We start from the raw sequence: 53,550 nt of genomic DNA, 5'->3' as shown, positions 1-53,550 counted from the left end.
CACGCACATCTCCTGCCACCGCAAAAACACCTGCATCCCGGTTACCACTGAAATAAGAATAAGCGCCATAGGTATAGCCCTTATCCTCTCGCAGATTCAGGTTAATGCGGCTGTTAAAATTGCCACCCAGGTTATAGTTCATCAGCTGACCGTAAAAATACGGCCCGGTGGCGTCTACCGGCAGGGCTCGGCGTCCCACCCGAACTACCGACTGCACAGCTCCAGGCATGTCGATCACATAGATACCAGGTTCGGCTGGCTGCTCGGGTACCTTAACCGCAGGTAACACCGGCGCTTCCCCCTGCCAACGGGTGAGAAAAGCTACATCCCGCTTTGCCTGCTCCGGCGTCAGATCGCCTGCAATAATGACATGGCCGTTCTTGGGATTGTAGTAACGCTGATAGAACGCCTTTACCTGCTCAAGCGTAAAACGCTCTATATTTTCCGGCATCCCATCATCGGGCAACCCCAGGCGGCTGTTTCCGTACATCAACTCATTAAAACCCTGACGCGCCAGCCAGGACGGCTGATTGCGGCTTTGAGCCATGGACTCCAGCATCCGGGATTTCACCTTTTCAAAATCCGACGAACGGAATCCCGGATGGAACAGCAACTCTTCCACCAGTTTCAATGTGTCAGGAAGAGTATCGGTAAGCGTAGTGACCTCAATCAAATTGGTATAGAAGCCATTACGCACATTAATGCTGGCTCCTAGACGTTCCAGCGCTTCGCTGAAATCACCATTACTGAGCCTCTCAGTGCCCTGACTCATCATGGCCGCAGTCAAGGCAGCCAGCCCGGCTTCGTCTTCTGCTTCTGCGTGCTGCCCTCCTGGCAAAGCAAAAATAATGGAGACAGCGGGGATTTCACTGTTCACCGTGCCCAGGAGCTCAACATTATCACCAATGGTTTCCTGCCACAGCGGCGGCACGGAAGTAGTCACAGGCTTACCGGGAGCTGGCATCCGGCTGCGGTCGAATTCATCCGTTACCGTGCGCAGGGGCAACTCATCAATATGCTGATGCTCGAGCAATTCCCGTTCCGGTGTAATGTAGTCGGGTTCGGCCGCCTGCCATTCGGTTTTTCCGGTGGGTACCACACTCAGCAGTGCATGCGGTTTGTTCTTAAGGTAACGCTGATAAGCCGCTGTCACTTCATCGGGCGAGGTGTCAGCCAGCTGACGCCAGGCATTGATGGCATAGAGCGGATCATCTCGCAGCACCTGCCCCAATGAAAGCTGGCGCGCCTTCCCCTGAGCACTGTCAAGACCAAGAATGAGATCGGCACGCAGTTCAGTTACCGCCTTGGACACGTCATCGGCTTCAATACCACGTGCGGTAATGTTATTGATAATACGTTCAACGTCTTCCTTCAGCGGTGTCAGATCGCCGTTTTTAGACGGATTGGCATAGGCCCAGATGCTGAAGTTACATGCCAGTTCGGCGCAATAATGCCCTGCTCCGGCAGATACTGCCTTCCCGGTTTCCACCAATTCCTGGTAAAGCAACGAGTTTTTACCGCCTCCCAGCACATTGGCTAATACATCCAGAGCGGCTTCATCTTCATTGCCCAGCCAGACCGTGGGATACGACATATACAGCATGGGCATGCGAATACGCGAGTCTTCCAGGGTCTGGTGACGGTTCTGTTCAAGCGCTGCCGGTGCCGGCTTGGCCCGCTTAACCTCAGGGCCCGCCGGAATCGGGCTAAAATACTTATCTACCCATTGCAGGGTCTGCTCGGTATCAAAATCGCCGGAAATCACCAGCGTTGCGTTATTAGGCCCATACCAACGCAAGAAAAACGCCTTGAGATCGTTGACATCAACCCGATCCAGATCCTCTACATAACCGATGGTCGGCCAGCTATATGGGTGATCACGAGGATAAAGCAACTCATCCATGCGCTCACCCACCAGGCCATAGGGCTGATTATCAATACGTTGTGCCCGTTCGTTCTTCACCGTGTCGCGCTGAATTTCAAACTTGTGCTGGCTGACCGCTTCCAGCAAAAAGCCCATGCGGTCAGCTTCCAGCCAGAGCACCTTCTCCAGGTGGTTGGCAGGTACCGTTTCAAAGTAATTGGTTCGGTCCTGATTCGTCGTACCGTTCATGGTGCCGCCAGCTTCGTTGATCAGACGAAAGTGCTCCTGATCACCCACATGCTTTGAGCCTTGGAACATCATATGTTCAAAAAAGTGGGCAAAACCGGTTTGATCCGGCTGTTCACGGGCGGAGCCCACATGATAGGTGACTTCCACATGTGCCAGCGGATCTGACTTGTCAGGATTGAGGATCACCGTCAGTCCGTTGTCGAGGCGATACAACTTATAGGGGATCACCAGCTCATCCTGTCCCGGCTCAGCCTGCTTTACCAGGGTAGGTGCCGCCTGGCCAGCAAGCGGACACAACAACAGCAACAACGACCAATACTTCATGCAGTTTCCTTATATCAGCAACAATGCCGGTCAACCCCGTAGCAAAATTTTGCCACGTGTATGGCCGGTTTCTATTTGACGATGAGCTTCGGCTCCGTCGGCCAGCTCAAATACCCGGCTTATTTCCACTTTCAGGCGGCCCTGTGCCACCGCTTCCGCCAGTAGAACCAGATGATCCTGGTTATTTTCCTTCAGCATGCCCGTGGCCTTAATGCCCCGTTGCGCTGCGGCAGTCATTACCTTGTCGGCGGTAATGGTCGGTACGGTAACCACTCGGCCATTCGGTTTCACCTGAGACAAAAGTGATTCGCCGGAAGTTCCCCCGACCAAATCAAGAAACAGATCCACCGGTGAAATAGCAGCAACTGCGGCCTCGTCGTGATAATCCACCACCTCATCAGCCCCCAGAGCTTTAACGAAGTCATGATTATCACTGGATGCCAGTGCCACCACAGTGGCCCCCTGTGCTTTCGCAAGCTGCACAGCCAGGTGTCCTACCCCACCGGCCGCCGCCGAGATTAATACTCGCTCCCCTTGTTGCAGCAAGCCGTACCGGTCAAGCGCCTGCCAGGCAGTGGTTCCAGCCAGAGCGAGACCACCGGCCATGCTGTCGGTTACCTCATCAGGCACTGGTATCAGATCATCACAATTTGCCACCAGCTCTTCACCATAGGCCCCCCCGGCAACAAGGCCAAAGACCCGATCCCCCGGCATAAACCGGCATACCTCGGAGCCGACTTCCAGTACCTCGCCCATCACCTCAAACCCCGGTGACCAGGGCAGTCGGTCTTTAATAGCCTCCGCTCCCCAGCCCAGGCCGGCCCGGGTTTTGGCGTCTATCGGATTAACTCCGGCATAGCGCATTTTCACCCTGACCTGATTCGAGGCCAGAGGGGTATGGTCGGTTTCAACCAGTTGCAATTGCTCGGGCCCGCCAAAGGCATTGATTACCAGCTGTTTCATGTTGGATTCCTTTTCCATGAGAGGCTTATACGAGCAGCACCATAGCACGGCTTTGTTCAGGTCTGAAAGTCGGTTGGCCTGTTGCCCCGCTCTTGCTACAGTGCAATGAAGCATAGACGACAACCCTTGAGGAATGGCCATGACCCGATTATTTTTACTGCCGCTCATTCCAGCGTTGCTCTGGTTTTTCTTTCTGATCTATCACCGTATTCCGATTAAACAGGGTGCCAAAGGCTTTTACTGGATCATCGGAATTGGCTGGGGGCTGGCTGGCTTGCTCAGTCTGATGATGATATTAACCCGCTGAAGAGTAAAGTAAGGCCGTTCCTTTAAAAAAAGCTCGCGTAAAAAACAAGCCCCACTCAGTGTCTGATGGGGCTTGTTTAATCTCACTATAAGGACATAGGCTCTTTAAGCACCAGCTCAACACGCCGGTTACGTTGCATATTCCCTTCACTATCATTCGCAGCAATGGGAGCCACCGGGCCTACTCCTACCGCTTGTAAGCGCCCCTTTCCGATACTGTAGTCACGTATTAATGTATTCACCACTTCACGTGCACGTCTAGTGGCCAAATCCTGATTATATGAGAAGCTTCCTTTATTATCAGTATGTCCCACGACATACAGCGACACCTGCTCTGACTTTGTTAAGAAATCTGCAATTTCATCCAATTGCGGTTTTGAGCTGGACTTGATTGTGTGGTCATCAAAGTCAAACTCAATGCCATAAAGTGAAACGCTGCCCGTTGCCTTGATTTCCTTACCTAGGCTGTCACTGTCAATGTTCAGGGGAGTATGACTAATATCCTTCTCTTCGATGATGTCAACTACCAGTTCTACATCATCTTCCGCTCTGCCCTGATAGCTATACATAGATGTATATACCTTTCCTGAGGGCATCTCTTTCTGGGCGGTGAACAAGTAAAAATTTTTCTTCTTGGTCATGTTGTAGATATCAGAGTCATAACGCTTGCTGAAGATGGTATCCTTGTAATTATCACGCAGAATATAGTTACCACAGTTCTTTGCCTCACACTCATAAATGACTTCAAAACCAGCATTGGTGAGTGCGTTCATATAGTTCTTATGGACCGCATAGGTTCCCACGTTTCTATTAATACGGTAATTCAGCGTAGTCACCCTGCCCTCTACCTGCTGAACCGGAATATGCTTGTTATACTGACCGGTAATCAGAGGGTAACGCTCAAAATCACTCACTCCGGCACTTTTGATATAACTTCCGGGAAAGCGTTCTATCAAAGGGTGATCCGAGGTTCCTGCCGCATCCTTTTTTTCAGCCTTCAGCTGACTGAAATCAAGTGCCTTTATGTCAAAATCCTGCTTCACTCTAATTCCAGCATCCGGCATAGCAGAAGAAATAACTTGTTCATAACCGTATTTCAAGCCACCATCTCTTTCCTGGCTAGCAAAGATCATAACCGCCTGCTGTCCATCTCCTGCTTGCTTAAATGCCGAAAGGTAGCCAAACTGGTTCTTCCCAGCATTTATATAGCCAATACGATAGAGAGTATTATCACGATAAGTATCATCTATCATATCAATATATGCCCGCTTACCGCACTCCTCAACACAGTAAACACCAAGCTGAAACCCTTGTGCGGACAATTTATCTTTCACATCTTCCAGGAAATGGACGAAGCCAAGATTAAAACTGGCATCGATGCTCAGTGCATAGGCACGATAGTCACCAACCATATCGACATATTGTTTACCATCAGTCAATATTCTGGCCGGCATATAGCTGTAGTGGGCCTCGTCATAGAGGGTGCCCCCCTCATACTCTTCGAGTATCAGGTCACTTTGTGCAAGTACAGGTGAAGAAACAAGTAACACAGCCAGCGCCGTGGAAAAAGAAAGACGTTTCACAATTTTCGTCCTTAAAGATAGAAGTTATTCCTATTAAACCCTATTTCTTCCCCGACAATCAATATATTTACTATTGGCCTCCCCCCCATAAAGCAGATGATATTTGGGCAGGGAAAGAGGCGAAAGTTCTGTCGCCTGAGTAAGGATCACCAGGTCTGAATACTCCCACTATTCATAACTTATTCATAAAAACATGATACGAAACACCAGTTCTTTAACTGGGTAATATCCGCCTGAAAATGATATTGGCTCGGTGTCATCGAGCCCAGTAACAACCCTACCTTACCAGTAATTCTCCATCAGGATCTGGCCGGCCTTTCGGCGAAGATGTTTTTGCAGTCCTTTGGCTTTGAGTTCAATCAGGGTGTCCCGCACCATTTGCGGATTGCCACAGAGCATTACCCTGCTGTGCTCAGGAGTAAGGCTGAGACCGGCTTTCTGCTCCAGGCTGCCGTCGCCGATCGCATGCGTAATACGGCCGGTTTCTGCATTATCGGCGGTTTCGCGGGAGACGAAAGGGATATACTGAAAGTGACAACAACCTGACGTCAGATCTGCAATGTGGCGACGATAGCCAAGCTCGTCGGCAAAGCGAACCCCGTGCACCAGCACAATGTTATCGAACTGCTCCCAGCAACTGCCTTCTGCCAGCATGGAAACGAACGGCCCCACACCGGTCCCCGTAGCCATCATCCACAGATCCCGCCCCGGGGGAACTTCATCCAGGGTAAGAAAACCGGCGGCAGTGCGCTGTACCAGCAGCTCGTCGCCTACATCCAGGCCGGCCAGCCAGGGAGTAAGCTGTCCTTCGGGAATGGTAATAACGTAAAACTCGGGGCTCTGATCGGGGGGATTCACATAGGAATAAGCCCGGGCAACTTTTTTCTCATCAGTATGCCGCGCCAGCTTGGTAAACTGACCCGCCTTAAAGGGGGCTACCTCGGCATCCAGCACCAGAGAAAACAGATTATCGGACCAGGTTTTGCGGGCCTTGACCCTTGCGGTAATCCAGTCTGCCATATTATTCCCTCCCGACGTGTTTATTCCACTTTAGCCGGAATACGGGCAATAAAAAACCCGCGACTAGCGCGGGTTTTTTTATGCTACGGCCTGACTCAGGCAGCAACCACCTTGATGGTTACAGTAGCTTTAACGTCGGCGTGCAGCTGAACACCTACTTCGTATTCACCTACGTTGCGCAGAACGCCGTCGTACAGACGAACGTCGCTCTTGGCCACTTCAACACCGGCAGCGGTGATGGCGTCAGCCACGTCGCGGGCACCGATGGAGCCGAACAGCTTACCTTCGTCACCGGACTTGGATTCAATCACAACAGCTTCCAGTGCAGACAGCTGATCGGCACGAGCCTGGGCAGCAGCCAGCTGGTCAGCCAGTTTGGCTTCCAGCTCGGCGCGGCGAGCTTCGAAGGTCGCAACGTTGTCTTTGGTCGCCAGTACTGCTTTGCCCTGGGGCAGCAGGTAGTTACGAGCGTAACCGGATTTAACGGTTACCTGGTCGCCCAGGCCGCCCAGCTTGGCAATTTTATCCAGCAGAATTACTTGCATGATTACCTTTCCTCTTTACAGGTACGAGTTAGGCCGCTGCTTACTTGTGCAGATCGGTGTAAGGCAGCAGGGCCAGGTAACGAGCGCGTTTGATCGCACGGGCCAGCTGGCGCTGATATTTAGCGCGGGTGCCGGTAATGCGGCTCGGTACGATTTTACCGGACTCGGTGATGTAGTTCTTCAGGGTAGCGATGTCTTTGTAATCGATCTCGGTAACACCGTCAGCGGTGAAACGGCAGAACTTACGACGACGGAAATAACGTGCCATGATTCTCTTCCTCTACTAAAACGTGAATTACTCGGCAGCGGCTTCGGCGCGAGCATCGTCGCGACGGGGCTGACGCTCTTCCTTGGCCTTGGCCATTTCGGAAGGCTCGGTAACGGCCTGCTTGGTGCGCATGATCATGTTGCGCAGCACGGCGTCGTTGTAGCGGAAGTTGGTTTCCAGCTCGTCGATCACAGCCTGGTCAGCTTCAACGTTCATCAGAACGTAGTGAGCTTTGTGCAGCTTGTTGATCGGATAAGCCAGCTGACGACGGCCCCAGTCTTCCAGACGGTGGATCTGACCACCGGCAGTGGTGATGGCACCGGTGTAGCGCTCAATCATGCCGGGAACCTGTTCACTCTGGTCAGGGTGAACCATGAATACGATTTCGTAATGACGCATGGATTGCTCCTTACGGGTTATAGCCTCTGCGCGGGCTCAGTCACACCAGCGGAGGCAAGGAACTTGGGTTTTATGACTGATTTCAAGGCCGCGTAGTTTAAGGGATAACTGGGGAAAAAGAAAGCGTTAAGCTGTCAGCTATAGGCTGTAAGTCGCCCGAGTGGCCTGCAGCGCTGTTCTGGTGCCTGTGGGATGGCGTGAGGCTGCAAAAATTATCCGGCAATGCGGTGCCACATACCCAAGCATCGGCTAACAAGCACTTGGCTTATAGCTGACCGCTTACAGCTATGCGCTAGCGCAGCCGCCGTTGCAGGCCGATGACGGCGATCACCACCAGTGCTCCGAGGTAAACATTCCAGTCAGGGTACTCGGAAAACAGCACCATCCCCATCAAGGTGACGAAAATCAGCCCGGAGTATTCACTGGCAGCAATTTTGCTGGCATCAGCCATGGCGTAAGCCATGATACAGATGCCCTGGTAAATAATACCGATCAAGGTGACCCCAATCAGCAGCCACCATATGTCAGAAGGGACAGGTTGCCACCCAGGCAGCGCCAGGACCAGACTGACAGGAATGGCCAGCGCTTGGGTCATAAACAGAGTTGCCAGCACCGAGCGGCCTTTGGGCAACCTGCGTACCAGCACATTTGTGGACGCCATCGACAACGCCGTCAGCAGCGCCACCCAGCCCGCCCAGTGCCATTCGGCAGGATTCAGTACCATAAGAATACCGCCAAAGCCCAGCAGGCTCACGCCATAGGTAACCGGACGCACCTGCTCCCGGCTTATCAGTGCAGCCAGTGGCAAGGTCAGTAACGGAGCCGCATAGAAAACGGCGTTGGCAGTCGCCAGAGGTAGGTACATCAGGCTGATAAACACGCAGGCCGAGCCCATCAGCAGCAGGTGACCCCGAAGAAAATGAATTTTCCACTGGCCCCAGCCCCGCCGCTCCGGCGACAGCCGCCACCAGAATGGCAGCAGTATCAGGGATGTTATGGTAAAACGCAGGAACACGTACTGGTAAGGACTGATCTGGCTTTGCCCCATCAGTTTTACCAGTACATCGCCAAACGAAATCATCAGGTTACCGAGCACCAGCAAAAATATCGCCAGCAGCTGGCTGTCGGCCCCCAGCCGGGCTCTTACTCGTTGCACGAAAACTCCATGTCCTGGTGTGGAATACCGTCTTCCAGGTATTCATCGCCGATAGGAGCAAAGCCAAGCGAACGGTAAAAATCTCGAACATACACCTGAGCACTCAAGCGAAGCGAATACCCAGGCCACTCGGCCATGGCCACGCTCATGGCCTTTTGCATCAGCTGCCGGGCCACCCCCTTCCCCCGCACTTTCGGTGCCACGGCCACTCGACCTATCCAGATCAGGTCATCCTTCAGCACTCCAGGACCAAGAATGCGTCCAGACGCCTGTAAACGTTCCTCTTCCCAGGCCATAACATGACGCACCTCGGGTAACATATCCAGGCCATCAAGATCCTGATAGGCACAGGCTTGCTCTACCACGAAAATTTGGCAGCGCAAGGCCAACAGTCGATAAAGCTGTTCGCGAGTTAGATGCTCAAAAGGACAAACCTGCCAATACATAATTATTCTCCTCCGAATAGAAGAGCAGCATATAAGGGGGTCACCCAGGAAGCATTAACCTATGTTAATTCGGCGCTTTATTCGGCTAAGACTGATAGGGGTAATACCTAAATAAGCGGCAATCTGGTGTTCGGCAACTCGCCCAATCAAATGTGGAAAACGCGAACGAAATTCACGATAGCGCTCACTTGGACTCAGGGTGAGCAACAGCGCTTCCTTATCTTCCTTGAACTTGAGCTGAGTTTTGAGTAGCTCAAGGTATATCCGCCTGTAAACGGAGGTACCGTTTTCGGCCTGTAACAAGCAGCCTAGCGGCAACAGATACAGCGTACAGGCCTCTAACGCCGTCAGTACATAGGGGCTGGGCATCTGATTTAAATGACAGTAATAGTTAAAAAAAGCATCTCCTTGCCAGAAAAACTCCTTGATGTATTCCCGGCCATCTTCCCTAGGAAACACGTTTTTAAGTAACCCCGAACGAACCAGTACCAACTGCTCAGGACAACTCCCCACGGGCCATAAAATTTCCCCGGGGAGTAGTTGTCTGGTCGTCAGCCTGGATTGTATATAACTCCACTCGGAACCATCACATTCCCAGGCTGCAGACCAATGATCAGCATTCAGCATTCACTTCCACGCTGGCGCACCATTTCAAACAAGCACACGCCCGTGGCCACCGAGACATTCAGACTGGAAACCGAGCCAGCCATGGGTATGCTCACCAGCTCATCACAGTGCTCCCGGGTCAGCCGGCGCATGCCCTTGCCCTCGGCTCCCATGACCAGTGCCAGTGGCCCGCTAAACTTGGCTTGGTAGATACCATGATCCGCCTCGCCGGCGGTACCCACCACCCAGATGCCCTTGTCTTGCAGGGCCCGGAGGGTGCGAGACAAATTAGTCACCTGAAACAGCGGCACGACTTCAGCAGCCCCACAGGCAACTTTGCGTGCCACCGGGGTCAGACCAGCCGATTTATCTCTGGGTACGATTACCCCATGCACACCGGCCGCATCGGCGGTACGCAGGCAGGCACCCAGATTGTGTGGGTCGGTCACGCCATCCAGCACCAGCAACAAGGGCGTATCAGTGCGTGCCAGCAGAGTATCAAGATCCGCCTCGTTCAGCGCCGGCAGTGCCTTTATCCGGGCAACCACCCCCTGATGCTGGGCCCCGCCAGCCTTGCCATCCAGAGTCTGGCGATTAGCCAGCTGCGCACGCACACCCACCAGCTGCAACTGTGCCTGAAGCTGCTGCAGGCGGGCATCATCCCGCCCCTTGAGCAGCCAGACTTCCAGTATGTTCTCGGGATGATTTTCCAGGGCGGCATTCAGGGCGTGAATGCCAAAGATCAGTTCACTACTCATTTCACTTCTCGGGATGGGGGAACAGGGATTTGAGGAGGTTGTCCCTGATCCCTGTTCCCAAGTTTAATTAACGGCGCTTGCGGCTACGGCTGCGGTTACGGGAGCGAGGCTTGTCACTTTTATCGCCTTTTTCTCCCTTGTCACTGCCTTTGTCACCACCTTTGCCGCCGCTGGGCTTGGCGCGCTTGCGCGACTTCAGGTTTTTGGCTCCTTTACCGCCATCGAACTCGGCTTTAGGGCCGTCTTCCACCAGCTCAAAGTCGATTTTTCGCTCATCCAGGTTCACCGCCATTACCTTGACCTTGACCTTGTCACCCAGGCGATAGCGACGGCGGAAGTTCTCGCCGATCAGCTGCTGACGGGCCGGATCAAACTGGTAATAATCATTTTGCAGACCGGAAATATGTACCAGGCCATCAATGTGGAACTCGTCGAGACGCACAAAGAAACCAAAGCCGGTCACGTTGGCGATGGTACCGCCAAACTCGTTACCCACGTGGTCCAGCATGTATTCGCATTTGAGCCAGTCAGCCACATCACGGGTGGCATCATCGGCCCGGCGCTCGGTCAAAGAGCAATGCTCACCCATTGGGGCCACCTGATCATACTGGTAAGGCACACCACCGGTTGTACTGCTGCTGCCGCCGTGCATTTTGGCCAGTTGTGCCTTGATGGCACGGTGCAGGATCAGATCAGGGTAACGACGAATAGGCGAAGTAAAGTGGGCGTAGGACTTCAACGCCAAACCAAAGTGACCCATGTTGTCGGCCTGGTATACAGCCTGCTTCATGGAGCGCAGCAGCATGGTCTGAATAAGCTCTGCATCGGGACGCTCCCGAATCTGCTCCGCCAGCAGGGCGTAATCCGCCGGTTCCGGCTCCAGGCCGCCTTTCAGCTCCAGCCCCAGCTCACCCAGGAAGCTGCGGAACCCGGTCAGTTTTTCTTCACCCGGCTTGTCGTGTACCCGGAACAGGGCATGCGCCTCCTGTTTTTCAATAAAGCGGGCGGCAGCCACGTTGGCCATGATCATGCACTCTTCAATGATTTTGTGTGCATCATTACGTACCACGGGCACAATCCGCTCTATTTTGCGCTGCGGGTTGAAGACAAAGCGGGTTTCTTCGGTTTCAAACTCCACCGCTCCACGCTGATGCCGCGCTTGCTTCATCGCATGGAACATACGGTTCAGCTCTTCCAGATGCGGTACCAGAGGCGCATAACGCTCCCGCAGAGTTTCGTCTCCTTCCAGCATGGCCGCCACCTTGGTGTAGGTCAGGCGGGCATGAGAGTTCATCACCGCTTCATAGAACTTGAAGCCGGACAATTTACCAGTGGCAGAAATGGTCATTTCTGCCACCATGCACAGCCTGTCTACCTGAGGATTGAGCGAACATAAGCCGTTGGACAGCACCTCCGGCAACATAGGAATAACCTGCTCAGGGAAGTAGACGGAGTTACCACGCTGATAGGCTTCTGCATCCAGCGGCGAGTTGGGGCGCACATAATAAGACACATCGGCAATGGCCACCCACAGTCGCCAGCCACCGGAGCGCTTAGGCTGGCAATAAACCGCATCATCAAAGTCGCGAGCATCTTCCCCATCGATGGTCACCAGCGGCAGCTCACGCAGGTCCTTACGGCCTGTTTTAGCTTCTTCCGGCACCTCTTCACTGAGTTTGGCGACCTGCTGTTTGACTTCTTCCGGCCACACATGAGGAATGGCATGGGTACGCAGGGCAATTTCAATTTCCATGCCCGGATCCATGGTTTCACCCAGCACTTCAATGACCTTGCCGATCCCCGTCATACGCTTGGTGGGACGCTGAGTGATGGTGATCACCACCACCTGGCCCATGCGTGCGCCCATGGTTTCACCCTGAGGAATAAGAATATCCTGAGCAATACGGCTGTCGTCGGGCACCACATAGCTGACGCCATTTTCTACAAAATAGCGGCCCACTACATCCAGGCTACGGGATTCCAGCACCCGTACCAGACGTGCTTCACGCCGGCCACGGGAATCGAAACGCAGAGGTTGCACCAGCACATAGTCACCGTGCATCACGGCGTCCATTTCACGCTGAGCCAGAAACAGATCGTCGCCGCCCTCTTCCGGGCGGACAAAGCCAAAGCCTTCACGGTGGCCGATAACCTGGCCCTTGATCAGGTTCAGCTTATCGGGCAAGGCGTAACATTTGTTACGGGTAAACACCAGCTGGCCATCACGTTCCATGGCGCGCAGGCGGCGACGCAGGGCTTCTTCCTGCTCTTCGCCGGCAAGCTCCAGCTCGGCAAAAATTTCATCCCGGTTGGCCGGTGTCTTGCGCTGTTTCAGGTGCTCAAGAATAAACTCCCGGCTGGGAATAGGGTTATCGTATTTTTCGGCTTCCCGCTGTTGGAAAGGATCTTGGTGTTGTGACATAAGAAGGTCCGTTTGAGCACTGTGATAAGAGATCTATATCAGCAGAATGAGAATAACAAGTGACAACACGCCCGGTTAAGCCAGTGCTCGCGTAACCAGGCGTCTCAGTCACCGGGGAAGCCGCCGGTAATTACAGAGTTTTCAGCATTTCTTCCGGCAGCGCCAGACTCTGGTTGCTGTTGATACCGATGCCCCGCTCCAAAATATGACGGGCGATGGCTTTGGCCTCGTCCAGCGAGTGCATCACATAAGTGCCACACTGATATTCGTTCAGCTCGGGGATCTGCGACTGATCCTCCACCTTAAGCACGTCTTCCATGGCGGCGTTCCAGGCAGCGGCTACCCGTTGCTCGTCCGGAGCCCCCACCAGGCTCATATAAAAACCGGTCCGGCAGCCCATGGGAGAAATATCGATGATTTCTACGCCGTCACCATTAAGGTGGTTGCGCATAAAGCCCGCAAACAAGTGCTCCAGGGTATGGATGCCCTTCTCGGAAAGAATTTCCTGGTTGGGCAAGCAGAACCGCAGATCAAACACGGTGATGGTGTCGTTGTGGGGGGTTGCCATGGTTTTGGCAACCCGCACCGCCGGGGCTTCCATACGGGTATGATCAACGGTGAAACTGTCCAGCAGTGGCATGTGTGTTTTCCTCAATTCAGATGTAATCAAGCATTGTGGCAAAAAAACCGGGTAGTTGAAACCAGCGGCCGAGGATTGAAGGGCCGGAGCTGCTCTTTACAGAACGATCTGCTCTTCCGGTTTCCTCGGCGTTACACTGCTTCTTCGTTTTGCTCACCGGTACGAATACGGATCACCTGACCCACATCAAACACAAAGATTTTGCCATCACCGATTTTGCCGGTGCGGGCTGTGGTTTCAATCGCCTCTATGCAGGACTCAACCAGTTCGTCCTGTACGACCAGCTCCAGCTTTACCTTCGGCAGAAAGTCCACCATGTATTCAGCACCGCGATAGAGTTCGGTGTGCCCTTTCTGGCGACCAAAACCCTTTACTTCCGACACTGTCATGCCGGTAATGCCGCGCTCGGCCAACGCCTCACGTACATCGTCAAGTTTAAAGGGCTTGATAATGGCTTCGATTTTTTTCATGGCTGATTCCTTACCAGTTTGTTTTGCCAAACCCCGAAGTAATGGGATAACGCCTGTCCTTGCCAAAATTACGCGCCGTGATCCGCGGCCCTACGGCACTCTGCCGGCGCTTGTATTCATTAATGTCCACCAGCTTGATCACCCGGCGCACATCGGCTTCATTAAAGCCGGCGGCCAGCAGGTCTTGCAGGGATTTATCCTGCTCCACATATCCTTCCAGAATGGCATCAAGCACATCATAAGGCGGCAGGCTGTCCTGGTCGAGTTGATCCGGTGCCAGCTCTGCCGACGGCGGCCGGTCGATGACCCGCTGGGGGATCACATAGCCAAGGGTATTGCGGTAACGGGACAACTCGAACACCAGGGTTTTGGGCACATCCTTGATGGGAGCAAAGCCACCCACCATATCGCCATAAAGCGTACAATAGCCCACCGCCACTTCGCTTTTGTTGCCGGTAGTCAGTACCAGCCGGCGGCGTTTGTTGGAAATGGCCATCAGCAGCACGCCGCGAGAACGGGCCTGCAGGTTTTCTTCGGTGGTGTCACGCTCGGTGCCTTCAAACATGGGCGCCAGCTGTCCCATAAAGGCATCAAACATGGGCTCGATGGACACGATATCGAATTCCACTCCCAGGTGCTCGGCTTCCTCCCTGGCGTCTTCTACGCTGATAGAAGCGGTATAGCGAAACGGCATCATTACCGCCTGCACTTTATCTTTGCCCAGTGCATCCACCGCAATCGCCAGGGTCAGGGCCGAATCGATACCGCCGGAAAGCCCGAGCACCGCGCCGTTAAAGCCGTTTTTATTCACATAGTCCCGGGTTGCCAGCACCAACGCCTGGTAAACCTCGGCCAAGGGCTCAAGCACGGGTTGTATCTCGCCAGGCAGCGGTTGCCCCTGCTCGATATGTATCAGTGCCAGGGCTTCGGTAAAGGCTGGCAGGCTCTGGATCAGTTCGCCCCCGGCGCTGAACACCTTGGAACGACCGTCGAACACCAGCTCATCCTGGCCACCGACCTGATTGAGATAAACCAGCGCAAGGCCATTATCACGGCTGCGCTGGGCCAGCAGCTCCTTGCGGATCCAGGCCTTGCCCCGATAGTAAGGCGATGCATTGAGGCTCAGCACCATACCGGCACCGGCCGCCTTGACACCGGCCATCGGCTCCGGCTCCCACACATCTTCACAGATCAGCAGGCCCAGTTTATGGTCCTTGAAGTCAATAACGCAGGATTCCGTGCCGGCGGCAAAGTAGCGTTTTTCGTCAAACACCCCATAGTTGGGCAGCAACTGCTTAAAGTAACGGCCCTGCAGTCGCCCCTGGTAAAAGAAGGAAGCGGCATTGTACAACTTTCCGTCTTCACGCCAGGGATGTCCCACCACCAGCGCAATATGCTGGCTGGCAGCGGCCAGCTCACCAAGTGCGCTGTCTACCCGGGCATGCAGATCATCGCGAAACAACAAGTCTTCCGGCGGATAACCGGTCACCGCCAATTCGGGAAACAGCACCAGATCCGCGCCCTGCCCGGCGGCATTGGCGGCGGCGGTCAGCATCAGTTGAGTGTTGTATTCAATAGCACCGACGGTCGGGTTGAGCTGCGCCAGCGCCAGAGTAAGGTGTGAGGGCATGGTCTGTCTGATAGGTAAAAAAGCAATAACCGCCATAGTAATGAAAGATGGAGGGCTTGTCAGGTCTCTCGGTGATCAGGGAGCAGCTGACATCTCGACAGTCAGCTCGGCTGTGATCCAGTCATTGTCTTCCTCAAAGGGTGATATGGGGGTGTTAGTCGTAAGGCCGCTGTTACTGCGGAGAATTCTGGCTTCAACACTGGTGCTTTCTCCATCCGCCTTTTCCGGCAGCACATTATCGGATTCAAGACCGTCCAGGTACCAGGTGACCATCTCGCTGATATTTTTATCTGAAAAAGGTACTTTTTTAATATCAACAGCGCTCCCCGTATTACTTTCCATTGATGACAACAGCGACTCGCGGTAGTCGGGAGAGAGCATATCCACGTAAATCCCTCTGGCCACCAGTCTATTGCTTTCAGAGGAGGTAATATAAGCATCATTCCCCTGCCCGGTGTAATCATAAAAACTTGTGAGGAGGGGTGATAAAATATAGCTGCCAGCATGATACTCCCCCCCCTCCTGAAGCTGAGCTTGTGTATACTCCATCACCACTGCCCTGACATATGTCTGATATGTTTCTTCATTAGCCTCCAGGAAGCCTTCAGGGAATATATTCAGTACCACCAGGTTCCAGTCATTAGCCACCTTGAAAAATCCATCAATGCGGATCAGGCGGCAGGCCTCCAGGTATTCAGCACCAACACTGTCAGCCTCCGTATCCAAAGAAGATTCATAATGGGCATGAGGCCCACTTATTCCTTCCGCATTTTTCCACTTTATCGCGTCGTACCAGTGCAGAAAGTCATTATCCCCCCCATCAAAATGATGCTTACAACAGATATTGCATAAAGGATCCTGGTTGTTCCCCGGTTGCCCTCGCTGCTTTTCTTCCTTACTGCCCGTTTTCCAGTAAGAAAGATGTCCCAGCATCGTCCTCTGAGCGGGTAAATCGGCAATATCATTCTCAGCCAGCTTACAGTTGCAGGATACCGTAACCAGCTCCTGCTCCTGCACTTTATTATTTAATGCGTCATAGGTGGTCGTTTTTTCAGTCACCCTGACACGGGATGGATCATTATTGGCTGTCGTTATTACCGGCTTACTGGTTTCCTGCTTTAAACCATCACCCAAGTCAATGGCAATTACATCGGTGAGCTGGCCCGGTACATGCTTCACTTTAAGCCTGCTTTTTTGAAATCCATTGTCATGTTCACTACCAAAAGGACCGGCTATGGCAGGAATTGTCGAGGATATGACTGAATTTAACGAGAAGCTGAAAGGCTCGCCCTGAACATTCCAACTAATGGTTACAGCTACCTGTTTTTTAGCGGTGTTTTTATCACTGGCTGACGTCATATTCCATGCTGAGCTGGCGCTGTTCCAGGTATAGGCCGTCACCGTCCAGTTACGGTGATACTCAATACCATCCAGGCTGAGGCTGTCACTGCCGCTGTCGATGGCAGTAAAACCGGCACGGTGCTGAAAGCGACGTAGTTCATCCAGCTTGGACTCTGCCAGACGCATGGCAACCTCCCGATTACGACCGTCACGGCTGTATTCCAGATAAGTTTTATTCAGTTGCAGCAGAGTACCGGCGGTAGCCGCTACAATCACAAAGGCGAGCATAACCTCAATCAGGCCAAATCCGTGCTGCCGCCTCATGATACCTCCTGTTACCAGTCTTTCCAGCTGCCGGGAATAATGTTCAGATTAGTGAAGGAGTTATCAGCTTCACTAGCTGTCAACCGTGAAATAACATCCGGATCATATATGGCGCCATAATTACCCGTCGGTAAATCTACTGTATTGTAATTGGACATCATGGCACCATAAAACCTGGCATTCCCATTCACTTTGATACTGAAATTTGAAGCACCGGAAAGATCTGAATCATAAGCAAACAAAACCCCATAGATACTGTGATTGCCATTAATCGTTAAATTGCTATCTTTTAGAACAATAACTACCGGCTCAGAAACACCGAGACTGGAGTCAATTATGCAGGTTGGCACACCTTTAATAATATAAAAGCCGCCATCGTTGATTGCTGCGCCACTACAGCTTGTTAAAACAGCCGTCGCACTTGACTCAATATATCCCCACCCAGTTGAGGTGTCAGGCACGCCAAAAAGGTATTCAACCAGATTACCAGGGAAATTATCTACATCATGAGTAACTATATCTTCTCCTACATTGACAGTGGTGCTGTAAGCATTACTCTCACTGCAACCGTCTTGATAAGCCTGCAGGCTACAGGTTTTTGCATTACCGGACAAAGTGGCTGCCCCTTTACTCCAGATAGATACCGGTATACCGGGCCCGCCGCCATTAGGGTGAGCCACAATGGTAATATTGCCACTGGTTGGTAAATTTCCCGCAAGCATTAGTGGTACGGCTCGCTTTACGTTTTGCTCATTAAGTATTTTTCGCTCTGCCACCTGAACACTGACAGTGGTATTGCTGCCATTGGCAAGGGTTGCCACCGATTCTAATTGCCAGGCAGCTGATATGGGAACACCTGGAGTCATGGTGACTGTATAGCTGGCTGTTGCTGATGAGGTAACCAGCGTACCCGCAGCACTGGACGCCGCCGGATTAACCTCAAGTTGTGCCATGGCCTCGGCAATGCCTTTTTCCGCCGCTGCCAACGCAACTCGATATTCGATTTCATTAAGGGTAATACGCTTGTCCGATATCAACACTTTGCCCATAAATACCGATACCGCCACCAGCATGGAAACCAGCACCAGAGTAATAACGAGCGTAGCGAACCCTTTTTGCCTGTTAGTAGCCATCATTTCTCAGTTTTATCTCCCGCTGCAGGCTTACCGACAGTGCCGGCCGGTTAACATGAGAGGCTCTCAGACCAAGCTTGATGGTACGCATACCCGTGGCACTGCTGCCGGACACCAGCTCAAAGCGTAGTTCATCAACCGAGATTTCCTGCTTAGCCATCAGTGCACTACCACTACCACAAAGGGTACTCAACGAAGCACTGACTGAAACATCATTCAGAATTTCCAGTCTCTCTTCTGAACTGTCATAGCTGTAAACTCGGGACACCGAGGTCGCCGGCGACTCTGCATACTTTACACGTATGCAATCAGGAACAACGCCACTAGCGGCGTATAAATCATCGGTCGTGGAAAACACATACTCTGCCGAGCTGGCACCAGACACTGGTGGACCCGTAGCCATATCCCTAGCCGCATCAAAGTAATAACCCGTGCGCTGAATATCACGCACCATGATATCCATCGTAGCTTGGGCATCCTGGTTCAGCCGGGACAACATCAATGTGGTATTACCGGAAACCATCACAGAGGAAACTAATGACAATGCGCCAGCCACCACCAGCAGGCCAGCCACCAGCGAAACCAGCATTTCCACCAAGGTCATGCCGCAATGCTTAGACGTCATTCGCATACCGGCACTCCCGGTAAACCATGATCCGAGCAGGTACGAATAATGCCGTTATTCCAGGTTTTAACCTGCATGTCATGATGACCGCTAGAAAGCGTAATTCTCTTGGTCACAAGCTGATGCCGACGAGGCTGAAAAGATAACTGGTCTCCGCCTATGCCCGTCATACTGAGTTTAATTCCGGGAAAATCCTGCCCGTCAACTCGCTCAATCACAGAGCCAGAGCAATCACCGGAGTCATGCAAGCGGTAACTCCAGGCGATACTGTCCAAACCGCTGAAGCACACCGTCACTTCCCGGCTACGCTTAATGGCTTCGCTACGGGCCAGTTGCAGATCGGCATATACCGCCATACCGGCACTGCGTATCTGGCTTTGCTCACGTAAGCCCTGGAATCCGGGCACGGCCAGACTGGTCAGCACTGTCATTACCACCAGTCCCACCAGCAATTCAATCAGTGTCAGGCCGCTCAGCCGTCTTCTCATGACTCCTTCAGCCTCCATTACATTGAGCAAGGTCTAGACTGAAGTAAGCTTGAGACAAGGTCAGCGTTTAAACAAGGAAGCTTTCATGCAAAGGTATTCGGGGTTTACACTGATTGAACTGCTCATCACCCTGGCGATCCTGGCCATTATCATCGCAATTGCCTACCCTTCTTATTCCGCTTATATGCTGAAGAGCAAACGAATTGAGGCCATACAAACACTGTATAAAATGCAGCTGGCCCAGGAAGACTGGCGTATATCTCATCCCACCTACACCAGCTCGGCGGCGGATTTAATCAGCCCTGCCAGCACCAGCCAATATAGCTTCGAGGCTGCGGTTTCCGGCAGCGACTATACCCTTTCCGCCATCGCCAAAGACGGTCAGAAACACGACAAGGAAGACACAACCCTCTGCAGTCCGCTGACACTGACCAGAAGCGGTAGCAAGGCACCGGCTACCTGCTGGTAATAAAAAACCGCCCCGAGGGGCGGCTTGCAATTCTGTGGCAAAGCCTGTTTTCTTTTTCCGTCCAACCCTCACTTCCACGATGCAGGTACTGGACTCCCGTATTCGCGGGAGCCACTACAGAGAAAGTGACGGTCTGGTCAGGATACCTGCTTTACTTTCAGCTCCGCTGGCACTTCAAACACAATATTTTCTTCCCGTCCCGGGTGCTCGGTCACGGCCTTGCCCCCCAGAGACTGCAGGTGGGAAATGACTTCCTGCACCAGCACTTCCGGGGCTGACGCACCGGCGGTCACACCGATACGGGCCACACCTTCAAGCCAGTCCGGTTCAATCATCTCGACACAGTCAATCAAATACGCCCTGGTGCCAATTTTTTCAGCCAGTTCACGCAGCCGGTTGGAGTTGGAAGAGTTTCGTGATCCCACCACCAGCATCAGCTCTACCTTGGTGGCCAGCTCCCGCACCGCATCCTGGCGGTTCTGAGTGGCATAGCAGATATCATCCTTGCGAGGGCCTTCAATGGTGGGGAAACGAGCACGCAGGGCGTCGATCACATCGGAGGTTTCATCCACGCTCAGTGTAGTCTGAGTAACAAAGGTCAGGTTATCCGGGTGTTTCACTTCCAGACGCGTCACGTCATCCGGGCTTTCCACCAGATACATACCACCTTTGGCACTCTCATACTGCCCCATGGTACCTTCCACCTCAGGATGGCCGGCATGACCGATAAGAATGGTTTCAATACCCTTGCGGCTGGCTCTGTGTACTTCCATGTGTACTTTTGTCACCAGCGGACAGGTAGCGTCAAACACCTTGAGGCCACGCCGTTTTGCTTCTTCCCGTACCGCTTTGGAAACTCCGTGCGCAGAGAAAATAACAATATTGCCGTCAGGCACCTGATCCAGCTCGTCCACAAAAATGGCACCCGCATCCTTGAGCTTGTTAACCACATAGCGGTTATGCACCACTTCATGACGCACATAGATAGGGGCTCCGAATTTTTCCAGGGCACTCTGCACAATGCTGATAGCCCGGTCTACACCGGCACAAAAGCCGCGAGGGTTGGCGAGCAGGATATCCATGTTCAGGCTCCGTTTTCGTCGTCGACGGCCAGGATCTCCACCTCAAAGGTGACATTCTGGCCAGCCAGGGGATGATTGAAGTCCACGGTCACCGAGTCACCGGCCACACCGCGAATAATGCCGGGAATTTCGGCTCCGTTAGGCTGAGTGAAAGACAAAATCGCCCCTTCTTCCAGCTCCAGATCGGCACCGAAACGGCTGCGCTCCATATAGTGAATGTTGTCCGGGTTGACAGGGCCGAACGCGTCTTCCGGAGGCAGCTCAAATACCTTTTTGGTACCAGCCTCAAGCCCCAGCAAGCAGGACTCAAAGTTGTCGGTCAGGCTGCCGTCGCCCATCTGCAGTTTGGCGGGTTTGCCCTGCAACTGAGTACTGTCAGCCACCGAGCCGTCTTCCAGCTTGATAGTAAAGTGAAACAGCACTTCGCTGTTGGAGCCGATGGTGTTGCTCATTGGGGACTGTCCTTTTTAAAGCTGTCGATAATGATCATGGCGGCACCAATAAAAATAAAGCTGTCGGCCAGGTTAAACGCCGGCCAGTGCCAGTTACCCGCATAAAAGTCGAGAAAGTCGACCACGTGGCCCAGCAGCAAGCGGTCAATCACATTACCGATGGCACCACCAATAATCAGGGCATAAGCCGCAGGCAGCCAGCGTGCAGAGCGGGGTGAGGTATACATCCAGCGGCTTAGCAGCACGGTCACGGCAGCCGCCAGGCCGGCAAAGAACCAACGCTGCCACCCCCCCTGATCCGCCAGGAAACTGAATGCCGCCCCCGGGTTATAAACATGTACCAGGTTAAAGAAGGGGGTGATTTCCACCCCCGGATAACCATAGTCCAGATAGCTTACAGCCAGCCATTTGCTTACCTGGTCCAGCACTATGGTCACCAGAGCCAGCCACCACCAGCGCAGGCCGGTCTCAGACAACGCGCGCATCAGGCAAACCGGCGGACTTCGCCGTCCCCGGCCACGTTGGACACACAACGGCCGCAAATACCGTCGTGACCTTCATGGCTGCTAACGTCGTCAACATGGTGCCAACAGCGACCACACTTCTCGGCCTCGCTCTTGGCCACGCTAACCTTGAGGCCTGCCAGCTCGGTGTCGGTGGCATCAACTGCATCGGCCAGCGTCGCAATGGTGACTCTGGAGGTCAGCATCACAAAGCGCAGCTCGTCACCCAGCTGCGCCAGCTTGTCGGCCAGATCATCACTGGCATACAGAGTGATATCGGCTTCCAGCGCGCCACCAATCACCTTGTTGCTGCGGGCACTTTCCAGAGCCTTGTTCACCGCCTGGCGTACCTTGAGCAGCTCAGCCCAGTAGGCATCGTTCAGCTGTTCACCCTCGGCCAGACCGAACAGACCGTGGTAGAACTCTTCGGTAAACACAAAACGGCTGCGTTCGCCGGGCAGCAGCGCCCAGATTTCGTCGGCAGTAAAACTCATGACCGGAGCCATCCAGCGCACCAGGGCTTCCACAATGTGGTACAGGGCTGTCTGGCAGGAACGACGCGCCTGGCTGTCGGCCTTGGCGGTGTACTGTCTGTCCTTGATCACATCCAGATAGAAAGAGCCCATCTCGATGGAGCAGAACTGCATCAGTTTCTGGGTCACCAGATGGAAGTTGTACTCGTCATAGGCCTGGGTGATTTCCTGCTGAATGGCTTGGGCACGCCCCACGGCCCAGCGGTCGATCACTACCATTTCTTCCGGTGCCACCATGTCGGTTTCCGGATTAAAGCCGTTGAGGTTGGCCAGCAGGAAGCGGGCGGTGTTGCGAATACGGCGATAGGCGTCGGCGCTGCGCTTGAGGATCTCGTCGGAAACGGTCATCTCACCGGAGTAGTCGGTGCTCGCCACCCACAGCCGCAGAATGTCGGCACCCAGCTTGTTCATCACGTCCTGGGGGCTGACCACGTTGCCGATGGACTTGGACATCTTGCGGCCCTGACCGTCCACGGTAAAGCCGTGCGTCAACACCTGACGATAAGGCGCGTGGCCCTTCATGGCGGTAGAGATCATCAGCGATGACATAAACCAGCCACGGTGCTGATCCGAACCTTCCAGATACATGTCGGCGGGGTGGCCCTGGAACTCGGGGCGCACATCCACCACCGAGGCATGAGTGGAGCCGGAGTCAAACCATACGTCCAGAGTATCGAGCACCTTGTCGTACTGATCGGCGTCCTCGCCCAGCAGCTCGGCCGGATCCAGATCCCACCAAGCCTGAATACCGGCCTGTTCCACCCGCTGAGCCACGGCTTCCATCAGCTCGGTAGCGCGGGGGTGCAGCTCCTGGGTGTCTTTATGCACAAACAGGGCAATGGGCACACCCCAGGTACGCTGACGGGAGATACACCAGTCCGGACGGTTTTCCACCATGGATTGAATGCGGTTCTGACCCCACTCGGGCACCCACTGTACCTTGTCGATTTCGGTCAGCGCCTGACCGCGCAGACCGGCCTGATCCATGCTGATAAACCACTGTGGAGTGGCCCGGAAAATAATGGGGGTCTTGTGACGCCAGCAATGCGGATAAGAGTGCATATAGGCCTCATGGTGCAGCAGTGCACCGCGCTCTTTCAGCACGTCCACCACGGCATCATTGGCCTTGAACACATGCTGACCGGCAAACAGCTCGGTATCGGGCAGGTAGACACCATTGCCGCCCACCGGGTTGGCCACTTCCAGACCATAGTGCTGACCCACCGCAAAGTCTTCCTGGCCATGGCCAGGAGCGGTATGTACGGCACCGGTACCGGAGTCGGTGGTCACATGCTCACCCAGGATCGCCGGCACCTCAAAACTGTAGAAAGGATGCTGAAAACGTTTCAGCTCCAGCTCGGCACCCTGGCAGTAGCCCAGATTGTGGTATTGGGTAATGCCAGCTCTGTCCATCACGTCTTTGACCAGATCGGCAGCCAGAATCAACCGCTCGGGCTGGTCGCCTTCAACCTGTACCAGGGCATAGTTCAGCTCGGCATGCAGTGCCACTGCCCGGTTAGCAGGCAAAGTCCAGGGAGTGGTGGTCCAGATCACCACGGACACAGGGCCATGACCGGTATGGCCTTCGGCACAGTCAAAACTGGCCACCACGGCAGCTTCGTCGGCAGCCTTGAAACGCACATCAATGGCCGGCGAGCGCTTGTCTTCGTATTCAACCTCGGCTTCGGCCAGTGCCGAACCACAGTCGGTACACCAGTGTACCGGCTTAGAGCCCTTATGCAGGTGGCCCTTATCGATAATTTTACCGAGGGCACGAATGATGTTGGCTTCAGTATCAAAGTTCATGGTCAGGTAAGGATTATCCCAATCCCCCAGCACACCCAGACGAATAAAGTCCGCCTTCTGACCTTCCACCTGTTCTTTGGCGTAGGCACGGCAGGCCTCGCGGAACTCGGCAGCAGACACCTTGACGCCGGGCTTGCCGACCTTGCCTTCCACCTTTAGTTCGATGGGCAGACCGTGACAGTCCCACCCCGGAATGTAAGGAGAGTCGTAGCCCAGCAGCCCCTTGGACTTGACGATGATGTCTTTCAGGATTTTGTTAACCGAGTGACCAATATGAATACTGCCGTTGGCATAAGGAGGGCCATCGTGAAGAATAAAAGGCTTTTTTCCGGCCTTGGCGCGACGCACGGCGCCATAGAGATCTTCATCAAACCAGCGCTGGAGCATGCCCGGCTCGCGCTGAGCCAGGTTGCCGCGCATGGGAAACTCCGTTTCGGGCAAATTCAGGGTGTGTTTATAGTCGCTCATGGATCCTACATTCCGTTCGGTTCTGACACCGCCAGGCCGAACCAGGCCCGGGCATTGACGGCATCGCGTTGAATCTGCTCCTTCAACAGCGCAAAGGAAGCGAATTTTTTTTCATTTCTCAGCTTGTGACACAGCGCTACCGTCACCTGCTTGCCGTATAGATCGCCGGCAAAGTCAAACAGGTGTACTTCCAGCAGCGCCCTGGTGCCATTTACTGTCGGTTTGTGGCCGATGTTGGCCACTCCGGCATATTCCAGCCCGCCCAGCGTCAGTCGCACGGCATAAACACCGGCGACCGGAATGACCCGGCGCTTAAGCGCCACATTGGCGGTGGGAAAACCAATCGTACGGCCCAGCTTGGCACCGTGCGCTACCCGGCCACAAAGGCTGAAAGGACGCCCCAGCATACGCGCAGCATCGTCCAGCTGGTCTTCCGCCAACGCTTTGCGAATCAGCGTACTGCTGACCCGCCGGTTTTCCAGACGCCAGCTTTGGGTGCTCACCACGTCAAAATCAAACGCCCGCCCGGCCTGGGTCAGCAGGGTGAAGTCCCCGCCACGATTGCGGCCAAAACGAAAATCGTCCCCCACCACCAGAAAGCGTACGCCCAGTTTGTCGACCAGCAGGCCACGTATAAAATCGTCCGGACTTTGGGCGGCAAAATCCGCAGTAAAACGCACACACAACAACCTGTCGATGCCAAGTCGCGCCAGCTGCTGGTATTTTTCCCGCAGCCGGGTCAGTCTGGGCGGTGCGTTTTCGCCGGCAAATAATTCCTGGGGTTGAGGTTCAAACACCATCACGCAGGCAGGCACATTCAGACGGCGCGCCTGTGCCACCAGGCCACGCAACACCATCTGATGCCCAAGGTGCACCCCGTCGAAATTACCGATAGACAGCACACACCCCCGGTGCCAGGGTTTGATATTGTGAATGCCGCGAATTAACTCCATAAATCCCGCTGCCGGCCCCTGCAAATCGGCGGATTATAACTCAGCCGGCTTTCAGGATCAGCCCTTGTTGGTCAGGGGCTTCATTGATTATTCATCAGGCTATGCTACGTAAATGGCGTGGCCGCACGCCTAACAGCAGCAAAAGCATACCGTAACACAGCGCCCCTGCCGCAATATAGCCCAGCAGATGCAGCCCGCTTTGCCACAGATCCCAGCCGGCCCATATTTCCAGTGACGGAGACAAATGCCCCAGGAGTGCAGCCATGCCGGCCCCGGCGGCCATCACCCGGAACAGAAAAAACAGGGTGGCTTTGCCCGGAGTGTATACGCCACGCTGATGCAGTCCCCACCCCAGCAAACCGGCATTGAGTATGCCCGACAGTGCGGTGGCCAGTGCCAGGCCGACATAGCCCAGCGGAAAAATCAGCAGCGCATTAAACAGCATGTTGGCCACCATGGCGATAATGCCAAAGCGCACCGGGGTTTTGGTATCCTGACGGGCGTAATAACCCGGTGCCAACACCTTAATCAGCATAAAGGCCTGCAGACCCAGGCCATAGGCCACCAGGCTTCTGCCGGCCGACGCCACTTCCTCCATGCCAAACTCGCCCCGCATAAACAGCACCCTCAGCATGGGCTCATTAAGCATGATCAGCCCCAGCATGGCCGGGAAGCCCATCAGCAGCACCATACGCACGCCCCAGTCCATGGTCGCGGCAAAACCGTCTCTGGCTTCATCCACATGACGGCTGGACAACGCCGGCAAAATCACCGTGGCAATGGCGATACCGAACAGTCCCAGGGGAAACTCCAGCAGCCGGTCCGAGTAATACAGGTAACTGATGGATCCGGTAGCCAGAAAAGAAGCCAGCACGGTGTCGAACAGCAGGTTAACCTGGCTCACCGACACGCCGAATAGCGCCGGTATCATCAAGGTCCTGATTTTAACCACGCCGGGGTGATGCCAAGCCCAGCGCGGACGGACCAGCAATTTGAGCTTGGCCAGAAAGGGAAACTGAAACAAAAACTGCACCAGGCCACCGGCAAACACTCCTGCCGCCAGACCCATTTCAGGCTGCGCCAGCCGGGGCGACAAAAAGAGCGCCGCCGCGATGATGCAGACATTCAGAAACACCGGGGTGAAGGACGACACCGCAAACTTGCCAAAGGTGTTAAGAATAGCACCGGCCATGGCGGTAAAACTGATAAACCACAAGTAAGGAAAGGTAATTTTCAGCAGCAATGACGCCAGCTCAAATTTTTCGGCCTCGGGGCCTCCCTGCAGCCATTCCATATACCAGCCGGCTCCGAACAGGGCGGTGACCACCCCGGAGCCCAGCATACCCGCCAGGGTAACCACAGTAACGATAAGCCCAAGTGTGCCAGACACCGCCGCCAGCAGATCCTGGGTGTCCTTAAAGCTGCGGGTCTGCTTGTACTCGGTCATGACCGGCACAAACGCCTGATTGAATGCGCCTTCGGCAAACAACCGTCGCAAAAAGTTGGGAATACGGTTAGCGAAGAAAAAAACGTCGGCCGAGGCTCCCGCCCCCATCAGGTTGGCGATAACCACGTCCCGGACCAGTCCCAGCACGCGTGAAACCAGGGTCATGGCAGAGACAATCATGCCCGACCGCAACAGCGCCTTGCTCAAAATGAAAACCTCGCGGTAAGAAATTGCTGAACGCAGGTGAATACTGCTAGAATCCGGCAGACAGTTTAACCCCCAGCCCTGTGCCACACCACAGGGCGGTGTTTATTTGCACAAATCAATTGACAAACAGCGGTGAAAAAGGCATATTCCTCGGCCTTTTATGAGCACTCGCTAAGACAGATTCAGGAGTTTTACCTTGGCTAACATCAAGTCTGCTAAGAAACGCGCTATTCAAGCTGAGAAGCGTCGCAAGCACAACGCCAGCCGCCGTTCCATGGTTCGCACCTACGTGAAAAAAGTAATTGCTGCCATCGCTACCGGTGACAAGGCCAACGCCCAGAAAGCGTTTGAAGCCGCTCAGCCTCTGCTGGACCGCATGGCCACCAAAGGCCTGATCCACAAGAACAAGGCCGCTCGTCACAAGAGCCGCCTGAATGCCCAGATCAAAGCTCTGTAAGAGTTTTATCACGGCATCGAAAAAACCGGCTTAGTGCCGGTTTTTTATTGCCCGCTTACCGCGAGATAGTCAGCGTTGTTACTAACTGCAATAAAGCCGGTGCAGCAAGGCGATCATCTCCCGCACTTCATCACTTTTCAGAGAGTAATACACCGTCTGGGCTTCCTTGCGGGTACTCACCAGATCGTCGTTGCGCAAAATGGCCAGATGCTGGGACAAAGCAGACTGACTGAGCCCCAGGAACTGATTCATCTCCCCCACCGATAGTTCATTATCGAGCAGGTGACATAAAATAAACAACCGCCGCTCATTGGCAAGTGCTTTCAGCAGCTTCACCGCTTTAGCGGCATTGGCTTCCATTTCCTTGATATTCATGTCTTTGGTCGCATTCACATTTACGCTCTCAACTGAATTCATCATCAAAAGTGGCAGGTGGCGTTACCGCCGAAAAGTCATCCAGACCGGAAAACAATGAGCTGAAGTCGCTCTCACAAAGCCGTTTCACTGCCGGATGCTGGATCATCCGTTCAGCGAAGATGACGTAATATTCTTCCTTCAGCTCAGTTGCCCGGCCGATCTCAATCACCGGCTGATATTGCAATATGGCGTCCCGGTAAATAGCCGGCGCGACAAAAATGCCCTGATTAAAAAAGCCAAATGCCTTCATCAGCGCCGCATCATCAAACTCACCGAGGATCTGCGGCTTAAGGCCCTGCACTTCCAGCCAGTGACGCAGCTGACGGCCCATGGCGGTACGTCGCCCGGGGATCAACAGTTTTCGTTCTTCCAGACAGGCAGGAAAAGGCTTAACCGGCAGCGGCTCACGGCAATAAAAGCCAATATCGCATTCTCCCAGCTTTTTCGACAAGAGCCCCGCATGTTGCGCCGAGTCTACCGGACAGTCCGACAATATCATATCCAGCTTGTGCTCACTGAGCTGCTCCAGCAACATTTCGTGCGTAGACTCATAGCAACGCAGATGAATAGAGCCATCGTTAGGAATGACCGACAGCAGCACGCGACTTGCCAGCCGCTTGGAAAGGGCATCGGCAATACCGACTTCAAACACCAGATGGTCTTCCTTGCGGTAATTGACGATATCCAGCATCTCATACGACAGGCTGAACATTCGATCCGCATACTGAAATACCAACTGGCCCAGTTCACTGGCTTCCAGCTGACGTCCCTTGCGCTTGAACAGTTTTCCGCCCAGCCGCTCTTCCAGCTGACGGATCTGCCCGGTGACAGTCTGAGGTGTCAGAAACAAGGCCTCTGCTGCCTTGGTAACCGAGCCTTTTTTCTGTGTCATCCAGAAATAATAAAGATGGTTATAATTTAGGTGCGACAACTCGCGGCCTCTCCAAGTTCTAAGCGGGTTTCAGCGTCATGCCTAATCATAGGTCATCATGTCGGTGTAAATCTGTCGCCACTTCGTCGCCACTATCGCCGCTGTAACGGGTTGAGTTCAACAGCACTTTCAAAGTGGTCTGGCGAGAAGTGGGCATACTTCATCGTGTCCTTGATATTGGCATGGCCTAAGATGCGTTGCAGCACCAGAATGTTGCCGCCGTTCATCATGAAGTGACTGGCAAAGGTGTGCCTCAGCACGTGCGTGGCCTGTCCTTCGGGCAGCTCAATCTTGGCCAAATCAAGCAACTTGCTGAATTCATGGTAACACGGCGTGAAGATGGGGCCAGCACGTTTTGGCAGGCGCTCATAAAGCGCGGGAGAGATGGGTACCGTACGGTTTTTGCGGCCCTTGGTGCGCTGATACGTCACCTTGTGCGGGGTAACCTGAGAGCCGGTGAGCCCTTCGGCTTCACGCCAGCGGGCACCGGTGGCCAGGCACAGTTCAACAATCAGCTGTAGATCAGGATTGCCGTATTCAACGGTGGCCTGCAGCAGGCGATCAATCTCGTCGCTTTCCAGAAACCGGACTTCGGATTCATGCAGTGGCAGAACCCTAACGCCATCCAGCGGATTGCCGCCGTTCCACTCGCCTAGGCGGGTAAGCTCGTTGAATACAGCTTTCAGAAACGCCTGTTCCTGGTTGATGGTGCTCGGCTTAACCGCCAGTTTGTTGGTGTTGTAGCCGTTGTGGATCAGGCCGGCAATACGCCGCTGCCGGTAGTGAGCCCAGTCTTTGGCGGTAATGTCGGCCGCCACCGGGTCGCCCATGCCGGCCACAATGATCTGCAGCTTGGCAAAGCGTGCTTGGCTCTTGGCCAGGTTAGACCCGTGCAACCGCTGCCACAGAGTCACCAGTTCGGAAAGCCGGCGCCGGTCCAGCTTGCTGCCTTCCCATGGCTTGCTCTCAGTTTCGCTCAGCACCCAGCGCTCAAAGTTGAGTGCCTCGCCCTTGGTGGCAAACTGCTTGCGCACCCTGGGCACCTTGGGGCGGGCCTTGCTAGGCCGGCCCTCGGGATATACCTCCACCAGCCACTTGCCAGTGGTCATCTTCCTTACCGCCATTGCAACCTGACCCTTACCCCAACAAAAAGGCGGCAGCTAGAAGATGCCATAAGGAACTCAATGCTTTCATAATGCCTTTTCAGTCAGGGGGCCTAGATCTTGCTCCGCGTTCAAATAATGCAATCTTTTCTGAACTTGGCCATAGTGGCCTTCATAGCGTCCAGATGAGTTTTTGCTGAACTGCGGTACTGCTCAAATGTTTTTGAGTCTTCCTTATGTCTCTCCATCTGGTGGAAGAGATAAGCCATTTGACGGATTCGCAGGTTAAATTCACCAACCACACTAACGTAATTCGGTAGCCGAATAGCATCCCCTTGCTTGATAGGGTACTGACTCTCAAAAGTGCGAAGAGCAGGTTCAAGACGAGTGCTCTTCCATGTCATGTAGTTGTCGTAATCCTTATCAATAGATTCATTCATTAGCTTATACAGGCCAATCTCTTCCGCTCCATCCTGCGCCCGCTGGGCAGCCTGGCAGTCTTCGGTGTCTCTAATTTCCAGGGCGAACGCTGGGGCAGCCAGAGCTAATGCAAGGCCGGCAGCAGTGATCATGGTTTTTATCATCGTGCTTCCTTATCGCTTGGCAGCACGGCCACCGCTTTGAATGCAGGCTTCCATGCTGTTATAAGGGGTATAGTTTTTGGTTTTGTGATAATACCGGCCGCCTTTAGGATGGCAGATATTGGTTTTGCTCTTCTTTACCTGTGGCTCAGACGCAAATACAGGATGCGCTGATAAAGTCGTGAACAGCAATAACGCAGATAAGGGAATTCCCTGTTTTATCATTGTGCTCTCCGTGCTCTATGTTGTTTTAGTTTTTATCGTCGTTTTCGCCGGTACTTCCGGTGCTCGACCATGGTGCCAATGATCACCACGTCACACATATCCGAACGGATAGGTGCGTAATCGTCGTTAAGCGGTACCAGCTCGAAGTATTCAACGCCGTCCTGGTTAAAGCCGCGGGGGCGGTACTTTTTGAAAGTAGCTTCGAGGCTGCCGTTTTTGGCGGCCACGTAATCGCCGGGTACCGGCTCAATATCGGGGTCGATGATCACCAGGTCGCCTTCGCCGAACTCGGGGGTCATGGAGTCGCCACTGATGCGCATACCAAACGCGCGTTCACCTACATCATCGTCGGCCTGCACATATTCATAGCTGCCGTCCACGTCCCGAATTTCCCGCACCGCCGTTAACTGCCCGGCCTGCACATAGCTCAGTACTGGGATCTGGTGCACGCCAAGAATTGCAGGTTCAACATTAACAAAGTGATCAGTTTCCGCTTGTACATCCTTTCCCGTCAGAAGCCATTCAACAGTTACACCAAGAGCGGAGGCTAGCTGGTTAAGGTAGCGCCCCTTTGGTTGATTTAGCCCTGACTCCCACTTGCTGACTGATACGCGGGTAATGCCAATTCTTTTGGCTAGCTCCTCCTGCGAAAGATTGAGCTTATGCCTACGGGCTGAGATGCGATCGTTAATGGTTTCCATAAACCTAAGTTACCACCCTTAAGGGAAACCTAAGTTTCGGAATCGCTTGACGCCAACCGACACATAAGTTAACTTCAAAATCACAAACCGAAACTTAAGTAACTAACGGAACCTGAGCGATGAAAAAGGATGATGTCCTAAAGCACTTCGGGGGCGTTATGGCTACTGCCAAAGCGCTCGGCATAAGTCATGCGGCCGTTGGGAAATGGGGCAAAGAAATCCCCCAAGGACGCGCTTACCAGATACAAGTGCTAACCAAAGGGAAACTTAAGGTTACACAGCTGGATAGCAAGTAATTAGGAGCCATACCCATGAAACAACTAAACGTGACTTTCGACACTCCAATATGCACTCCCGATGTGTTTGCTGAACGTGTTGGTATTTCAAAGTGCACCGTAGACCGAATGGTCAAAGACGGCCGCATTCCCATCCTGCCCAAAAAAATCCAGGGCGAGCGCACCCTTATTAATTTAATGGCGCTCAGCCAATCGGCGCTGGATCTCTACCAGCCCCCTAAACCCCGTGGCCCCCGTGGCCGGAGTAAGGCGGCATAACCGCCTTCTTCATCTTTATTAAACCACGCCATGGATGCATCAAAAATGTTGAATATTAATACAGATAAACAATGTGAAAACTTCACTCACTGGAATTCAGCCGTAGCCCGCTTCAAAGACGCTCATAACCAGAGCGACGTGGCGCGCAGCATGGGGATGAAACCACAACTTTGGATAAACAAGTTGGTAGCAAAACATGCTGCAGAGCCCACAGTAAAAAATATCATCGCAGCTGCTCGGGTTACTGGCGACCACACCCTGGTGCACGGCCTGCTGCTGGAGCTGGACATGGCAGGCATTGCCCTGCCCAAGAGCAACCACAAGGCAGACGAACAGGCGCTTACCAGTCAGGCACTGGAGATCACCGCCACCGCCGGCGAACTGGCCCGGGATGCCATTGATGTCCAGCAAAGCGGGCAAGTATGCAAGCAGCGCAGAGATCGCGCCGTAAGCAAAGCCACCGCCATGATGGGCACCTTGGCTTTGTTCGTACACACCATAGAAAGCCGCTTTCACGCTATCCCCGGCATGACCGTTGCTTTCGACACGCTCACCACCAGCGCCGTACCCGGACTTTCTTGAGGAACCACGCCATGACCATTATCAACACCGCCCGCCTGCTGCGGGTTGAAACCCCCGTTTGCACCCCGGCCCTGCGCCCGGAGGTGATTACCCATCGTAACCGTCCCGGATTTATTGAGCGGCAGGACGGCAGCTGGATTGTGCTGCCCATTCAAAACCGCCGCCCCAACAAGCCCAAAGCCCGCCGCCGTTTGTGGAGCTGGTTGGCCGGCCAACTCGGCACCGGAGGTGCGGCATGACCGCCTATAGAGAAATCACCCAGTCAGCCGGCGAGCTGGCTATTAACAACATGCGCGACATGGTCGGATGCACCCGCATTGCCAGCTGGTGGAATGGTTTGACCAAGAGTTCCCGTGAAGGCCTGTGCCGCACCGCAGCTCTCAAGCCGGCGGTGTATTGGAATAAAGCCCTGGAAGAAATGAGCGACGACGAGCGCGAAGCAATACGCCGCGCCGTAGTGGAATTGAAAAGCGCCCTGGCCAGTTTTGCCGCCACCGACCGCAGCGAATGGCTGCATGTGGCCGACTACCCGGGCCAGCGTCATGACGAACCGGCCATGACAGCACAGCAGCAGGCAAAGCGGCAGGAATATTTAGAACAGCAGGCACTGATGATTCAGCGCAAGGCAGAAATGGTAAAGGCCGCTCAGCTGTAACTGAAGCGGCCTTTGGATGTGTGCATCCACGCCAATGAATACCACGGAGTAAATATGACACAAATTAACACGATTAGCCAGGTAGCCAACGGATACCTGAACGAGTTCAACAAACTGGCCCGCCAGAACAAAGCTGCAGGCATGGAGCTGCAAACCGAATGTGCCCTGGAGGCCTTGGCCGAAGTGGCTCACCAGTCCGGATACGACGCCCTTTATGAACAGATAACAGAGCGCAAAAATGCCCTGTGGCTGCATGCCCCCATGGCCTCCATTACTGCCGGAGGTGAGGTATGACTAACATCGTGGAATTTCTCATGGATGAGCTGGTTTACAACGCCAAATTGAAAGAGCGGAATATCGATCAAGCCAAACTCAGCGTTGAGCTGGCTTCCAGCTACAGGCTGGGAGGTAGACGCCAGCAAGCCGCGCAATGTCTGCATTTGGCCGCACACGCTCGCAAGCAAGCTGAAAAGCACGGCGCTGCCATGACTGAGCGTGAACTGTTTCGCCGCTTTTACCGTGCTGCTCGCCTTGATGCTCAAGCCGGCATTGCAGACATAGAGCTGCGCCACATCATCACTGAAGATGCCGTTAACAGCGGCTTTAGCCCCGCAACTGTTCTTCAGATCCGTGCCGCCGCCCTTAATGCCAGCATTAACGCCATGCTGCCCGTGCGTGAACCCAGTAAGCAGAGCGTGGCCATTCAGACCATGGTGTTCACCTTTGGCCGAGTGACCAAGGGGGTGAGTGCATGAAAATGAAAGACCGCAAGCTGAACGCCACCGACCACCTTCGCGCCCATTGGCGGCAGGCCAAGGCCGATTTTTGGCGGCACTGGCGGGAGTGCTTTGAGAAGAAGGCCGACCGGGCCCGGCTGCTGCTGGACCTTGGCACCATTCGCTCTCTCTATTGGCAAGCCCTGGGCCTGAATGCCCTGGCTATTGCCACCACCATCAGCGCCTGGTGGCGCAAAACCGCTCCCGTTCATCAGTTAGGCTCACAGGTACTTTAATGACTCTACATGTTGAAGCGGCCGATGTGGCCGCCTTTTTTGCGCCTGCTAAAGAAGAAAGCGGCCCCCGCGTGGCCGGCACCAAGGTTAACACCGAGCTGTACCAGGCACGTCACGAAAAAGACAACCTGAACTGGGCTACCCAACTGCTGGATGGCATAGAGCAGCATGCCGCCGGCAGCCTGTTCAAGGAATACCAATACAGGCTCAAAAAATATAAACCACGCAGCGCTAACATCTGGCTGCGCAAAATGGTGGAAAAAATACAAGAGCACGCTGCCCGCTTCCCCCTTCCCCTGCGCATGATCGCCAACGAAGCCAGCCGGGCCAACATTGCCCGCGAGTGGGCCAATGCCGTGGTGAACATCATTCTGACCATGACCGAGCAGCACACTAAAAAGGTAAATGCCGAAGAGCTGCTGAATGCAGCCATGGAGCCGGCCCGCAAGTGGGGCATTTCTCCGTTGCTGCCCACCTTCAAAAACGTCTGCCCCATAGAGGGCTTCAGTGATCGTGATCTGGATGTGACCGCCGCTGCCCTCGCCCGCCTGCAGGATGAAGGGTGGTGGGAGCGCCAAATCACCAAAGCCTGGAACCGCTATACAGAGCACGTGGCCATCATTGTGGGCAAGGTGCGTAGGGGCGTAAGCCCTTATGTATCGTACAAAGCAAAACAGGAGCACTGCGAGCGCCGTCGCGCCGGTGCTGCCTGGGTACGGAGCATGTATGCCGTTAATGATGAACTGGGTCTGGAAATTCCGTTGGCCGAGGCAGTGAAGTCCAGCATGGCCAACCCAGAGCTGCGCCGGCTGGAACTGATGATGCGCATGCGTGGTTTTGAGGAGGTAGCCGAAGAGCATGGCCTGGCGGGTGAGTTTTACACCGTAACCGCTCCGTCCCGCTATCACGCCTGGACTGTTACCCGCAAAAAGAAAACCGTGCAGAACCCCCGTTACGACGGCAGCCACCCCCGTGATGCACAGGCTCATTTGTGCCGCCAGTGGGCCAAGGCCCGCGCCAAACTGGCCCGCATGGGCGTGCGCTTTTTTGGCTTTCGCGTGGTTGAGCCTCACCACGACGGCACCCCCCACTGGCACATGCTGCTGTTTGTGCGCCCCGAGCAGCGACGCCTGCTGCGCTGGGTGCTGCGCAAATACGCCTGCGAGCACGACAAAGCTGAGCTGGCCCGCACCTATAAGCCCCGCTTTGACTGGGTGGCCATTGACCCAGCCAAAGGATCCGCCACCGGCTACATTGCCAAATACATCGCCAAGAACATTGACGGCTTCAGCGTTGGCATAGACGAAGAGACCGGCACCGCCGCAGAAGAAACCGCCACCAACGTGGCCGCCTGGGCCAGCCGCTGGAACGTGCGGCAGTTTCAGCAGATTGGCGGCCCGTCAGTTACCGTGTGGCGCGAGCTGCGCCGCCTGCGCGAAGCCACTCAAAACCCTATTCTGGAGCCGGCCCGCAAGGCTGCAGACAACGGCAAGTGGGCCGAATTCGTTAACCTGATGGGCGGCATAGACACCCAACGCAAGGATCATTTTGTTCAACTCAACCACCTGATGAAGTTTGCCGCCAGCAAATACGGCGAAGACGTAAAGAAGCTGCGCGGCCTGCGCACAGTTAACACCGTCATTTGTGTGGACGGCATTCCTTCCGCCGTTCGCCTGGGCCAGGAAGTGGACACTCGGCACCAGGGGTGGACCTTGTCGCGGTCTGGTCTTGGCGAGCGCAGCGAGTTGCCCTTAAGCGGCGACAGCCGCGCCCCTTGGAGTTCTGACAATAAGTGTACGGGGGATCAGATTTTGGCAGAAAAGGATCCCCTCAAGCGTGAGCTGGCCCTGCTCGGCCTGGATGAAACAGACCTGGCACGGCTTCAAACCGGTGCCGTTATCACCATGGACGGTTTATTTATCAGCATTCGCAACGGCTGTTTGAATACCAGCCGCCAGCGCCCGGGCATGAACCCGCCCGGACGGCAGGAACGTGCCGCCGGCTACCGCGCCGAGGCCATGAAGCTGCTGCGCTCAGGCCAGGATCTTGAGCCCTGGCTGGCCAAAATCCCCGAGCAATATCAGCAGCTGGCCCTTGATCAAGCTGCAGCCCTGATAGAGCAGATGGAAGATGAAGCCAACTGGCTGGAAGACGCTGCCCCCAAATACCACGAAGACGACTTTACCAACTGGATGAACGACCTCTACCACGGGAGTGAGCATGAGTAACACCACTCCCGAACAAGAGGCCGCCTGGGCACAGCAAAAAGCCGAATGCCTGGAGCGCACTAACCAATGCCGCCAGTGGCTGAACACCCGCAACCGACCGGCCATAAACAACTGGCTAAACAGCCTGGAGCCGGCAGAACGCGAACGCTGCAAAACCGTATTAAACCGAATGATGGAGAAGGACTGATGAGCATTAACATCCAGATAAACGAAAAATACATCATCACCAGCGACAACCTGCAGTTCATCCTGAACCAGGTAGCAGTGAAGGGCGACAACTCCAATCAGGCCGGTGAAACCTATCTGAAGGCTGTGGGCTACTACCACAGCATAGATCTGCTAGTGAAAGCACTGATGCAGCGTGAACTGCGACAGTCCGACGCCACCACCCTGCAGCAGTGCCAGCAGATCATCGCCGACACCGCAGCCGCCTGCCTGCAGGCCTTCAAGGTTGGCATGAAGCCATTGGCCTTCGTCGGCTTCGACCCTGGCGAAGACATGAGCGAAGAAGAAAGGCACCGAATCGAGAAAGCGCTGGAAGAGTCGCAGCGGCACCTGTTCACTGCAGAAAGCCACCTGGTCCGCATGGGAGTGGCGAAAGGATGAAAGCAATCGACCTGTTCGCCGGCTTCGGCGGCTTCTCGACTGGCGCCAAAATGGCAGGCGTGCCCGTAGTATGGGCCGCCAACCACTGGCCCGACGCTGTGCACTGGCACAGCGTAAACCACCCGGAAACCCAGCACGCTTGTCAGGATCTGCAGCAGGCTAACTGGGCGCAGGTGCCTGCTCACGACCTGCTGCTGGCCAGCCCCTGCTGTCAGGGGCACAGCAAGGCCAGGGGAAAAACCAGCGGCAACCCCGAGCATGATGCCAGCCGCTCTACCGCTTGGGCGGTAGTGTCCGCCGCCGAATACCACAAGCCCGACTTCGCGCTGATTGAGAATGTGCCCGAATTTATGCAGTGGCAGCTTTACACTGCATGGGAAGCGGCCATGAATGCGCTGGGCTACAGTCTGGCACCGCATATTGTAGACGCTGCAGATCTGGGCGTGCCACAGAACCGGGTGCGCCTGTTCTTGGTGGCCAGCCGCTCAAAATCACCGCTCAAACTGAACCTGCCAAAGCTCGACCATGTGGCTGCCAGTTCATTCATTGACTGGGAAGGTGGCCGATGGTCAGCCATCAACAAGCCGGGCCGCGCCGCCGCAACTCTGGAACGGATAGCCAATGGCAGAAAGCAGTACGGCGACCGCTTTGTCATGAGCTACTACGGCAACACTAAGAGCGGCCGTTGCCCCGGGCGACCAATAGGCACTATCACTACCCGTGACCGCTGGGCGGTGATTGACGGCGGCTGCATGCGCATGTTGAGTGCCGACGAGAACTTGGCTGCCATGAGCTTTCCCGACTGGATTCAGCGGCCCAAAAACCACAGGCTCACCGTGCACATGGCCGGTAATGCAGTGGCACCGCTGGCAGCAATGCATCTGATTAACGCCATCAAGGAAGCCGCATGACCCCCACCGACCGCAAACGTAAAAGCCGCGCCGCCGCCAGGGCGGCCGGTATCACCAAAATTGAGGTGATGCTGGGTTCTGCAGAAATAGAGCGGCTGCAGCAGCTGTGTGAAATCCGGGGCGGCGTGCGCGGCCCCTATACCCAAGACGAGTACATCAGCCTGCTGATCCACCGCAACTGGCAGCAACTGCAAAGCCAGCTGGCCAAACTGGGCAACTGCAGCCACTGCAAAAGCCCACTTCCCGGCGGGTGTGATGGCCTGCTAAAAGGTGATGCCCGATGCTGGCACACCGAAAAGTCCAAAAAGCTGGAGCTGTGACATGTCACAAAAGATTAAGTGGTATCTGCTCATGGCCCTGCTTTGCTCCGCCTGTTACCTAACCCCCTATCTGTTGGGAATGGCATTTCCCTACTGGAGTGGGTTGCTGATGTTCTGGGGCGGCATGGTGTATCAATGGGCAGTGAACGCAGGGTGGTAAAACAACCATGCCCTTTCCGTGAACGTGGAAAATAAAGTCAGTTTGATTGTATTGACAATCAAACTGGCGGGCATTATATTTGAACCATGAGTTGAGCAAGACGCCACTCACCGCCCCGGCGGAACCGGGCACCAAGGAGTCAGTCATGAAGATGTACCACAGCACCTCAGTTGAAAATTACCAGTCCATTATCAGTGATGGTTTTCTTTCTGCCCCAGTGTATCTCACGCCGTCAAAAAAGATTGCTGAGGAGTACGGAGCTAATAATTCCCCTGAGTTTGTGATTATCGAGGTGAACGTTGATGAAGCAGGCTTCTGTGCTGATGCAGAGTTTGTAAAAGGCCAAATGGAAGCGGACCAAGCCATTGAAGAAAGCCTTTCTAACGGCTCAGTTTTCATTGATGAGGATGTATCTGTAGCTGGTCACATTGCATCACACTATGAAGACTACGAGGAGGTTGGACTGTGAACGAAAGCAAATTCAAAACCTATATGGCCGCCGCCGAAGCCGTGGGCGGGGACTACGCGACAGGCTACCATCGCGGCCTGCGCCGCCACTACCACGGCGAGCAGTTCGGCACCGAGGCCGAGCACCAGCAGTGGCTGGGACTCGACGGCCACCGCCAAGATATGGGCGACGGCTACCGCGACGGATTTGAAGGAAGACCGCCCCGTGGCTTTCATGGCAACCTGGGCAACCTGCACGCCCAGGGCGAGCTGCCCGCCGATACGCAGATGCAGATCCGGCTGAACAGCCAGCTCAAGGCGAAATTCGTCAAACAGGCCCAGCGCGAGGGTATGAAATTGTCGGCCTGGGTGCTAAAAAACCTGGACGCCGCCTGTGACTAACATCACCAGCAAGGCGGACGTGGACGCCTACCTCAACCACGACCGGATCGAGTGTCTGGAGTGCGGGCAGCGTTACCAGTTTTTGCCGGTACACCTCAAGCGAGCGCACCAGCTCAGCGCCGAGGAATACCGCGAACGACACAACCTGCCCACCGGCACCCCATTGGCCGGGCTGGGCTACCGCCAGGCCCAGCGTGACAAACTCAACCGCATGATCGCCGCCGGCACGCTCACCCATGACCACCTGCCCGCCGCCGTGGAGCAGGCCCGCCGCGCCGGACGTGGCCAGCGCCGGGATTACGATCTGGCCGAGCAGGGCGAGATCGCCAAACGTATCGAGCACCCGCAACTGCCACCCGGGGCCAAACGTGCCAATGGCCGCGACGCCGACCACGCCCGCCAGTACCAGCGTGAGTACCGCGCATTACAGGCCGGAAATATCACTCAGGAGCAGTTGAAGTTCATCAAGGACAATTTTTTCATTCAAGGGATGGACTGGACGGCCCGTCGGCTCGGCATGACCAAACCCGAGCTGGCGGCCATCGTGGAACAAATCGGGCTGAAACAACCAATCAAGATCCGGCGCTGGACACCGCAGGAAGATGAGTTTATTGCCGCGCACCTCGACCAGCACGGCACGGCTTGGGTAGCCCAGCAGCTGGGCCGCACCTACAACGGTGTGAACACGCGGGTCACTACCCTGGGGCTGAAAAAGGGCAGCCGAAAACAGGTGCCACGGCAACCCTGGACGGACGCCGATGATACCAAACTGAAGCAAATGCTGGAGGCGGGCAGTTCCTACGCCGAGGCCGCCAAGGCGCTGGGCCGGTCGCTCAGCGCCACGCGGGCACAGGTGTTCAAAATGGGCTACACCTTCCAGCAGCAGTGGCGGCGTTACACCGACGAGGAATTGAGCACCATCATCACCCTGTTCGGGCAGGGAAAAACAGCCGCGGATATTGCCCGGCACCTGAAACGAGATGCCAACAGCGTCAGGGGGAAAATGATTGAACTCGGGCTGGTAGGGAAAACGCCCCGCTGGTCAGCCGAACAGGAGAAATTTCTGATCGATAATTATGCCAGCCTGGGGGCGGCTGGCTGTGCCGAGGCGCTGGGTCGCACCGTGAACAGCATTCAGGCCAGGGCCGCCCGCCTGGGGCTGCGCCGCCGCTGACCTTTCCGTGACCCCAACACCCAACCACAAAAAAGGGCGCTTATTGCGCCCCTTCCAGTTCATGCCGGCTGGCTACAGCTAAGAAATGACTGCGATCCCGGTATTGCCCTTGTGAATATTTCACCCTGTTATCTATCAGCTGAATCAGGCCATCAGGCAAGCTGACATTAATACGCTTAGGCTTGCCCATAAACTCACTAAGATCTACATCCAGCAGTAACCAACCGTCGCAATGATTGTAATCTTCTAGCTGTCGATAATGGCGTGGTCCCATATCCCTAATGTTGCCGACACTAACTCCATTGCTAACCATTTCCTCAACTACCAGGGCAATCGCCTCAGTAGCCATGGATTTTACTTGCTCTTCACTGTCGGCTGCGCTGAAGCAAGCATAATCATCAATACAAAGCGCAGGCACCACTAGGCCGAGCGCCTCCCCATCATGGGATGGATATTCAACACCGACTGAAAACAACATAAGTACCTCCGCTAAACACCGTGATAAGTCCAAGGAGCGGGGGGATTAAATCCCCGCCGCTTTCTTAATGGACTTGATGGTTCCGACTGGCAGCGACTTCTTTGGGTGCGGTACTGGAAATGTTTTGCCTGTGATTGGTGAAAACCAGATCTCATGGCTTCCCTTCCCTTGCCGTTTAAGTTCGCAGCCGGCGGCCTTCAATTCCTTGATCAGGTCTCCTGATGTCATTTAGTACCTCCTAACCAAGTGATACCATTATACACACCAATACACACAAGTACACACATATACACACTAAATTTTGAAGAAGATAAAAAAGGGCGCTTATCGCGCCCCTTCCAGTTCCCTTAATAAATCTTGTTGTGCCCCCGGTGGCAGTGCCCTTGCCAGGTGAAATGCCATCTGGCTGGTGGTTTTGGCGCTGGGGCTAAGCGAGTGCCGGTAGCCAAAGCTGGCCACCCAGGTGTGGCCGCATTCGGCATCATTGCACTGGCAATACAGCTCGGTGTAATCACGGCTCAGGCGGTTGGTTTTGGTTATCCGGCCTTTGCTGCCACACTCCCTGCAATAAACGCGCATGTGTAATTACCCCTCAAATAAACATGTACCTATCATACCGCATCTGGTATCACACGGCACCAAACCACTGGCTGTTTATCCAGTTATTCCAGCACAAATTCCAAGGCCAGCCGGGCCGGAATATCCGGGTCCGAATTCACTTCATCAGCAATCAGCTCACACAGCGGCAACACCTCGTTGCGGGTGTAAACGGCGTCTGTCTTCTCCGGGTCACCCAGGCCGGCGGCATTGCTCGGGATAATGCCCGCTTGCCCCGGCGGAAACCGGTGCGCCGTGAGCACGTCCTGGGCGCTGATGTTCTTGATGCGGTCAAAGTCGTCCTTGGTGGCAATGTCTCCCACCGGGATTAGCTTCACCCCATCCGGGTTGCCGTTGGGAATGTTTATAAACAGGCTGCGGAAGTTGCCCACCCCTTTGGAGCTTTGAATTTTGGTTTTCAGATCTTCTTCCTGGCTTTCGCTCAGGTTCGGGTCGGTGGCGTAGAAGATAAAGCCCATGTGGGCACCGTTCTGGTAATAGCGCCTCCGGAACAAGGTAGCGTCCCGGTTCAGCAGCGCCGACTGAATTCCGCCCAGGTAATCCGGCAGGCCGTAAATCTGCTGCCGTGGGTCATACTGCGACAGATAGATCACATCGTCCTGCCGGTAATGCAGTTGCTCGTTGTTGGCCCGCAACAGCCGAAAGTCCCCGCTCTGGTGCCGGCGCAGATACATGGACGGCAGCGGATGCAGCCGCACCACCCGGCCCAGGCCGTTACGTATCTTCAAAAAGGCAGCGTCACCGAACTGGATTAGATCATGCACAAAGGCCTGCATTTGCCGGCGCTTGAGCCCGGCCCCGCCCTTAAAGCGGCCAGATACCATATTGCGCCGGGCGTAAATCAGCGCCCCATGGTGGGCGTTGGTGTTGGCGATCTGGGCCAGCCCCTGGCGGCTGATGGGCGTGCTCCAGTAGTCGGCATAATGGTCATAAAACAGTTCGGCGTAATCGGTCAGCCAGCGGTTGGGCTCTATCGCTTCAGGCTCGCCAAAACTAAAGGCGATCAGATCTTTGGATTGGTTGGGTTCGCTCATTTTTGAATAGCCCAGGTTGAAGTGCGTTTGTTCGTGTGGTCCAGCGGCTCATTGATCACCGCATGAGAAATGGCAAAGAAGTCATCGGCGTGGCCGGTGGTGGCGTCCCGTCCGGCCTTAAAGGTCATGGCATTGCCACTGCCAGTGGTGGTGCGCTTGATGGCCATAAAGGCCAGCGGAATATCTTTCAGCAGCCGGTCCCAGCTGATGCGCCCCGCCTCCACCACGTCGATCATTTTCAGCACCAGGCGGTTTTTGCTCTCTACCGAGTAGTGAATGGCATGGGCCTCGCGGGGGAACTTGGTCTTAAGCAAATCGAACACGCCAGCACCGATGCCAGTGATGTCCACACCAATGTAAGTCACCCGATAGCGTTTAAATATCTTGGCGATTTCCGCTACATGGTGCTGAAAGTTCAGGCCTCGCCAGCGGTGCCGCTCCAGCACCCGGAACGGCTCACCGCTGAGCAGCGGCGGGGCCACCACCACCAGGGTGGCGTTATCGCGGGTGCGGCTCGGGTCATAGCCCAGCCACACTTCCCGGGTGCCGAACGGCCGGGCCGCCCGTGGGTCGAAGTCTTCCCATAGTTCGGTGTCGACGCCGCATCCTTCCAGCTGGCCAAACTTGAACACGCTGGCTTCGTCGTCCACGAACTCGCACATGAACAGGTTACGGAATACCTCGTCGGCGTATTCGTCCCGCAGCTCGTCCACATCAATCAGGTTGCAGCCGCTGGCCACGGCATCCTCCACGGTAATGGCATAGCGCCATTGCCGGTCCGGGCATACCCGGCCGCCGTCGCGGTAGTCATCCAGTGTGGGGAATTCCACGTCTTTGCGGCTGTCTTTGCCGTTCTTCCAGTCGTCCCCGGTCCAGAAGCCATAGCCCGGATGGGCCTTGGCCGAGGGCGTGGAGAAATAGGTTTTACGCCAGCGGGTTTGCGTGGCCATGGCCGAGGCCACGTTGGAAAGCTTGGTAAAGCCCGGGATCCAGAAGTATTCGTCTATGTAGACGTTGCCAGACCGGGACTGGGCGCTGTTGGAGTTGGTGGAGAGAAAGTGCAGCTCAGCGCCGTTGCTTAAGATTATCGGGTTGCCCGACAGCTCCACGCTCAGGAACTCCCGGGCAATGTTAATGATGTAGGAGCGGAACACCTCGGCCTGGGCACGGGTGGCCGACAGGAATATCTGATTGCCGCCGGTCAGGGCTGCGTCTTCCAGCGCCTCGCCGGCAAAGTAATAGGTCATGCCAATCTGGCGCGACTTCAATATATTGCGGGTGCGCGGCACCTCCGGATCGTGCATGGCCTCGCGGCAGCGCAGCTGATAGCCAAACAGGGTATCCAGAAACGGCTGAAAGTCTTCCGGCAGCAGCTCGCCCACGTTGTTTTTGGCGGCCTTGCCTTTTTTACCCTTGCCGCCTTTGCTCTGGCCACCACCCTTGCGGCCGCGCCGTGGCTCTGGTGGCTCGTCGCCGGCAGCAATGGCCGCTTCCCGCTCTTTCAGCCCCACTTCCTTTTCGCGCAGCTGCAGCAACTCTTTCTTCAGCCGCACATGCTGGCTGATCAAGCGGTCCAGTTCGTCCAGCTCGGCCTGGCTCTTTTTCTCCCGGTTCAGCAGCAGCTGCACCCGCAAGGCAATGGCATCCTCCAGTTGAATTTCCGACAGCAGTGCATCCCAGGAATATTTCTCCACCCACTGATACACCACCCGCACCGAGTTCAGGCTGAGTTCCTGGGCAATTTCCCTGGGCAGCCAGCGCTTTAAATACAGCCCCTTGGCGGCGTTGCGGATTTCTTCTGAGTAGGCCATTGCGTTCCGTGGTTGTGATGAATGCGGCCATCATACCCACCCGAACACACCTTCTATGCCCCTGAAATTCCTAGAAATTCCGATAACGTAAAAATCGGAATTGAGCGGAACAGCAACAGATGAAATTGCCGCCGCAAGGCCCTAGCCTGTCGCCATATTTGAACACGAGCAGGCACATGAAACCCGATTCACGGTTACGCACAGGCTGGATTTGTATTGCCACCGAAGGCAACAGCGTTGACGGGCGTTATATCTCCCGCGAATGGCTCACCGATATGGCCGAGACCTACGATCCCGACCACTACACCGCCGTTATCTGGCCGGACCATTACCGCTGGTCAGCCATGGGCAGTGTTGAAAGCCTCAAGGCCGAGGAAGTAGACGGCAAGATGAAGCTGTTCGCCGTGCTGCGCCCGAACCGGGATCTCATCTATTACAACCAGATCGGCCAGTACCAGTTCTGCAGCATTGAACCCAAGGAGCAATTCGCCGGCGGCGATAAAACCTATCTGATAGGTATGGGTGTCACCAGCGAGCCGGCCAGCACCGGCACCACCCGCATGCAGTTCAGTGCCAACGGCAAAGAGCACAACAAGCTGATTGGCCAGAGCGAGCCGTTCAGCCTGAAAGAGCTGGCCGATCGTGAGCAAGAAGTGGGCATGTTCAAAAAGTTTACCGCCTGGCTCAAAGGCCAGGAGCAAGAGCCCCCTGCCCCCACCGACAACACCCCCGAGGATCCAGCAATGGACAAAGAACAGTTCAACACACTGCTGAAAGCGGTTGAAGGCGTCGCCACCAAACAGGGCGAGCTGGAAACCCAGTTTGAAGCCTTCAGCAAAAAAGAAGAGCCGACCCCGGCCAGCGAACCTGAGACGAAACCTGAGCCCGAGCAACCCGCCACCAAAGGCATCACCGCCGAGCAGTTCACCAAACTGCTGAATGCCGTAGAAGGCGTGGCCAGCAAGCAGGGCGATTTGGAAACCCAGTTCTCCAGCCTGCTGAAAGAGCAGCCCGGCCAAACCCCCGGCGGTGCCCCCGCTGGCGGCGACATTTATCACCTGGTTTAAGGAGCAAGCATGAGCCAGATCCTCACCGCCCAGGCCGCCGCCATGCTGCAGCAATATTGCTCTCAGCTGGCCAAGGGCTACGGCATTGATCCCCAAAGCCTGAAACAACAGTTTTCCGTTGTTGGCCCGCAAGAAACCCGCCTGCGTCAGGCGCTGCTGGAGTCCGCCGACTTCCTGCGCATGATCACTCTGGCCGACGTGGACCAGATCAAGGGCCAGGTAGTAGACGTGGGCATTGGCAGCATTCACTCGGGGCGAAAGGCCTCGGGCCGCTTCATCAAGGAAGTAGGCGTGGGTGGCCACAACTACGAGCTGACCGAAACCGACTCCGGTGCCCTGCTGTCCTGGGCCACGCTGGCGGTATGGGCCAACGCCGGCAACGAAGGCGAGTTTCTGCGCCTGGTAAACGAGTTCATTAACCAGACCTTTGCGCTGGACATGATCCGCGTGGGCTTTAACGGCACATCAGCCGCTGCCAACACCAACCCCACCAAAAACCCCTTGGGTCAGGACGTGAACAAGGGCTGGCAGCAGCTGGTAAGCGAGTGGAACGGTGGCTCTCAGATCATCGGTTCGGCTCAGGACAAGGTGTATTTCGACCCTGCCGGTAAAGGCGATTACAACACCCTGGATGCCATGGCTTCTGACCTGATTAACAGCACCATCGACCCGGCGTTCCGTAACGACCCGCGCCTGACCGTGATGGTGGGTGCCGATCTGGTGGCCGCTGCTCAGGGCCGGCTGTATCAACAGGCCGACAAGCCCACCGAACAGATCGCCGCCCAGCAGCTGGCCACCAGTGTTGCCGGCCGCAAGGCCATCACCCCGCCGTTCTTCCCGGGCAAGCGCATGGTAGTGACTATTCCGAGCAACCTGCACCTGTACACCCAGCGCGGCACCCGCCAGCGCAGTGCGGCTCACAACCAGGACCGCAAGGGCTTTGAAAGCCAGTACTGGCGCATGGAAGGTTACGCCGTGGGCGAATACCGCGCGTATGCCTCCTTTGATGAATCGGGCGTAGAAATCAAACCCGATCCCGCAAAGGAAAAAACAGAAGAGCAGACAGGTTAACTGAATGAGCACCCCGGCCCAGCGTCATCGTGATCGGCACCGCGCCCGGCAGGCGGCAGAAAAAGCCGCCACCACCGGCCAGGCTACCGGCGACATTGCCCACAGCCTGCACCTGCAGCTGCTGGCACTGGAGCAGGACGAAAAGCGGCTGAAGACACTGGATCGCATCAGCGACAAGGTGGCCCTGAAACGCGAACTGCTGCCCAAGTACCGCCCCTATGTGGAGCAGTACCTGGCTGCGGAAAAGAGCCACCAGAACCCGCTGTTTGCCACGCTGATCGTCTGGCTGTTCGACCTGGGTGAATTTGAACAGGCACTGGACTGGGCCGAAGTGGCCATTGCACAAGGCCAGCACACGCCCACCCGCATGAAGCGCGACTTCCCCCACTTTGTGGCGGACACCGTGCTGGAGTGGGCCGAGCAGCAGGCTGCCGAGGGCCAGGCCGTAGAGCCCTATTTCAGCCGGGTGTTTGCTCATGTGGCCAAAGACTGGCGGCTGAATGAAAAGCTCACCGCCAAATACTTCAAGTTTGCCGGGCTGCTGCTGTTGCGCGACGCCACCGGTGAACCCAGAGCCAGCGCCGTGAGTGACCCGGATGTGCTCGATAAGGCCGACGCCCTGCTGGCGAAGGCACACGAATGGGATCCGGTGGGTGCCCAGGTAAAAACCCACAGGAACAGAATTGCCATGCGCCTGCGGGCGCTTGAGCAAGACTAGCTCCACGCCGCCGCGCCCCGGCGGTGCGGGAACAGCCAAGGCAATGCCTTAACGCTGTTGCCCAACACCGTGGCCAGGGGCGCACCTATTCACATGGAGGCCGTATGTTTGGATGGCTTAAAAAGCGGAAAGCTAGCAACAAGAAGCAGAACTCAACGGCTCAGGCGAAGCGCCCAGCTGACCGTGCGCATCGCACCATTGCCGAAAACCACGATGCTTTCGTGGCTCAGCAACATAACCTGAATAACCAGATGATGCTCCATTCCGTGATCGCTGATGAAGCAAGTCGAATGAGCCAGATTAGCACCACCCACCATCACAGCCATTCAAGTCATGGCTGCTCAGATAGTGGCGCTTCCAGTTCTTATTCATCATCTTCCAGCTGCTCAGGTGGTGGCAGCTCAAGCTCATCTTCTAGCTGGGACTAAGCCTTATGTTCAGCGGAAACAGCACCGATTATCAGCAGAGCACCATCACCAACGATGGTTTCTGGCCGGACATTGAAGTGGGCGACTTTGAGCGTGACCGCGCTATGCCCGCCGATCTGCAGCCTGCCACTGTGGCTGCTGCGGTGCTGTCTGCGGTGGCCCAGGTCAACCTTGAGCTGGTGTTTACCAAATCAAGGCTGCTGGCCGAGGGGCACGGCAATGCCGCCGCCGTGCCCGGCCCTTCCGTGGGCACCCAGAACATGCTCACGGCGCTTTATCGCCAGGCGGTGTTTGCCCGTGCCAAGGCCGATTTGGTTACCGAGGCCGGCAGCCTGAGCCAGCGCGACACCGGCAATAACCAGGCTACCCAGAGCGGCGATGTGCGTGCCGCCCTGCTGGCCGAAAGCCAGCAGCATATTCGGGCTATCAAGGGTGCTCACCGCTGCGGGATTGAATTGCTATGAGCCAGGGCTACTACCTGCACCAGCTGAGCACCGCCATCAAGGACGTGCTGCCGGCCAAGTGCCGCAAGGATTTTGATGCCTGGATGCAGAACGGCACCCTGCAGCTCACACCCGAAGACGGCGGCACCGGTGTGGAACTGGCCCGGCTCAACTACCAGGCAGTGTTTATGGTGGAAGACCTGCCGTTCCGCGAACTGAACCCGGCTGAAGTGCTGGCCACCGTGGCCGCCTGGCTGCAGGACCACGACACCGACCGCGAACGGCTGGAACTGCCTGACCCGGATTATGACGTGGAGCCGATCGACGAGCACAGCGCCGACCTCACCATCAGCGTGCTGTTTTCCGAGCCCCTGCTGATGGTACCCGATGCGGCTGGCCCCATCCGCTACGGCGGCGAACGCTACCGCCTGGCCCCCTACGAGATCTGGGTGGCGGAGTACGGCAAGTTGTGGGTGAACGAAAACGGCCCTTGGCCGCTGGTAGGTGATGCGTGATTGCGTTTGACCTGAAAGGCGCTGTCTCTGTCGCCGACCGGCTCAGGCTCGCCATGCTGCCGCCAGATCGTCGGGAGCGTCTGCTGAACAAGGTCATGCGTCAGGCCGTTAAGGACGCCAAGGCAAACCTGAAGGCCCAGAAAGCACCGGATGGCCAGCCCTGGCCCAAACGCAAACAGGGCCGGAGAAAAATGCTCAAAAAAATGGGCCGGGGACTGAGGGTAGACACCAATCCGGATCAGGGAACCGCCCACTGGAAGGACCGGAAAGCCGGGCAAACCGCCTTCAAACACCAGTACGGCCTGCCGGAGATTTATACCAGGGCCAAAGCCCGTAAACGCAGCGGTAAATCGAAAGAAGCTGCCGACCAGGACGGCCCGGCTACCCGCCACCAGGCACGGTTACTGCGTCAGCTGGGATACACCATCACCGTGGGCAAAAGGGTGAAGCGTACCCGCAAGCCAGGACTGGCCTGGATACAAAAAAACATGAGTTATGAGCAGGCCGGCCAGACCCTGAAGATGCTGATTGCCGAGAAACGCAACCAGCGTGCAGGCAAAGCCAGCTGGGAAATCAAGGTGCCGGCCCGGCCCTTTATTGAAATCGACAAGCAGCAGGTGCTGGACGCCCTGGCCGCTGAACTCAACCGCAGAGGTTAACATGACCCCAAAAATCCAGATTAACAACCTGAACCAGATGCAGGGCCCCACCGAAGAGGTGGAGCGACATTTCCTGTTTGTGGGTCAGGCCACCAAAAACAACGGCAAGTTGCTGTCCATTAACACCCAGTCAGATCTGGACGATCTTCTGGGCGTCAACGCCAGCCCGATGAAAACCAACATCAAGGCCGCCATGCAGAACGCCGGCCAGAACTGGAGCGCCCATGCCCATGCGCTGGCTCTGGGGGAAGACTGGACCGCCGCCGTGCTGGCTGCACAAAAGGTCGCGTCCTTTGAAGCCGTGGTACTGCTGGAGCCGGTGACCACCGCCGAGCAGATTAATGCCGCCCAGGCTCTGCGCAACCAGCTGATTGCCACCTGGGGCCGCTGGCAATTCATGATCCTGGCCACCAACGGCATTGTGACCGACGGCGCAGAGCCCCAAGACTGGCCCGCCTATGAAGCCGACATGGTCGCGCTGGCCGATGGCATTGCCGCCGACGGCGTGATGCTGGTGCCCCAGTTACATGGCAACAACGCCGGCGTGATGGCCGGCCGTCTGTGCAACCGCGCGGTGACCGTGGCCGACACTCCCATGCGAGTGAAAACCGGGGCCGTGGTCGGCCTGGGGCCGGTACCGGTCGACAGCAACGGCACCGAGCTGTCTCTGGCCACCCTGCAGACCCTGGAGGCTGCCCGCTATTCCGTGCCCTGGTGGTTCCCGGATTATGACGGCGTGTACTGGGCCGACGGCAACATGCTGGACGTGTCCGGTGGTGACTACCAGGTAGTAGAAAACCGCCGTGTTGCCGACAAGGTGGCCCGCAAACTGCGCATCCGCGCTATTGGCCGCATTGGTGATCGCCAGCTCAACAGCACCCCGGGCAGCATTGCCGCCGCAAAGCTCTACTTCATGCGCGATCTGCGGGTCATGAGTCGTGGCGTAACCATTGCCGGTGTCACCTTCCCCGGCGAAGTCATGCCGCCTGAAGATGGCGACATCGCCATTGAATGGCTGAGCAAGTACGAGGTGGCCATCTACGCCATGGCGCGCCCCTACGACTGCCCCAAAAAAATCACTATCAACATCATCCTTGATCTCAGCAACCCGGGAGACAACCAATGAGCCGCCGCATTTCCGGTATGAACTTTGATGTGGAAATCCTGGGCACCATGATCCACGTCGAGAAAGCCACCGTCACCATCAACGACAGCACCGCCGCTGCCCAGACCCGGGGCATTACCGACGGTTACGTGGATGGCGACGTCACCGCCGACGTGGAATATGAGCTGGATACCAAGAACTTTAACCTGCTCAGTGACGCGGCCGCCAGTGCCGGTTCGTGGCGGGGTATTGATCCCCATGATGCGCTGTTTTACGCCAAGGCCGACAAAGAAGAATTCCGCATTGAAGCCTTCGGCATCAAGCTGCAGATCTCCGACCTGCTCGACATTGACGGCAAGGGCGGCAGCAAGCAAGTGCACAAGATTAAGGGCTTCGTGACCGATCCCGAGTTTGTGCGCATCAACGGCGTGCCCTACCTCTCCGCTGACGATACCCGTCATCTGCTGGGTTAACCGCCATGGATGTGATTGACCGCGCCAATGACATGAGCGACTGGCTGCTGGCTCAGCAGCTGGCCGCCCAGACCGGCCACCACTGCACCGCACCCAGTCGCCACCAGTGCGAAGAGTGCGACGACCCCATCCCCGAGGCCCGCCGGGCAGCCCTGCCCGGTGTGACCCTGTGCGTGGGCTGCCAGACCCTGCTGGAGAACAGACGATGAACAAGACCCCCTTTGAAAACCTGCACTTCACCCGCCGTGAGTTTGCCTGCAAATGCGGCTGTGGTTTTGATGCCGTGGACGCCGAACTGCTGGGCGTGCTGGAGCAACTGCGCCGGGACCTGGGCAGCCGTCCGGTGATTATTACCAGTGCATGCCGCTGCGACCTCCATAACCGCCGGGTGGGCGGTGCCAGAAACAGCGTGCACAAGCTGGGCAAGGCCGCTGACATTCGTGTGAAAGGCCTGCTACCGGCTCAGGTGGCTGACTACCTGGAACGCACCTACCCGGGCCGCTACGGCATAGGCCGTTACGCCACCTTCACCCACATTGATGTGCGTGAGACGCCGGCGCGCTGGGGCAAGAACTAAGGAGCCGCCATGAGCGACTGGAAAGACATTGCCACCACCGTGGGGCGCATTGCCGGCACCGTGGCCCCGCTGCTCTCCGGGCCCGTGGGCGTAGCCGCCACCATCGGTGCCCAGATTGCCGGCGTACTCGGCACTGATAACCGGCCAGACGCCGTGCAGCGTGAGCTGGTGCAAAACCCCGAATCGGCTCTGAAGCTGCAGGAATGGGCTTACCAGGAACGGGAGCAGATCCGTCAGGCCAACCTGAAGCTGGTGGAGCTGCACATGAAGGAAACCGAAATCTTTCTGGACGACGTGCAGCACGCCCGCCAGCAACACCGGGAAAACCCGGTGCCTGCGCGGTTGACCATGGCCCTGGCCATCATGGTGGTGGCACTGACCGTAGGGCTGATGGCCATGCCGGTGCCCGATGGCTCCAAAGACGTGGTGTTTTACCTGGCCGGACAAATCGTGACCGCTTTCCTTGCCGCCGTCACCTACTGGCTGGGCAGCTCCCGGGGCAGCGCGGAAAAACAAAAACAAATCGACCGCATTGCAGGAGGCCACCTTGGAGCAAGTACCCGACTGGCTGGGCGTGGGGATCTCACTGGGGCTGCTACTGGCCGCCGTGCTGACCCCTATTCTCAGTAGCCTGAGCGGCAAGGTACACAAGAATCAGGTCGACAACGCCAACCTGCGGGCCCATGTGGCAGAGAACTACGCCACCAAGCCCGAACTGAAGGAAAGCGTCGACCGCATTGAAAAGCGCATAGACGACGGCTTTACCCGTCTCGACAAAAAACTGGAGAACATCAAATGAGCAAGCAAATCATCACCCTGACCGTTAACGGCACTGATCTGGCGTTTGAGCCCACTACTCAGGCGTACAACAAGTACATCAATGAACTGAACATGGATGACAAGGTCGCGCCGGCACACAACTACCTGAACCGGGTGGTCACCGCCGACAGCAAAGACGCTCTGGCCAAGCTGCTGAACCTCACCGGTGCCGGCCTCAAGATCGCCGCAAAGGTGAATGAAGCGTTCGTCCCCGAGCTTGAGATCAGCATAAAAAACTGACCCGTCGGGTTAACGCGATAGAGGGCAACCAGCTGGAGCAGGTGCTGGCACTGCGCCGCCACTACCTGCCCCACGAACCCGACGATGAAGAAGCCCTGGCCCGGGCCATCTGGCTCGACAAACAGCACTGGGACAATACCGGCAACGCCATCGCAACAGGCATAGCAAAGGCATTTAACGGCACATGAAGCACCTGGAACAATTAATGCTGACGGTGAGCCTGGTCGACAAGGTCACCCGGCCCATTCAGGGCATTAACCAGCAGATCAAGCAAACCGGAGAGCTGGGCCGCCAGAACATGGATCGCATCACCGAAGGGGTCACCGGCCTGGCCGCCTCCGGTTTTGCGTTGTACCAAGCGCTGATGCCCGCCATCGAAATGGACCGCGCCCTGGGTGAAGTAAAGTCCCTGGGCGTGATTCAACAGGATCTCGATACTCTCAGCCAGACCGCCACCGACTTCTCCATTGAGTTCGGCAAGTCGGCCACCGAGTTTATCGGGGCAGCGTATGACATTAAGTCTGCCATGGGGGATCTGTCCGGCAACG

The 53,550-nt window shown here is 55.8% G+C and carries 72 protein-coding genes and 1 pseudogene (2 of these 73 running past the window's edge); 36 read left to right on the top strand and 37 right to left on the bottom strand.

Annotated features, from left to right (window positions below; genetic code table 11):
- Window positions 1-2,437, bottom strand: partial view of a M16 family metallopeptidase gene (locus B6S09_RS09015; RefSeq protein ID WP_094278165.1) — the 5' portion only. Its footprint begins 368 nt before the window's first position; the window shows 2,437 of its 2,805 coding nt (coding positions 1-2,437); the start codon lies at window positions 2,435-2,437; its stop codon lies beyond the left edge, outside the window.
- Window positions 2,438-2,467: 30 nt separating this feature from the next.
- Window positions 2,468-3,400, bottom strand: a complete 933-nt coding sequence (locus tag B6S09_RS09010; RefSeq protein ID WP_094278164.1) for an NADP-dependent oxidoreductase — start codon at window positions 3,398-3,400, stop codon at window positions 2,468-2,470.
- 139 nt (window positions 3,401-3,539) lie between these two features.
- Here B6S09_RS09010 and B6S09_RS18460 point away from each other — a divergent pair, with 139 nt between their 5' ends.
- Window positions 3,540-3,707 carry a hypothetical protein gene (locus B6S09_RS18460; RefSeq protein WP_166670301.1) on the top strand — a complete coding sequence of 56 codons (168 nt, stop codon included), beginning with the start codon at window positions 3,540-3,542 and terminating at the stop codon, window positions 3,705-3,707.
- Window positions 3,708-3,792: 85 nt separating this feature from the next.
- Here the strand turns inward: B6S09_RS18460 and B6S09_RS09005 are convergent, their stop codons facing one another.
- The 17 genes from B6S09_RS09005 to B6S09_RS08925 all read right to left on the bottom strand — a co-directional run bounded on the left by B6S09_RS09005 (window position 3,793) and on the right by B6S09_RS08925 (window position 19,560).
- Window positions 3,793-5,289, bottom strand: coding sequence for an OmpA family protein (locus B6S09_RS09005; RefSeq protein ID WP_094278163.1), 1,497 nt, complete (start codon window positions 5,287-5,289; stop codon window positions 3,793-3,795).
- A 282-nt stretch (window positions 5,290-5,571) separates the two neighbouring features.
- Window positions 5,572-6,309, bottom strand: a complete 738-nt coding sequence (locus B6S09_RS09000; protein ID WP_094278162.1) for a ferredoxin--NADP reductase — start codon at window positions 6,307-6,309, stop codon at window positions 5,572-5,574.
- 95 nt (window positions 6,310-6,404) lie between these two features.
- Entirely contained in the window at window positions 6,405-6,854 is a 450-nt protein-coding gene (rplI, locus tag B6S09_RS08995) for a 50S ribosomal protein L9 (RefSeq protein WP_094278161.1), read from the bottom strand.
- Window positions 6,855-6,894: 40 nt separating this feature from the next.
- Window positions 6,895-7,122 (bottom strand): 30S ribosomal protein S18, encoded by a 228-nt coding sequence (rpsR, locus tag B6S09_RS08990; RefSeq protein ID WP_014291460.1) that lies wholly within the window; start codon window positions 7,120-7,122, stop codon window positions 6,895-6,897.
- 27 nt (window positions 7,123-7,149) lie between these two features.
- Window positions 7,150-7,521, bottom strand: coding sequence for a 30S ribosomal protein S6 (rpsF, locus tag B6S09_RS08985; RefSeq protein ID WP_014291459.1), 372 nt, complete (start codon window positions 7,519-7,521; stop codon window positions 7,150-7,152).
- Window positions 7,522-7,813: 292 nt separating this feature from the next.
- Entirely contained in the window at window positions 7,814-8,677 is an 864-nt protein-coding gene (locus tag B6S09_RS08980) for a DMT family transporter (RefSeq protein WP_094278160.1), read from the bottom strand.
- A complete protein-coding gene (locus tag B6S09_RS08975; RefSeq protein ID WP_094278159.1) occupies window positions 8,665-9,123 on the bottom strand; it encodes a GNAT family N-acetyltransferase in 459 nt (152 codons plus the stop codon). Before B6S09_RS08975 ends, B6S09_RS08980 begins: the two co-directional genes overlap by 13 nt.
- Window positions 9,124-9,177: 54 nt before the next feature.
- Entirely contained in the window at window positions 9,178-9,750 is a 573-nt protein-coding gene (locus B6S09_RS08970) for a Crp/Fnr family transcriptional regulator (protein ID WP_094278158.1), read from the bottom strand.
- Complete coding sequence (gene rlmB, locus B6S09_RS08965) at window positions 9,744-10,487, bottom strand: 23S rRNA (guanosine(2251)-2'-O)-methyltransferase RlmB (RefSeq protein WP_094278157.1); 744 nt, start codon at window positions 10,485-10,487, stop codon at window positions 9,744-9,746. The genes B6S09_RS08970 and rlmB overlap by 7 nt, the downstream gene beginning before the upstream one ends.
- A gap of 67 nt (window positions 10,488-10,554) precedes the next feature.
- On the bottom strand, window positions 10,555-12,909 hold the full coding sequence (gene rnr, locus B6S09_RS08960) for a ribonuclease R (protein ID WP_094278156.1): 2,355 nt from the start codon (window positions 12,907-12,909) through the stop codon (window positions 10,555-10,557).
- A gap of 130 nt (window positions 12,910-13,039) precedes the next feature.
- Complete coding sequence (luxS, locus tag B6S09_RS08955) at window positions 13,040-13,549, bottom strand: S-ribosylhomocysteine lyase (RefSeq protein WP_094278155.1); 510 nt, start codon at window positions 13,547-13,549, stop codon at window positions 13,040-13,042.
- A 131-nt stretch (window positions 13,550-13,680) separates the two neighbouring features.
- Window positions 13,681-14,019 carry a nitrogen regulatory protein P-II gene (glnB, locus tag B6S09_RS08950; RefSeq protein ID WP_094278154.1) on the bottom strand — a complete coding sequence of 113 codons (339 nt, stop codon included), beginning with the start codon at window positions 14,017-14,019 and terminating at the stop codon, window positions 13,681-13,683.
- 10 nt (window positions 14,020-14,029) lie between these two features.
- Complete coding sequence (locus B6S09_RS08945) at window positions 14,030-15,649, bottom strand: NAD+ synthase (protein ID WP_094278183.1); 1,620 nt, start codon at window positions 15,647-15,649, stop codon at window positions 14,030-14,032.
- A gap of 75 nt (window positions 15,650-15,724) precedes the next feature.
- Window positions 15,725-17,314 (bottom strand): type II secretion system protein, encoded by a 1,590-nt coding sequence (locus tag B6S09_RS08940; RefSeq protein ID WP_094278153.1) that lies wholly within the window; start codon window positions 17,312-17,314, stop codon window positions 15,725-15,727.
- Between the two features lie 11 nt (window positions 17,315-17,325).
- Window positions 17,326-18,450 carry a pilus assembly PilX family protein gene (locus tag B6S09_RS08935; RefSeq protein ID WP_134113978.1) on the bottom strand — a complete coding sequence of 375 codons (1,125 nt, stop codon included), beginning with the start codon at window positions 18,448-18,450 and terminating at the stop codon, window positions 17,326-17,328.
- Window positions 18,437-19,072, bottom strand: a complete 636-nt coding sequence (locus B6S09_RS08930; protein ID WP_094278151.1) for a PilW family protein — start codon at window positions 19,070-19,072, stop codon at window positions 18,437-18,439. Before B6S09_RS08930 ends, B6S09_RS08935 begins: the two co-directional genes overlap by 14 nt.
- On the bottom strand, window positions 19,069-19,560 hold the full coding sequence (locus B6S09_RS08925) for a GspH/FimT family pseudopilin (protein ID WP_094278150.1): 492 nt from the start codon (window positions 19,558-19,560) through the stop codon (window positions 19,069-19,071). The genes B6S09_RS08930 and B6S09_RS08925 overlap by 4 nt, the downstream gene beginning before the upstream one ends.
- Window positions 19,561-19,645: 85 nt before the next feature.
- On the opposite strand from B6S09_RS08925, the gene B6S09_RS08920 reads away from it, so the two are divergent.
- Window positions 19,646-20,029, top strand: coding sequence for a type IV pilin protein (locus tag B6S09_RS08920; RefSeq protein WP_094278149.1), 384 nt, complete (start codon window positions 19,646-19,648; stop codon window positions 20,027-20,029).
- Window positions 20,030-20,166: 137 nt separating this feature from the next.
- Here B6S09_RS08920 and ispH read toward each other — a convergent pair whose 3' ends face one another.
- From ispH to murJ, 6 genes are all read right to left on the bottom strand, one after another.
- Window positions 20,167-21,111 (bottom strand): 4-hydroxy-3-methylbut-2-enyl diphosphate reductase, encoded by a 945-nt coding sequence (gene ispH / locus B6S09_RS08915; protein ID WP_094278148.1) that lies wholly within the window; start codon window positions 21,109-21,111, stop codon window positions 20,167-20,169.
- Between the two features lie 2 nt (window positions 21,112-21,113).
- Window positions 21,114-21,563 (bottom strand): FKBP-type peptidyl-prolyl cis-trans isomerase, encoded by a 450-nt coding sequence (gene fkpB, locus B6S09_RS08910; protein ID WP_094278147.1) that lies wholly within the window; start codon window positions 21,561-21,563, stop codon window positions 21,114-21,116.
- A complete protein-coding gene (gene lspA, locus B6S09_RS08905) occupies window positions 21,560-22,048 on the bottom strand; it encodes a signal peptidase II (protein ID WP_094278146.1) in 489 nt (162 codons plus the stop codon). Before lspA ends, fkpB begins: the two co-directional genes overlap by 4 nt.
- Window positions 22,048-24,873: an isoleucine--tRNA ligase gene (ileS, locus tag B6S09_RS08900; protein ID WP_094278145.1), complete on the bottom strand. Its 2,826-nt coding sequence runs from the start codon at window positions 24,871-24,873 to the stop codon at window positions 22,048-22,050. Before ileS ends, lspA begins: the two co-directional genes overlap by 1 nt.
- 5 nt (window positions 24,874-24,878) lie before the next feature.
- Complete coding sequence (gene ribF / locus B6S09_RS08895) at window positions 24,879-25,826, bottom strand: bifunctional riboflavin kinase/FAD synthetase (protein WP_094278144.1); 948 nt, start codon at window positions 25,824-25,826, stop codon at window positions 24,879-24,881.
- Between the two features lie 94 nt (window positions 25,827-25,920).
- A complete protein-coding gene (gene murJ / locus B6S09_RS08890) occupies window positions 25,921-27,480 on the bottom strand; it encodes a murein biosynthesis integral membrane protein MurJ (protein WP_094278182.1) in 1,560 nt (519 codons plus the stop codon).
- A 196-nt stretch (window positions 27,481-27,676) separates the two neighbouring features.
- Here murJ and rpsT point away from each other — a divergent pair, with 196 nt between their 5' ends.
- A complete protein-coding gene (rpsT, locus tag B6S09_RS08885; protein WP_094278143.1) occupies window positions 27,677-27,937 on the top strand; it encodes a 30S ribosomal protein S20 in 261 nt (86 codons plus the stop codon).
- Between the two features lie 81 nt (window positions 27,938-28,018).
- Here the strand turns inward: rpsT and B6S09_RS08880 are convergent, their stop codons facing one another.
- The 7 genes and pseudogenes from B6S09_RS08880 to B6S09_RS18755 form a co-directional block, all read right to left on the bottom strand.
- Entirely contained in the window at window positions 28,019-28,312 is a 294-nt protein-coding gene (locus B6S09_RS08880) for an ArsR/SmtB family transcription factor (protein WP_094278142.1), read from the bottom strand.
- A 28-nt stretch (window positions 28,313-28,340) separates the two neighbouring features.
- Window positions 28,341-29,285, bottom strand: coding sequence for a transcriptional activator NhaR (gene nhaR, locus B6S09_RS08875; RefSeq protein WP_094278141.1), 945 nt, complete (start codon window positions 29,283-29,285; stop codon window positions 28,341-28,343).
- A 92-nt stretch (window positions 29,286-29,377) separates the two neighbouring features.
- A complete protein-coding gene (locus tag B6S09_RS08870) occupies window positions 29,378-30,409 on the bottom strand; it encodes a phage integrase (RefSeq protein WP_094278140.1) in 1,032 nt (343 codons plus the stop codon).
- 110 nt (window positions 30,410-30,519) lie between these two features.
- Window positions 30,520-30,972, bottom strand: coding sequence for a hypothetical protein (locus B6S09_RS08865; protein ID WP_094278139.1), 453 nt, complete (start codon window positions 30,970-30,972; stop codon window positions 30,520-30,522).
- A gap of 9 nt (window positions 30,973-30,981) precedes the next feature.
- The gene (locus B6S09_RS08860) at window positions 30,982-31,194 is read right to left on the bottom strand and encodes a hypothetical protein (RefSeq protein ID WP_243832817.1); all 213 of its coding nucleotides are present in this window, start codon (window positions 31,192-31,194) and stop codon (window positions 30,982-30,984) included.
- 32 nt (window positions 31,195-31,226) lie between these two features.
- The gene (locus B6S09_RS18760; protein ID WP_341802685.1) at window positions 31,227-31,643 is read right to left on the bottom strand and encodes a LexA family protein; all 417 of its coding nucleotides are present in this window, start codon (window positions 31,641-31,643) and stop codon (window positions 31,227-31,229) included.
- A gap of 60 nt (window positions 31,644-31,703) precedes the next feature.
- Window positions 31,704-31,895, bottom strand: a pseudogene (locus tag B6S09_RS18755) (helix-turn-helix domain-containing protein); the annotation flags it as partial.
- Window positions 31,896-32,014: 119 nt separating this feature from the next.
- Here B6S09_RS18755 and B6S09_RS08850 point away from each other — a divergent pair.
- From B6S09_RS08850 to B6S09_RS08775, 17 genes are all read left to right on the top strand, one after another.
- Window positions 32,015-32,191, top strand: coding sequence for a Cro/CI family transcriptional regulator (locus tag B6S09_RS08850; RefSeq protein WP_094278137.1), 177 nt, complete (start codon window positions 32,015-32,017; stop codon window positions 32,189-32,191).
- A 15-nt stretch (window positions 32,192-32,206) separates the two neighbouring features.
- Window positions 32,207-32,449, top strand: coding sequence for a MerR family transcriptional regulator (locus tag B6S09_RS08845; RefSeq protein WP_094278136.1), 243 nt, complete (start codon window positions 32,207-32,209; stop codon window positions 32,447-32,449).
- A gap of 45 nt (window positions 32,450-32,494) precedes the next feature.
- Complete coding sequence (locus B6S09_RS08840; RefSeq protein WP_094278135.1) at window positions 32,495-33,031, top strand: phage regulatory CII family protein; 537 nt, start codon at window positions 32,495-32,497, stop codon at window positions 33,029-33,031.
- An 11-nt stretch (window positions 33,032-33,042) separates the two neighbouring features.
- The gene (locus B6S09_RS08835) at window positions 33,043-33,270 is read left to right on the top strand and encodes a hypothetical protein (RefSeq protein ID WP_094278134.1); all 228 of its coding nucleotides are present in this window, start codon (window positions 33,043-33,045) and stop codon (window positions 33,268-33,270) included.
- Window positions 33,267-33,686 carry a hypothetical protein gene (locus tag B6S09_RS08830; protein WP_094278133.1) on the top strand — a complete coding sequence of 140 codons (420 nt, stop codon included), beginning with the start codon at window positions 33,267-33,269 and terminating at the stop codon, window positions 33,684-33,686. Before B6S09_RS08835 ends, B6S09_RS08830 begins: the two co-directional genes overlap by 4 nt.
- Before the next feature lie 54 nt (window positions 33,687-33,740).
- Complete coding sequence (locus tag B6S09_RS08825) at window positions 33,741-33,980, top strand: hypothetical protein (protein ID WP_094278132.1); 240 nt, start codon at window positions 33,741-33,743, stop codon at window positions 33,978-33,980.
- The gene (locus B6S09_RS18650) at window positions 33,977-34,441 is read left to right on the top strand and encodes a hypothetical protein (RefSeq protein ID WP_243832816.1); all 465 of its coding nucleotides are present in this window, start codon (window positions 33,977-33,979) and stop codon (window positions 34,439-34,441) included. Before B6S09_RS08825 ends, B6S09_RS18650 begins: the two co-directional genes overlap by 4 nt.
- Window positions 34,438-34,698, top strand: a complete 261-nt coding sequence (locus tag B6S09_RS08815) for a hypothetical protein (RefSeq protein WP_094278131.1) — start codon at window positions 34,438-34,440, stop codon at window positions 34,696-34,698. The genes B6S09_RS18650 and B6S09_RS08815 overlap by 4 nt, the downstream gene beginning before the upstream one ends.
- Window positions 34,698-36,926, top strand: coding sequence for a replication endonuclease (locus B6S09_RS08810; RefSeq protein ID WP_094278130.1), 2,229 nt, complete (start codon window positions 34,698-34,700; stop codon window positions 36,924-36,926). The genes B6S09_RS08815 and B6S09_RS08810 overlap by 1 nt, the downstream gene beginning before the upstream one ends.
- Complete coding sequence (locus B6S09_RS08805) at window positions 36,919-37,113, top strand: hypothetical protein (protein WP_094278129.1); 195 nt, start codon at window positions 36,919-36,921, stop codon at window positions 37,111-37,113. Before B6S09_RS08810 ends, B6S09_RS08805 begins: the two co-directional genes overlap by 8 nt.
- Window positions 37,113-37,532, top strand: a complete 420-nt coding sequence (locus B6S09_RS08800) for a DUF5405 family protein (protein ID WP_094278128.1) — start codon at window positions 37,113-37,115, stop codon at window positions 37,530-37,532. The genes B6S09_RS08805 and B6S09_RS08800 overlap by 1 nt, the downstream gene beginning before the upstream one ends.
- Window positions 37,529-38,443 (top strand): DNA cytosine methyltransferase, encoded by a 915-nt coding sequence (locus tag B6S09_RS08795; RefSeq protein WP_094278127.1) that lies wholly within the window; start codon window positions 37,529-37,531, stop codon window positions 38,441-38,443. Before B6S09_RS08800 ends, B6S09_RS08795 begins: the two co-directional genes overlap by 4 nt.
- Window positions 38,440-38,763 (top strand): hypothetical protein, encoded by a 324-nt coding sequence (locus B6S09_RS08790; protein ID WP_094278126.1) that lies wholly within the window; start codon window positions 38,440-38,442, stop codon window positions 38,761-38,763. Before B6S09_RS08795 ends, B6S09_RS08790 begins: the two co-directional genes overlap by 4 nt.
- A gap of 1 nt (window position 38,764) precedes the next feature.
- Complete coding sequence (locus B6S09_RS18455; protein ID WP_166670300.1) at window positions 38,765-38,923, top strand: hypothetical protein; 159 nt, start codon at window positions 38,765-38,767, stop codon at window positions 38,921-38,923.
- Window positions 38,924-39,068: 145 nt separating this feature from the next.
- Window positions 39,069-39,392: a hypothetical protein gene (locus tag B6S09_RS08785; RefSeq protein ID WP_094278125.1), complete on the top strand. Its 324-nt coding sequence runs from the start codon at window positions 39,069-39,071 to the stop codon at window positions 39,390-39,392.
- Entirely contained in the window at window positions 39,389-39,772 is a 384-nt protein-coding gene (locus tag B6S09_RS08780; RefSeq protein ID WP_094278124.1) for a hypothetical protein, read from the top strand. Before B6S09_RS08785 ends, B6S09_RS08780 begins: the two co-directional genes overlap by 4 nt.
- Window positions 39,765-40,946, top strand: coding sequence for a MucR family transcriptional regulator (locus B6S09_RS08775; RefSeq protein WP_094278123.1), 1,182 nt, complete (start codon window positions 39,765-39,767; stop codon window positions 40,944-40,946). Before B6S09_RS08780 ends, B6S09_RS08775 begins: the two co-directional genes overlap by 8 nt.
- Window positions 40,947-40,986: 40 nt before the next feature.
- On the opposite strand, the gene B6S09_RS08770 is transcribed toward B6S09_RS08775, so the two are convergent.
- The 5 genes from B6S09_RS08770 to B6S09_RS08750 all read right to left on the bottom strand — a co-directional run bounded on the left by B6S09_RS08770 (window position 40,987) and on the right by B6S09_RS08750 (window position 44,887).
- Window positions 40,987-41,424: a type II toxin-antitoxin system HicB family antitoxin gene (locus B6S09_RS08770; RefSeq protein ID WP_094278122.1), complete on the bottom strand. Its 438-nt coding sequence runs from the start codon at window positions 41,422-41,424 to the stop codon at window positions 40,987-40,989.
- 45 nt (window positions 41,425-41,469) lie between these two features.
- Window positions 41,470-41,652 (bottom strand): type II toxin-antitoxin system HicA family toxin, encoded by a 183-nt coding sequence (locus B6S09_RS08765; protein ID WP_094278121.1) that lies wholly within the window; start codon window positions 41,650-41,652, stop codon window positions 41,470-41,472.
- A gap of 96 nt (window positions 41,653-41,748) precedes the next feature.
- Window positions 41,749-42,003, bottom strand: a complete 255-nt coding sequence (locus B6S09_RS08760; protein ID WP_094278120.1) for an ogr/Delta-like zinc finger family protein — start codon at window positions 42,001-42,003, stop codon at window positions 41,749-41,751.
- Between the two features lie 83 nt (window positions 42,004-42,086).
- Window positions 42,087-43,076, bottom strand: coding sequence for a phage portal protein (locus B6S09_RS08755; protein WP_094278119.1), 990 nt, complete (start codon window positions 43,074-43,076; stop codon window positions 42,087-42,089).
- The gene (locus B6S09_RS08750; RefSeq protein WP_094278118.1) at window positions 43,073-44,887 is read right to left on the bottom strand and encodes a terminase large subunit domain-containing protein; all 1,815 of its coding nucleotides are present in this window, start codon (window positions 44,885-44,887) and stop codon (window positions 43,073-43,075) included. Before B6S09_RS08750 ends, B6S09_RS08755 begins: the two co-directional genes overlap by 4 nt.
- 176 nt (window positions 44,888-45,063) lie before the next feature.
- Here B6S09_RS08750 and B6S09_RS08745 point away from each other — a divergent pair, with 176 nt between their 5' ends.
- From B6S09_RS08745 to B6S09_RS08680, 16 genes are all read left to right on the top strand, one after another.
- Window positions 45,064-45,954, top strand: coding sequence for a GPO family capsid scaffolding protein (locus B6S09_RS08745; RefSeq protein ID WP_094278117.1), 891 nt, complete (start codon window positions 45,064-45,066; stop codon window positions 45,952-45,954).
- Window positions 45,955-45,963: 9 nt separating this feature from the next.
- Window positions 45,964-47,025, top strand: coding sequence for a phage major capsid protein, P2 family (locus B6S09_RS08740; RefSeq protein ID WP_094278116.1), 1,062 nt, complete (start codon window positions 45,964-45,966; stop codon window positions 47,023-47,025).
- 4 nt (window positions 47,026-47,029) lie between these two features.
- Window positions 47,030-47,743: a phage terminase small subunit gene (gpM, locus tag B6S09_RS08735; RefSeq protein ID WP_094278115.1), complete on the top strand. Its 714-nt coding sequence runs from the start codon at window positions 47,030-47,032 to the stop codon at window positions 47,741-47,743.
- A 104-nt stretch (window positions 47,744-47,847) separates the two neighbouring features.
- Window positions 47,848-48,171 (top strand): hypothetical protein, encoded by a 324-nt coding sequence (locus B6S09_RS18295; protein WP_134113977.1) that lies wholly within the window; start codon window positions 47,848-47,850, stop codon window positions 48,169-48,171.
- Window positions 48,172-48,176: 5 nt separating this feature from the next.
- Window positions 48,177-48,635: a head completion/stabilization protein gene (locus tag B6S09_RS08730; RefSeq protein ID WP_094278114.1), complete on the top strand. Its 459-nt coding sequence runs from the start codon at window positions 48,177-48,179 to the stop codon at window positions 48,633-48,635.
- On the top strand, window positions 48,632-49,129 hold the full coding sequence (locus tag B6S09_RS08725) for a phage tail protein (RefSeq protein ID WP_094278113.1): 498 nt from the start codon (window positions 48,632-48,634) through the stop codon (window positions 49,127-49,129). The genes B6S09_RS08730 and B6S09_RS08725 overlap by 4 nt, the downstream gene beginning before the upstream one ends.
- The gene (locus B6S09_RS08720) at window positions 49,126-49,788 is read left to right on the top strand and encodes a phage virion morphogenesis protein (protein ID WP_094278112.1); all 663 of its coding nucleotides are present in this window, start codon (window positions 49,126-49,128) and stop codon (window positions 49,786-49,788) included. Before B6S09_RS08725 ends, B6S09_RS08720 begins: the two co-directional genes overlap by 4 nt.
- A 1-nt stretch (window position 49,789) precedes the next feature.
- Entirely contained in the window at window positions 49,790-50,914 is a 1,125-nt protein-coding gene (locus B6S09_RS08715; protein ID WP_094278111.1) for a DUF2586 domain-containing protein, read from the top strand.
- Window positions 50,911-51,366: a DUF2597 family protein gene (locus B6S09_RS08710; protein ID WP_094278110.1), complete on the top strand. Its 456-nt coding sequence runs from the start codon at window positions 50,911-50,913 to the stop codon at window positions 51,364-51,366. The genes B6S09_RS08715 and B6S09_RS08710 overlap by 4 nt, the downstream gene beginning before the upstream one ends.
- Window positions 51,367-51,371: 5 nt before the next feature.
- A complete protein-coding gene (locus B6S09_RS08705) occupies window positions 51,372-51,575 on the top strand; it encodes a TraR/DksA family transcriptional regulator (protein ID WP_094278109.1) in 204 nt (67 codons plus the stop codon).
- Window positions 51,572-51,943, top strand: coding sequence for a D-Ala-D-Ala carboxypeptidase family metallohydrolase (locus B6S09_RS08700; RefSeq protein ID WP_094278108.1), 372 nt, complete (start codon window positions 51,572-51,574; stop codon window positions 51,941-51,943). Before B6S09_RS08705 ends, B6S09_RS08700 begins: the two co-directional genes overlap by 4 nt.
- Window positions 51,944-51,952: 9 nt before the next feature.
- On the top strand, window positions 51,953-52,573 hold the full coding sequence (locus tag B6S09_RS08695; RefSeq protein ID WP_094278107.1) for a hypothetical protein: 621 nt from the start codon (window positions 51,953-51,955) through the stop codon (window positions 52,571-52,573).
- The gene (locus B6S09_RS08690) at window positions 52,491-52,742 is read left to right on the top strand and encodes a hypothetical protein (protein WP_134113976.1); all 252 of its coding nucleotides are present in this window, start codon (window positions 52,491-52,493) and stop codon (window positions 52,740-52,742) included. The genes B6S09_RS08695 and B6S09_RS08690 overlap by 83 nt, the downstream gene beginning before the upstream one ends.
- Window positions 52,739-53,002 (top strand): putative phage tail assembly chaperone, encoded by a 264-nt coding sequence (locus tag B6S09_RS08685; protein ID WP_094278105.1) that lies wholly within the window; start codon window positions 52,739-52,741, stop codon window positions 53,000-53,002. Before B6S09_RS08690 ends, B6S09_RS08685 begins: the two co-directional genes overlap by 4 nt.
- Before the next feature lie 41 nt (window positions 53,003-53,043).
- Window positions 53,044-53,190 carry a DUF6890 family protein gene (locus tag B6S09_RS18450; protein ID WP_166670299.1) on the top strand — a complete coding sequence of 49 codons (147 nt, stop codon included), beginning with the start codon at window positions 53,044-53,046 and terminating at the stop codon, window positions 53,188-53,190.
- Window positions 53,187-53,550 carry the start of a phage tail tape measure protein gene (locus B6S09_RS08680; RefSeq protein WP_094278104.1) on the top strand. 2,432 nt of this gene lie beyond the right edge of the window, so only the first 364 of its 2,796 coding nucleotides appear in the window; it begins with the start codon at window positions 53,187-53,189; the stop codon falls past the right edge of the window. Before B6S09_RS18450 ends, B6S09_RS08680 begins: the two co-directional genes overlap by 4 nt.

The sequence above is a fragment of the Oceanimonas baumannii genome, from assembly GCF_002245495.1.
Lineage (GTDB): Bacteria > Pseudomonadota > Gammaproteobacteria > Enterobacterales > Aeromonadaceae > Oceanimonas > Oceanimonas baumannii.
The sequence above is the reverse complement of the archived record's forward strand: the minus strand, read 5'-3'. Positions and strand labels throughout refer to the sequence as shown.

Bases quoted from the DNA above. Each gene is read 5' to 3' on its own strand.
- B6S09_RS08770 (WP_094278122.1), bottom strand. From the start codon at position 41,424: ATGTTGTTTTCAGTCGGTGTTGAATATCCATCCCATGATGGGGAGGCG.
- B6S09_RS08840 (WP_094278135.1), top strand. From the start codon at position 32,495: ATGTTGAATATTAATACAGATAAACAATGTGAAAACTTCACTCACTGG.
- B6S09_RS08710 (WP_094278110.1), top strand. From the start codon at position 50,911: ATGAGCCGCCGCATTTCCGGTATGAACTTTGATGTGGAAATCCTGGGC.
- B6S09_RS08695 (WP_094278107.1), top strand. From the start codon at position 51,953: ATGAGCGACTGGAAAGACATTGCCACCACCGTGGGGCGCATTGCCGGC.
- B6S09_RS08685 (WP_094278105.1), top strand. From the start codon at position 52,739: ATGAGCAAGCAAATCATCACCCTGACCGTTAACGGCACTGATCTGGCG.
- fkpB (WP_094278147.1), bottom strand. From the start codon at position 21,563: ATGAGCAACACCATCGGCTCCAACAGCGAAGTGCTGTTTCACTTTACT.
- B6S09_RS18460 (WP_166670301.1), top strand. From the start codon at position 3,540: ATGACCCGATTATTTTTACTGCCGCTCATTCCAGCGTTGCTCTGGTTT.
- lspA (WP_094278146.1), bottom strand. From the start codon at position 22,048: ATGCGCGCGTTGTCTGAGACCGGCCTGCGCTGGTGGTGGCTGGCTCTG.
- B6S09_RS08725 (WP_094278113.1), top strand. From the start codon at position 48,632: ATGAGCCAGGGCTACTACCTGCACCAGCTGAGCACCGCCATCAAGGAC.
- B6S09_RS08930 (WP_094278151.1), bottom strand. From the start codon at position 19,072: ATGACGTCTAAGCATTGCGGCATGACCTTGGTGGAAATGCTGGTTTCG.
- B6S09_RS09010 (WP_094278164.1), bottom strand. From the start codon at position 3,400: ATGAAACAGCTGGTAATCAATGCCTTTGGCGGGCCCGAGCAATTGCAA.
- glnB (WP_094278154.1), bottom strand. From the start codon at position 14,019: ATGAAAAAAATCGAAGCCATTATCAAGCCCTTTAAACTTGACGATGTA.
- B6S09_RS08870 (WP_094278140.1), bottom strand. From the start codon at position 30,409: ATGGCGGTAAGGAAGATGACCACTGGCAAGTGGCTGGTGGAGGTATAT.
- B6S09_RS08845 (WP_094278136.1), top strand. From the start codon at position 32,207: ATGAAACAACTAAACGTGACTTTCGACACTCCAATATGCACTCCCGAT.
- B6S09_RS08745 (WP_094278117.1), top strand. From the start codon at position 45,064: ATGAAACCCGATTCACGGTTACGCACAGGCTGGATTTGTATTGCCACC.
- ribF (WP_094278144.1), bottom strand. From the start codon at position 25,826: ATGGAGTTAATTCGCGGCATTCACAATATCAAACCCTGGCACCGGGGG.
- rnr (WP_094278156.1), bottom strand. From the start codon at position 12,909: ATGTCACAACACCAAGATCCTTTCCAACAGCGGGAAGCCGAAAAATAC.
- rplI (WP_094278161.1), bottom strand. From the start codon at position 6,854: ATGCAAGTAATTCTGCTGGATAAAATTGCCAAGCTGGGCGGCCTGGGC.
- B6S09_RS08850 (WP_094278137.1), top strand. From the start codon at position 32,015: ATGAAAAAGGATGATGTCCTAAAGCACTTCGGGGGCGTTATGGCTACT.
- B6S09_RS08805 (WP_094278129.1), top strand. From the start codon at position 36,919: ATGAGTAACACCACTCCCGAACAAGAGGCCGCCTGGGCACAGCAAAAA.
- B6S09_RS08920 (WP_094278149.1), top strand. From the start codon at position 19,646: ATGCAAAGGTATTCGGGGTTTACACTGATTGAACTGCTCATCACCCTG.
- B6S09_RS09000 (WP_094278162.1), bottom strand. From the start codon at position 6,309: ATGGCAGACTGGATTACCGCAAGGGTCAAGGCCCGCAAAACCTGGTCC.
- B6S09_RS08880 (WP_094278142.1), bottom strand. From the start codon at position 28,312: ATGAATATCAAGGAAATGGAAGCCAATGCCGCTAAAGCGGTGAAGCTG.
- B6S09_RS08700 (WP_094278108.1), top strand. From the start codon at position 51,572: ATGAACAAGACCCCCTTTGAAAACCTGCACTTCACCCGCCGTGAGTTT.
- rpsR (WP_014291460.1), bottom strand. From the start codon at position 7,122: ATGGCACGTTATTTCCGTCGTCGTAAGTTCTGCCGTTTCACCGCTGAC.
- B6S09_RS08835 (WP_094278134.1), top strand. From the start codon at position 33,043: ATGACCATTATCAACACCGCCCGCCTGCTGCGGGTTGAAACCCCCGTT.
- ileS (WP_094278145.1), bottom strand. From the start codon at position 24,873: ATGAGCGACTATAAACACACCCTGAATTTGCCCGAAACGGAGTTTCCC.
- B6S09_RS08790 (WP_094278126.1), top strand. From the start codon at position 38,440: ATGACCCCCACCGACCGCAAACGTAAAAGCCGCGCCGCCGCCAGGGCG.
- ispH (WP_094278148.1), bottom strand. From the start codon at position 21,111: ATGGATATCCTGCTCGCCAACCCTCGCGGCTTTTGTGCCGGTGTAGAC.
- B6S09_RS08975 (WP_094278159.1), bottom strand. From the start codon at position 9,123: ATGTATTGGCAGGTTTGTCCTTTTGAGCATCTAACTCGCGAACAGCTT.
- B6S09_RS08825 (WP_094278132.1), top strand. From the start codon at position 33,741: ATGACACAAATTAACACGATTAGCCAGGTAGCCAACGGATACCTGAAC.
- B6S09_RS08810 (WP_094278130.1), top strand. From the start codon at position 34,698: ATGACTCTACATGTTGAAGCGGCCGATGTGGCCGCCTTTTTTGCGCCT.
- B6S09_RS08755 (WP_094278119.1), bottom strand. From the start codon at position 43,076: ATGAGCGAACCCAACCAATCCAAAGATCTGATCGCCTTTAGTTTTGGC.
- B6S09_RS08715 (WP_094278111.1), top strand. From the start codon at position 49,790: ATGACCCCAAAAATCCAGATTAACAACCTGAACCAGATGCAGGGCCCC.
- B6S09_RS08815 (WP_094278131.1), top strand. From the start codon at position 34,438: ATGAAAATGAAAGACCGCAAGCTGAACGCCACCGACCACCTTCGCGCC.
- B6S09_RS08760 (WP_094278120.1), bottom strand. From the start codon at position 42,003: ATGCGCGTTTATTGCAGGGAGTGTGGCAGCAAAGGCCGGATAACCAAA.
- rpsF (WP_014291459.1), bottom strand. From the start codon at position 7,521: ATGCGTCATTACGAAATCGTATTCATGGTTCACCCTGACCAGAGTGAA.
- B6S09_RS08865 (WP_094278139.1), bottom strand. From the start codon at position 30,972: ATGATAAAAACCATGATCACTGCTGCCGGCCTTGCATTAGCTCTGGCT.
- B6S09_RS08795 (WP_094278127.1), top strand. From the start codon at position 37,529: ATGAAAGCAATCGACCTGTTCGCCGGCTTCGGCGGCTTCTCGACTGGC.
- B6S09_RS08830 (WP_094278133.1), top strand. From the start codon at position 33,267: ATGACCGCCTATAGAGAAATCACCCAGTCAGCCGGCGAGCTGGCTATT.
- B6S09_RS08765 (WP_094278121.1), bottom strand. From the start codon at position 41,652: ATGACATCAGGAGACCTGATCAAGGAATTGAAGGCCGCCGGCTGCGAA.
- B6S09_RS08925 (WP_094278150.1), bottom strand. From the start codon at position 19,560: ATGAGAAGACGGCTGAGCGGCCTGACACTGATTGAATTGCTGGTGGGA.
- B6S09_RS08860 (WP_243832817.1), bottom strand. From the start codon at position 31,194: ATGATAAAACAGGGAATTCCCTTATCTGCGTTATTGCTGTTCACGACT.
- B6S09_RS18295 (WP_134113977.1), top strand. From the start codon at position 47,848: ATGTTTGGATGGCTTAAAAAGCGGAAAGCTAGCAACAAGAAGCAGAAC.
- B6S09_RS08935 (WP_134113978.1), bottom strand. From the start codon at position 18,450: ATGATGGCTACTAACAGGCAAAAAGGGTTCGCTACGCTCGTTATTACT.
- gpM (WP_094278115.1), top strand. From the start codon at position 47,030: ATGAGCACCCCGGCCCAGCGTCATCGTGATCGGCACCGCGCCCGGCAG.
- B6S09_RS08970 (WP_094278158.1), bottom strand. From the start codon at position 9,750: ATGCTGAATGCTGATCATTGGTCTGCAGCCTGGGAATGTGATGGTTCC.
- B6S09_RS08785 (WP_094278125.1), top strand. From the start codon at position 39,069: ATGAAGATGTACCACAGCACCTCAGTTGAAAATTACCAGTCCATTATC.
- B6S09_RS18650 (WP_243832816.1), top strand. From the start codon at position 33,977: ATGACTAACATCGTGGAATTTCTCATGGATGAGCTGGTTTACAACGCC.
- B6S09_RS08705 (WP_094278109.1), top strand. From the start codon at position 51,372: ATGGATGTGATTGACCGCGCCAATGACATGAGCGACTGGCTGCTGGCT.
- rlmB (WP_094278157.1), bottom strand. From the start codon at position 10,487: ATGAGTAGTGAACTGATCTTTGGCATTCACGCCCTGAATGCCGCCCTG.
- B6S09_RS08740 (WP_094278116.1), top strand. From the start codon at position 45,964: ATGAGCCAGATCCTCACCGCCCAGGCCGCCGCCATGCTGCAGCAATAT.
- B6S09_RS08730 (WP_094278114.1), top strand. From the start codon at position 48,177: ATGTTCAGCGGAAACAGCACCGATTATCAGCAGAGCACCATCACCAAC.
- B6S09_RS08945 (WP_094278183.1), bottom strand. From the start codon at position 15,649: ATGCCCTCACACCTTACTCTGGCGCTGGCGCAGCTCAACCCGACCGTC.
- B6S09_RS08940 (WP_094278153.1), bottom strand. From the start codon at position 17,314: ATGAGGCGGCAGCACGGATTTGGCCTGATTGAGGTTATGCTCGCCTTT.
- B6S09_RS08800 (WP_094278128.1), top strand. From the start codon at position 37,113: ATGAGCATTAACATCCAGATAAACGAAAAATACATCATCACCAGCGAC.
- luxS (WP_094278155.1), bottom strand. From the start codon at position 13,549: ATGCCACTGCTGGACAGTTTCACCGTTGATCATACCCGTATGGAAGCC.
- B6S09_RS08750 (WP_094278118.1), bottom strand. From the start codon at position 44,887: ATGGCCTACTCAGAAGAAATCCGCAACGCCGCCAAGGGGCTGTATTTA.
- B6S09_RS18455 (WP_166670300.1), top strand. From the start codon at position 38,765: ATGTCACAAAAGATTAAGTGGTATCTGCTCATGGCCCTGCTTTGCTCC.